The 57,671-nt window shown below is 73.6% G+C and carries 40 protein-coding genes, 1 rRNA gene and 1 riboswitch (2 of these 42 only partly in view); of the genes, 19 read left to right on the forward strand and 22 right to left on the reverse strand.

Going from position 1 to position 57,671, the window contains the following annotated elements; translation table 11 throughout:
• Nucleotides 1-840: ribosomal RNA gene (locus FHR36_RS27185) — 16S ribosomal RNA — on the reverse strand (it extends 677 nt beyond the left edge of the window).
• Between the two features lie 683 nt (nt 841-1,523).
• On the opposite strand from FHR36_RS27185, the gene FHR36_RS27190 reads away from it, so the two are divergent.
• Nucleotides 1,524-2,273 carry a hypothetical protein gene (locus FHR36_RS27190; protein WP_253801247.1) on the forward strand — a complete coding sequence of 250 codons (750 nt, stop codon included), beginning with the start codon at nt 1,524-1,526 and terminating at the stop codon, nt 2,271-2,273.
• Nucleotides 2,274-2,416: 143 nt separating this feature from the next.
• Nucleotides 2,417-3,190 (forward strand): peptidoglycan-binding protein, encoded by a 774-nt coding sequence (locus FHR36_RS27195; RefSeq protein WP_253801248.1) that lies wholly within the window; start codon nt 2,417-2,419, stop codon nt 3,188-3,190.
• Between the two features lie 100 nt (nt 3,191-3,290).
• Here FHR36_RS27195 and FHR36_RS27200 read toward each other — a convergent pair whose 3' ends face one another.
• The 3 genes from FHR36_RS27200 to FHR36_RS27210 are packed head-to-tail and all read right to left on the reverse strand — an operon-like array spanning nt 3,291 to nt 6,507.
• Nucleotides 3,291-4,367: a threonine aldolase family protein gene (locus tag FHR36_RS27200; protein WP_253801936.1), complete on the reverse strand. Its 1,077-nt coding sequence runs from the start codon at nt 4,365-4,367 to the stop codon at nt 3,291-3,293.
• Nucleotides 4,364-5,113, reverse strand: coding sequence for an SDR family NAD(P)-dependent oxidoreductase (locus FHR36_RS27205; protein ID WP_253801249.1), 750 nt, complete (start codon nt 5,111-5,113; stop codon nt 4,364-4,366). Before FHR36_RS27205 ends, FHR36_RS27200 begins: the two co-directional genes overlap by 4 nt.
• The gene (locus FHR36_RS27210) at nt 5,110-6,507 is read right to left on the reverse strand and encodes a DUF6421 family protein (protein ID WP_253801250.1); all 1,398 of its coding nucleotides are present in this window, start codon (nt 6,505-6,507) and stop codon (nt 5,110-5,112) included. The genes FHR36_RS27205 and FHR36_RS27210 overlap by 4 nt, the downstream gene beginning before the upstream one ends.
• 309 nt (nt 6,508-6,816) lie before the next feature.
• On the opposite strand from FHR36_RS27210, the gene FHR36_RS27215 reads away from it, so the two are divergent.
• Nucleotides 6,817-7,398, forward strand: coding sequence for a DUF5134 domain-containing protein (locus FHR36_RS27215; protein ID WP_253801251.1), 582 nt, complete (start codon nt 6,817-6,819; stop codon nt 7,396-7,398).
• A 36-nt stretch (nt 7,399-7,434) separates the two neighbouring features.
• Here the strand turns inward: FHR36_RS27215 and FHR36_RS27220 are convergent, their stop codons facing one another.
• Nucleotides 7,435-7,581 (reverse strand): hypothetical protein, encoded by a 147-nt coding sequence (locus FHR36_RS27220; RefSeq protein ID WP_253801252.1) that lies wholly within the window; start codon nt 7,579-7,581, stop codon nt 7,435-7,437.
• 139 nt (nt 7,582-7,720) lie between these two features.
• Between FHR36_RS27220 and FHR36_RS27225 the strand changes: the two genes are divergently transcribed.
• Nucleotides 7,721-8,668: a M56 family metallopeptidase gene (locus tag FHR36_RS27225; protein ID WP_253801254.1), complete on the forward strand. Its 948-nt coding sequence runs from the start codon at nt 7,721-7,723 to the stop codon at nt 8,666-8,668.
• A 90-nt stretch (nt 8,669-8,758) separates the two neighbouring features.
• Here FHR36_RS27225 and FHR36_RS40060 read toward each other — a convergent pair whose 3' ends face one another.
• Together FHR36_RS40060 and FHR36_RS27235 are read right to left on the reverse strand one after the other, a co-directional pair.
• Nucleotides 8,759-12,994 (reverse strand): ricin-type beta-trefoil lectin domain protein, encoded by a 4,236-nt coding sequence (locus FHR36_RS40060; RefSeq protein ID WP_253801256.1) that lies wholly within the window; start codon nt 12,992-12,994, stop codon nt 8,759-8,761.
• Between the two features lie 180 nt (nt 12,995-13,174).
• Nucleotides 13,175-13,609: a MarR family winged helix-turn-helix transcriptional regulator gene (locus FHR36_RS27235; protein WP_253801258.1), complete on the reverse strand. Its 435-nt coding sequence runs from the start codon at nt 13,607-13,609 to the stop codon at nt 13,175-13,177.
• Nucleotides 13,610-13,697: 88 nt separating this feature from the next.
• Here FHR36_RS27235 and FHR36_RS27240 point away from each other — a divergent pair, with 88 nt between their 5' ends.
• Nucleotides 13,698-15,191 (forward strand): MFS transporter, encoded by a 1,494-nt coding sequence (locus tag FHR36_RS27240; RefSeq protein ID WP_253801260.1) that lies wholly within the window; start codon nt 13,698-13,700, stop codon nt 15,189-15,191.
• A gap of 226 nt (nt 15,192-15,417) precedes the next feature.
• Nucleotides 15,418-16,029, forward strand: coding sequence for a TetR/AcrR family transcriptional regulator (locus FHR36_RS27245; RefSeq protein ID WP_308199647.1), 612 nt, complete (start codon nt 15,418-15,420; stop codon nt 16,027-16,029).
• Between the two features lie 50 nt (nt 16,030-16,079).
• Here FHR36_RS27245 and FHR36_RS27250 read toward each other — a convergent pair whose 3' ends face one another.
• Entirely contained in the window at nt 16,080-16,946 is an 867-nt protein-coding gene (locus FHR36_RS27250) for a Sco1979 family transcriptional regulator (RefSeq protein ID WP_253801264.1), read from the reverse strand.
• A gap of 417 nt (nt 16,947-17,363) precedes the next feature.
• Between FHR36_RS27250 and FHR36_RS27255 the strand changes: the two genes are divergently transcribed.
• The gene (locus tag FHR36_RS27255) at nt 17,364-17,891 is read left to right on the forward strand and encodes an ATP-binding protein (RefSeq protein WP_253801266.1); all 528 of its coding nucleotides are present in this window, start codon (nt 17,364-17,366) and stop codon (nt 17,889-17,891) included.
• Between the two features lie 145 nt (nt 17,892-18,036).
• Here the strand turns inward: FHR36_RS27255 and FHR36_RS27260 are convergent, their stop codons facing one another.
• Entirely contained in the window at nt 18,037-18,282 is a 246-nt protein-coding gene (locus FHR36_RS27260; protein WP_253801268.1) for a DUF397 domain-containing protein, read from the reverse strand.
• 352 nt (nt 18,283-18,634) lie between these two features.
• Between FHR36_RS27260 and FHR36_RS27265 the strand changes: the two genes are divergently transcribed.
• Nucleotides 18,635-19,531, forward strand: coding sequence for a sirohydrochlorin chelatase (locus FHR36_RS27265; protein ID WP_253801270.1), 897 nt, complete (start codon nt 18,635-18,637; stop codon nt 19,529-19,531).
• Nucleotides 19,532-19,676: 145 nt separating this feature from the next.
• Nucleotides 19,677-20,135, forward strand: coding sequence for a protein-tyrosine phosphatase family protein (locus tag FHR36_RS27270; RefSeq protein ID WP_253801272.1), 459 nt, complete (start codon nt 19,677-19,679; stop codon nt 20,133-20,135).
• On the opposite strand, the gene FHR36_RS27275 is transcribed toward FHR36_RS27270, so the two are convergent.
• Nucleotides 20,098-22,233 (reverse strand): G8 domain-containing protein, encoded by a 2,136-nt coding sequence (locus FHR36_RS27275; protein ID WP_253801274.1) that lies wholly within the window; start codon nt 22,231-22,233, stop codon nt 20,098-20,100. The genes FHR36_RS27270 and FHR36_RS27275 overlap by 38 nt on opposite strands.
• A gap of 269 nt (nt 22,234-22,502) precedes the next feature.
• Nucleotides 22,503-22,670, forward strand: a riboswitch (cyclic di-AMP (ydaO/yuaA leader).
• On the opposite strand from FHR36_RS27275, the gene FHR36_RS27280 reads away from it, so the two are divergent.
• Both FHR36_RS27280 and FHR36_RS27285 read left to right on the forward strand, forming a co-directional pair.
• Nucleotides 22,655-23,827, forward strand: coding sequence for a transglycosylase family protein (locus tag FHR36_RS27280; protein ID WP_253801276.1), 1,173 nt, complete (start codon nt 22,655-22,657; stop codon nt 23,825-23,827). (Overlaps the previous riboswitch by 16 nt.)
• Before the next feature lie 93 nt (nt 23,828-23,920).
• Complete coding sequence (locus FHR36_RS27285; protein ID WP_253801278.1) at nt 23,921-24,121, forward strand: hypothetical protein; 201 nt, start codon at nt 23,921-23,923, stop codon at nt 24,119-24,121.
• Nucleotides 24,122-24,182: 61 nt separating this feature from the next.
• Here FHR36_RS27285 and FHR36_RS27290 read toward each other — a convergent pair whose 3' ends face one another.
• From FHR36_RS27290 to FHR36_RS27320, 7 genes are all read right to left on the reverse strand, one after another.
• Nucleotides 24,183-25,226 (reverse strand): LacI family DNA-binding transcriptional regulator, encoded by a 1,044-nt coding sequence (locus tag FHR36_RS27290; protein ID WP_253801280.1) that lies wholly within the window; start codon nt 25,224-25,226, stop codon nt 24,183-24,185.
• A gap of 1 nt (nt 25,227) precedes the next feature.
• Complete coding sequence (locus tag FHR36_RS27295) at nt 25,228-26,919, reverse strand: glycoside hydrolase family 13 protein (RefSeq protein ID WP_253801282.1); 1,692 nt, start codon at nt 26,917-26,919, stop codon at nt 25,228-25,230.
• Nucleotides 26,920-26,983: 64 nt separating this feature from the next.
• Complete coding sequence (locus FHR36_RS27300; protein ID WP_253801284.1) at nt 26,984-27,814, reverse strand: sugar ABC transporter permease; 831 nt, start codon at nt 27,812-27,814, stop codon at nt 26,984-26,986.
• 3 nt (nt 27,815-27,817) lie between these two features.
• Nucleotides 27,818-28,840, reverse strand: coding sequence for a carbohydrate ABC transporter permease (locus tag FHR36_RS27305; protein WP_253801286.1), 1,023 nt, complete (start codon nt 28,838-28,840; stop codon nt 27,818-27,820).
• 14 nt (nt 28,841-28,854) lie between these two features.
• On the reverse strand, nt 28,855-30,153 hold the full coding sequence (locus FHR36_RS27310; RefSeq protein WP_253801288.1) for an extracellular solute-binding protein: 1,299 nt from the start codon (nt 30,151-30,153) through the stop codon (nt 28,855-28,857).
• A gap of 307 nt (nt 30,154-30,460) precedes the next feature.
• The gene (locus FHR36_RS27315) at nt 30,461-33,544 is read right to left on the reverse strand and encodes a non-ribosomal peptide synthetase (protein ID WP_253801290.1); all 3,084 of its coding nucleotides are present in this window, start codon (nt 33,542-33,544) and stop codon (nt 30,461-30,463) included.
• On the reverse strand, nt 33,531-35,165 hold the full coding sequence (locus tag FHR36_RS27320) for a class I adenylate-forming enzyme family protein (protein WP_253801292.1): 1,635 nt from the start codon (nt 35,163-35,165) through the stop codon (nt 33,531-33,533). The genes FHR36_RS27315 and FHR36_RS27320 overlap by 14 nt, the downstream gene beginning before the upstream one ends.
• Before the next feature lie 229 nt (nt 35,166-35,394).
• On the opposite strand from FHR36_RS27320, the gene FHR36_RS27325 reads away from it, so the two are divergent.
• From FHR36_RS27325 to FHR36_RS27345, 5 genes are read left to right on the forward strand one after another with little or no spacing between them, the layout of a single operon-like run.
• Entirely contained in the window at nt 35,395-36,942 is a 1,548-nt protein-coding gene (locus tag FHR36_RS27325) for a condensation domain-containing protein (protein WP_253801294.1), read from the forward strand.
• A 4-nt stretch (nt 36,943-36,946) separates the two neighbouring features.
• Nucleotides 36,947-40,015 carry an amino acid adenylation domain-containing protein gene (locus FHR36_RS27330; protein WP_253801295.1) on the forward strand — a complete coding sequence of 1,023 codons (3,069 nt, stop codon included), beginning with the start codon at nt 36,947-36,949 and terminating at the stop codon, nt 40,013-40,015.
• Nucleotides 40,012-43,197 (forward strand): amino acid adenylation domain-containing protein, encoded by a 3,186-nt coding sequence (locus tag FHR36_RS27335; RefSeq protein ID WP_253801296.1) that lies wholly within the window; start codon nt 40,012-40,014, stop codon nt 43,195-43,197. The genes FHR36_RS27330 and FHR36_RS27335 overlap by 4 nt, the downstream gene beginning before the upstream one ends.
• Entirely contained in the window at nt 43,194-48,716 is a 5,523-nt protein-coding gene (locus tag FHR36_RS27340) for a non-ribosomal peptide synthetase/MFS transporter (RefSeq protein WP_253801297.1), read from the forward strand. Before FHR36_RS27335 ends, FHR36_RS27340 begins: the two co-directional genes overlap by 4 nt.
• Entirely contained in the window at nt 48,713-48,895 is a 183-nt protein-coding gene (locus FHR36_RS27345; protein ID WP_253801299.1) for an MbtH family protein, read from the forward strand. Before FHR36_RS27340 ends, FHR36_RS27345 begins: the two co-directional genes overlap by 4 nt.
• Before the next feature lie 7 nt (nt 48,896-48,902).
• On the opposite strand, the gene FHR36_RS27350 is transcribed toward FHR36_RS27345, so the two are convergent.
• Complete coding sequence (locus tag FHR36_RS27350) at nt 48,903-49,967, reverse strand: aldose epimerase family protein (protein ID WP_253801302.1); 1,065 nt, start codon at nt 49,965-49,967, stop codon at nt 48,903-48,905.
• Nucleotides 49,968-50,133: 166 nt separating this feature from the next.
• Complete coding sequence (locus FHR36_RS27355; protein WP_253801304.1) at nt 50,134-53,109, reverse strand: ATP-binding protein; 2,976 nt, start codon at nt 53,107-53,109, stop codon at nt 50,134-50,136.
• 256 nt (nt 53,110-53,365) lie between these two features.
• On the opposite strand from FHR36_RS27355, the gene FHR36_RS27360 reads away from it, so the two are divergent.
• Together FHR36_RS27360 and exaC are read left to right on the forward strand one after the other, a co-directional pair.
• The gene (locus tag FHR36_RS27360) at nt 53,366-54,340 is read left to right on the forward strand and encodes a terpene synthase family protein (RefSeq protein ID WP_253801307.1); all 975 of its coding nucleotides are present in this window, start codon (nt 53,366-53,368) and stop codon (nt 54,338-54,340) included.
• Between the two features lie 96 nt (nt 54,341-54,436).
• A complete protein-coding gene (gene exaC, locus FHR36_RS27365) occupies nt 54,437-55,960 on the forward strand; it encodes an acetaldehyde dehydrogenase ExaC (protein ID WP_253801309.1) in 1,524 nt (507 codons plus the stop codon).
• On the opposite strand, the gene FHR36_RS27370 is transcribed toward exaC, so the two are convergent.
• Nucleotides 55,957-56,268 carry a hypothetical protein gene (locus tag FHR36_RS27370; protein WP_253801312.1) on the reverse strand — a complete coding sequence of 104 codons (312 nt, stop codon included), beginning with the start codon at nt 56,266-56,268 and terminating at the stop codon, nt 55,957-55,959. The genes exaC and FHR36_RS27370 overlap by 4 nt on opposite strands.
• Before the next feature lie 3 nt (nt 56,269-56,271).
• On the reverse strand, nt 56,272-56,700 hold the full coding sequence (locus FHR36_RS27375) for a DUF6325 family protein (RefSeq protein WP_253801315.1): 429 nt from the start codon (nt 56,698-56,700) through the stop codon (nt 56,272-56,274).
• 212 nt (nt 56,701-56,912) lie between these two features.
• On the opposite strand from FHR36_RS27375, the gene FHR36_RS27380 reads away from it, so the two are divergent.
• Complete coding sequence (locus FHR36_RS27380; RefSeq protein WP_253801318.1) at nt 56,913-57,239, forward strand: nuclear transport factor 2 family protein; 327 nt, start codon at nt 56,913-56,915, stop codon at nt 57,237-57,239.
• Nucleotides 57,240-57,347: 108 nt separating this feature from the next.
• Here FHR36_RS27380 and FHR36_RS27385 read toward each other — a convergent pair whose 3' ends face one another.
• Nucleotides 57,348-57,671, reverse strand: partial view of a serine hydrolase domain-containing protein gene (locus FHR36_RS27385; RefSeq protein WP_253801320.1) — the end only. It continues 900 nt past the right edge of the window; only the last 324 of its 1,224 coding nucleotides appear in the window; its start codon lies beyond the right edge, outside the window; its stop codon occupies nt 57,348-57,350.

Below are 57,671 nucleotides of genomic sequence, written 5' to 3' on the forward strand. Positions count from 1 at the left end.
GTTAGCTGCGGCACCGACGACGTGGAATGTCGCCAACACCTAGTTCCCAACGTTTACGGCGTGGACTACCAGGGTATCTAATCCTGTTCGCTCCCCACGCTTTCGCTCCTCAGCGTCAGTAATGGCCCAGAGATCCGCCTTCGCCACCGGTGTTCCTCCTGATATCTGCGCATTTCACCGCTACACCAGGAATTCCGATCTCCCCTACCACACTCTAGCCTGCCCGTATCGAATGCAGACCCGGGGTTAAGCCCCGGGCTTTCACATCCGACGCGACAGGCCGCCTACGAGCTCTTTACGCCCAATAATTCCGGACAACGCTCGCACCCTACGTATTACCGCGGCTGCTGGCACGTAGTTAGCCGGTGCTTCTTCTGCAGGTACCGTCACTTGCGCTTCTTCCCTGCTGAAAGAGGTTTACAACCCGAAGGCCGTCATCCCTCACGCGGCGTCGCTGCATCAGGCTTTCGCCCATTGTGCAATATTCCCCACTGCTGCCTCCCGTAGGAGTCTGGGCCGTGTCTCAGTCCCAGTGTGGCCGGTCGCCCTCTCAGGCCGGCTACCCGTCGTCGCCTTGGTAGGCCATTACCCCACCAACAAGCTGATAGGCCGCGGGATCATCCTGCACCGCCGGAGCTTTCCACCAACCCCCATGCAGAGGAAGGTCATATCCGGTATTAGACCTCGTTTCCAAGGCTTGTCCCAGAGTGCAGGGCAGATTTCCCACGTGTTACTCACCCGTTCGCCACTGATCCACCCCGAAGGGCTTCACCGTTCGACTTGCATGTGTTAAGCACGCCGCCAGCGTTCGTCCTGAGCCAGGATCAAACTCTCCGTGAATGTTTACCCGTAATCGGGTCCACACCCGCGAAAGAGCGGCACGGCAACCACCGGAATAGGGCGGCCCCGCGCACTGCGTCCTCGCTAGTGTTATTTCAAAAGGAATCTCCAACCCCAGAAAACCTGAGGCCGGGGATGTCAACATATCTGGCGTTGACTTTTGGCACGCTGTTGAGTTCTCAAGGAACGGACACTTCCATCGGACCGCCTTCCAGTGGGCCCTCCGGGCGCTTCGTTCTTTCGTGTTTCCAGCTTATCAGATCCGAGCTGCTGCTCTTTCCCGACTCGCTTTCGTCTTCTTGGCCCTGACGGCCCGTCCGACGTTTCAAACTCTAGCCGATCCCCGCTCCGAAAAGCGAATCCGGCCGCAACCCATATAAACGCGCACACCGAATACGAACGGAGACGCGGAAAGGCGCGACCCGCTACGGATCAGAAGTGGTGGTTCAAGGATTGGCTGCCCCGGGACCGTCCGCACAGACCGCGCGTCCGGTGCTCCCTGACAGGCAACTCGGAGAACTTTACACACCCGACCGGTCCCGTTCAAGTGCCTGCCTCGTGGCCCACGCCACTCCCCGGGCGACTCCCCGCACCGCTCACCCGTTCGGCCCGCGTCCGCTTGACAGGTCAGCCCGCCGACCCCGGCCTAGAGTCGAAGGTGGGGGGACTATCGAGGTGACGACATGACTCAAGTAGTGCTCTCACACGTCATCAGGGCGGCCCAGGTGGATCCGCCCGCACCGCAGGGTGTCGCGGCGTTTCCCGGCGACGTCCGGCCGGTCGAGCAGGCACTGGCCGACCGGGGCTTCCTCGACCCGGCGTTCATCGACGGGGCCTTCGGCACTCTGACCCTCAACGCCTACAGCCGTCTCCAACGCTCGTTCGGTTTCGGCGGGCACGACGCGGACGGCATTCCCGGCAGTTCGTCCCTGAAGCGGCTCGGTGCGGAGAGCGGGCTGTTCGACGTCGTCGACGGGGACATGCAACCGCAGCCCCCGAGCGGGATCGGCATGTCGGTGTCGGACGTGATCTTCGACCAGGTCGTGGACGGCAGTACGACCGCGGCCATCAAACAGGTCTGCTCGATGATGGACCTGCCCGTCGACAACTGGCTTCCGGGGTACATGACGATCGCCGTCCGGGAGTCCAGCTACAACTTCAACGCGGTCAACACCACCGACTCCAACGCGCACGGATCGCGCCAGTCGGACGGTTGCCCGTTCTACTGCTCCCGCGGGGTCGTCCAGTGCATTCCGCCGACCTTCGCGACGTACCACCAGCCCGGTACCGACACGCACATCTACGACGGCGTCGCGAACATCGCCGCGTCGATCAACTACGTCATGGACACGTACCACGTCTCCCGTGACGGCCACGACCTCACCGCCCGGGTGCAGCAGGCCGACGAGAACCGGCCTCCGCACGGCTACTGAACCGACCGGCGTCGGCGCTCGACCCGACCTGACCCGACACAACCCGACGCAACCGGACGACCGGACCCGACCCGGCACCCGACACCCGCGTCAGCGCCACCCGACCCGACACTCCGTCCCGGCACGATCTGTCGGAGGACCCCATGAAACTCATCGAACGCTCGGCCTTCGGCTGGCCCGAGTCCGCCGCTCCCCTGCAGGCGACCACTCTGGGCGTGAAGGTCCATTACGAGGGCACCAAGGTGTCACCCGCCCTGCTCGACGACCACGACGCCTGCATCACCGAATGGCAGGACATCAGGATCGCCCACCTCGCCAACCCCAAGGAGAACTGGTCCGACATCGCCTACAACTACGCCGCCTGCCCGCACGGCTTCCTGCTGGAGGGCCGCGGGATCGGCCACCGGAGCGGGGCCAACGGCAACCAGCAGCTCAACAAGGACCACTACGCGATCGTGGGCCTGGTCGGCGACAGCGGACTGACCCAGCCCACCGACGCCATGCTGGACGCGCTCCGCGACGGGATCGACCTGCTGCAGAGCAACGGGGCCGGGGCCGACATCAAGGGCCACCAGGACGGCTTCGCCACCGCCTGCCCGGGCGAGCCGCTGGAGACCTGGGTGCGGTCCGGCGCGCCGCGGGCCGGCGCGACGCCGCTGCCGCTCGCCGAGTTCGAGCCGTTCCCGGGCCCGGACTTCTTCCGGCCCGGCCGGCATTCGGCCGTGATCACCCGGATGGGCGTGCGGCTGGTCCAGGAGGGCTGTTCGCGGTACAAGGTCGGTCCGGGACCGGACTGGGGACCGGCGGACCAGGCCTCGTACTCGGTGTACCAGCAGAAGCTGGGCTTCAGCGGAGCCGACGCGGACGGCATCCCGGGCCGGCGGAGCTGGGACGAGCTGCGCGTCCCCACCGCGTGACCCCACCCGGCAGAAGCAACGCGCCGCAACGCACGCGACCCCGACCCGGAGTGCTCCGGGCCGGGGTCGGGGTCGTGCGTGCCGAAAGGGGCTCCGCCGGTCAGGCGGTGCGGCCCATCTCCTCCGCGATCGCGGCGGCGAAGGCGTCGATGTCGGCCTCGCTGGTGTCGAAGGACGCCATCCAGCGGACCTCGCCGGTGTGCTCGTCCCAGAAGTAGAAGCGGTAGCGCTTCTGCAGTCGCTCGCTGACCTCGCGCGGGAGGATCGCGAAGACCGCGTTGGCCTGCACGGGGCGGACCAGGGTGACGCCGTCGATGTCGCGGACGGCGGCCTCCAGGCGCTGGGCCATGGCGTTGGCGTGGCCGGCGTTGCGCAGCCACAGGTCGCCGGTGAGCAGCGCCTCGAACTGCACGGAGACGAAGCGCATCTTCGACGCGAGCTGCATCGACATCTTGCGCAGGTACTTGATGTTCCGGACCTTCTCCGGGTTGAGCACCACCACGACCTCGCCGAACAGGAGGCCGTTCTTGGTGCCGCCGAAGGAGAGGACGTCCACGCCCGCGTCGGTGGTGAACTCGCGGAACGGGCGGCCGAGCGAGGCAGCCGCGTTGGCGAGCCGGGAGCCGTCCATGTGGACGAGCATGCCGTGCTCGTGGGCGTGGTCGCAGATCGCCTTGACCTCGTCCACCGTGTAGAGGGTGCCGAGCTCGGTGGACTGGGTGATGGAGACGGCGAGCGGCTGCGCGCGGTGCTCGTCGCCCCAGCCCCAGGCCTGCTGGTCGATCAGGGCCGGGGTGAGCTTGCCGTCCGGGGTGGGGACGGTGTGGATCTTGATGCCGGCGATCTTCTCGGGGGCACCGCACTCGTCCACGTTGATGTGGGCGCTCTCGGCGGCGACCACCGCGCCCCAGCGCGGCAGCAACGACTGCAGGGCGACCACGTTCGCACCGGTGCCGTTGAACACCGGGTACGCCTCGGCCCGCTCGCCGAAGTGGCGCTTGAAGACGGTCTGCAGGTGCTCGGTGTACTGGTCCTCGCCGTAGGCGACCTGGTGGCCGCCGTTGGCGAGGGCGATCGCGGCGAGGATCTCGGGGTGCACGCCGGCGTAGTTGTCGCTGGCGAAGCCGCGCACCGTCGGGTCGTGGTGGACGACCGCGTCGGTGGCGGTGGTGCTCATCGGGCTGTCAGCCACAGGTGCTGTCCGTTCAGTTCTGCTGCGGGGCGGTCCCACAGGCCCGCCAGGGTGTCGGCCAGGTCGGCGGTGTCGGTGAAGCCGGCGAACTTGGCGTCGGGCTTCTCGGCGCGCATCTCCGGGGAGACCAGGGCCTTGATCACCAGGATGGCAGCCGCAGCGGTGGGGACGCCGTCGCCGGTGGTGGTCTCCTTGACGAAGGAGTCGGCCATGGCGAGGGTCCAGGCCTCGGTGGCGGCCTTGGCGGCGGCGTACGCGGCACCGCCGGCGGTCGGCTTGTGGGCGGCGGCGGCGGAGACCATCGCGTACCGGCCGGCCCCGCTGCGGACCAGCGCGGGCTGGAAGGCGAGCGAGGTGTGCTGGAGGGTGCGGACGACGGTGTCGTGCAGGAAGTCCCAGTCGTCGATGCGGCTGTCGAAGAAGGTCTTGCTGCCGCGCCAGCCGCCGACCAGGTGGAGCAGGCCGTCGACGTGGCCGTGCTCGGCCTCCAGGTGGTCGGCCCAGTCGTGGACCTCCTGCGGGTCGAGCAGGTCGATGATCTGACCGGTGACCTTGGCGTCGCGGACGTGGGTGCGCACGTTGTCCAGCGCGGCGTCGAGGCGGCGCTGGTCGATGTCGGCGCCGATCACGGTGGCGCCGTCGGCGGCCAGGCGGCGCATGGTCGCCTGGCCGGCCGGGCCGCTGGCTCCGGCGACGGCGATGACCTTGCCCTCGAGACGGGGGGTGTTCACGCGGCGACTCCCTGCGGGCTGGTGCCGGTGATGCCCTTGGTCTCGGCGATGACGCCGCTGAGCTTCTTGGACAGGGCCTCGAAGAACATCGACAGCGGGAACTCGTCCGGCAGGACGGCGTCGCACAGCGCCTTCTTCAGCGCCTTCTCCTCGGTGATCTCCAGCGGGAGCGCCTCGGGACCCTTGGCCCAGGTGGAGGCCGGGTGCGGGGTGAGGTACTTGGACACCAGCTGGTAGGCGGCGATCCAGTGGGCGGTCTTCGGCCGGTCGATGCCCTCGCGGTAGAGGGTCTCGATCTCGCCGCAGAGCTGGTTGGTGACCTCGGCGACGCGGGCCCAGTCGATCGACAGGCGGTTGTCGCGCCAGCGCAGCGCGTCGTTCTTGTGCAGGTAGGCGAAGAGCAGCTGGCCGCCCATGCCGTCGTAGTTGCGGACGCGGTCGCCGCTGACCGGGAAGCGGAACATCCGGTCGAAGAGGACCGCGTACTGGACGTCGCGGCCCTGGGCGTAGCCCTCGGCCTCCAGCTTCACGGCCTCCTTGAAGGTGTTCAGGTCGCAGCGGAGCTCCTCGAGCCCGTACATCCAGAACGGGCTGCGCTGCTTGATCATGAACGGGTCGAACGGGAGGTCGCCGTGGCTGTGAGTGCGGTCGTGGACCAGGTCCCACAGGACGAAGGTCTCCTGCGCGCGCTCCTGGTCCTTGAGCAGGCCCTCGGCGTCGGCCGGGATCTCCAGGCCGAGCTGGCGGACGGTGCTGGTGGTGACGGCGCGGAAGCGGGCCGCCTCGCGGTCGCAGAAGATGCCGCCCCAGGTGAAACGTTCCGGCGCCTTGCGGACGGCGACGGTCTCCGGGAAGAGCACCGCGGAGTTGGTGTCGTAGCCGGCGGTGAAGTCTTCGAAGGCGATGCCGAGGTAGCCGGGGTTGTCGAAGCGGGTGCGCTCCAGCTCGGCGATCCACTCGGGCCAGACGACCTTCAGCAGGACGGCTTCCAGGTTGCGGTCCGGGTTGCCGTTCTGGGTGTACATCGGGAAGACCACGAGGTGCTCGAGGCCGTCCTCGCGCTGCGCGTTCGGCTCGAAGGCGAGCAGCGAGTCCAGGAAGTCGGGCTCGCGGTAGCCGGTGTCGGCCCACTTGCGCAGGTCGGCCTGGACGGCCTCCAGGTACGCGGCGTCCTGCGGGAACAGCGGGGCCAGCTCGGCGACCGAGCCGAGCACGGTCTCGACCAGCGGGTCGACGCTGTGGCGCTGCACGGCGGCCAGGTCGATGGAGCCGTCCTTGGACTGCAGCGGCCGCAGGGCCTCGACGGCGTCCTTCAGGCGCAGCCAGGCCGGGTGACCGGCGACGGACTCGGGAGCGTCACCCGCTACCGAGAGCTTCGGCGAAAGATTCTGCATCTCAGACTCACTTCGACAGGACTTATTTCGACACGACCACCATAGAGACGAAAGGTTCTCCTGTTCAAGGGCGGTTTGGCGGTAAACAGGGCTCGTCCACTCCACTTCGGCAGAATGTCCGGCTCCCGGACACCTGTCTGGCATGACCATCCCCCGCGGACCGTGGTGCTGCCACCGGACGGCGGCCCCGCACGCCGCGACCGGACGCAACGCCTCCGTGCGCCCCCGCACGCGCCCTGCTGCCCGGGAGCCGCATCGGTGACCGTGGAACGACAGGTCCGCGCGCGCACCGGTCGGGAGGGGGCACCGATGCACGGTCCGACCGTGGTCAGCTGGCTACTGGCGGCGCTCACCGCGGCGACCGGCGGCTACTGCCTCCGCCGCGCCCACGCCTGCTCCCCCGCCCATCGGCACCGGCGCTGGCTGGACGCCGTCGAGGCGGCCATGGGGCTCGGCATGGCGGGGATGGCGCTGCTGCCCGGCGTGGTCTGGGGCTGGCTGGCCGCACCCCTGGCCGGCGCGCTGCTGCTCGGCGCGCTCGGACCGGACACCGCCGGGCTACGCACCCACCGGCTGCACCACGGGATCGGCGCCCTGGCCATGGCGTACATGGCACTGGCGATGGCCGGACCGGCCGGTCCCGAGGGGCACCACCACCACGCCTCGGCCGCCGGCCTGCCGCTGCTGACCGGGGCGCTGCTCCTCTACTTCGGCGCGTACGTGGTGTGGGAGGGCAGCCGGCTGCTCACCGTCGCAGGCGCAGTGGGTGCGGCAGCTGGGGCGGCCGGGGCCGTCGGCGTCGCCGGGCCGGATCTTCCGGTACTACGGCTGACCGGCGCCTGCCGGGCGGCGATGGGGATCGGGATGTTCGCGATGCTGCTCACCATGTGAGCCCGGCGCGCCGGAGGCGGAGCCGCCGCAGCGGGATCAGCGGGGCGGCCGCGGGCGCCGGTCGCGCGGGCCGACCGTGATCGGCTCCGCCACGGCGCCGGGCAGCCGTCCGGCGGGGCTCGCACCGTCCCGTTCGGTGGTCGGCAGCAGCCGCAGCGCGGTGTCCTCGGTCAGGGCCGACATGCCGTCAGGCGGGTCCGGCGGCGCGTGGGCGTGTCCTTGGTCACTGGCGTGCGGAAGCCGTTCCACGGGGGGCCGCGGCGGCATAGGTTGGGGTCGGCGCACGCCGCGCCTCCGTCCTCCTCCGGGGGAGCCCTTTGCCATGACGGCCCTGCTGAGCCTGCTGCTGCTCGGACTTCTTCTCGCCACCGTGGTGCCCGCCCGGCTGGCCCGGGCCACCTGGGTCGAGCGAGAACCCGTGCTGGCCCTGTGCGCCTGGCAGTGCCTGGTGGTGGCGGTGCTGCTGTGCTGCGGGTTGAGCCTGCTGCTGGCGAGCGCGGCCGCGCTGCCCGGACTCCGTTCCCTGGTCTTCGCGGGCGCCCCGGCCGGGGTCGAGGCGGCGTACGGGCTGACCGGCGCGGAGGGTTGGGGGCGGCTGTCGGCCGCCGTCCTGGCGGCGGGCGGCGTGTGGACCGCGGTGTCGCTCGCCCGCGAGGTCCGGGCCGCGCGGGCGCTGCGGGAGCGCAGGCACGCACAGCTGACCCTGCGGGCGCCGGAGCTGCCGGCCGGGCTGAGCGCCGCGTCGCCGGCCCGCGAGCGGCTGGTGGTGCTGGAGAACGTCCGCCCGCAGGCCTGGTCGCTGCCGGGCCCGGACGCCCGGCTGGTGGTGACCACCGGCGCCCTGCAGCAGCTGAGCGACCGCGAGTTGGCGGCCGTGCTCAGCCACGAGCGGGGGCATGTGCGGGCCCGTCACCACTGGCTGGCCCAGTGGGCGCAGGCGCTGGCGGCCGGCTTCCCCGGGGTCGGGGTGTTCAGCGCGTTCCGGGACCAGGTCGGCGAGTTGGTGGAGCTGGCGGCGGACGACCGGGCGGCCCGCCGGCACGGGCGGGTGACCACCGCGCTGGCGCTGGCGGAGCTCAACAGCGGGGTCTTCTTCGGCTCCTGCCCGCCGGGGCAGCTCGCGCAGTCGCCGCGCCGGGTGGACCGGTTGCTGGCCGACCGGCCGCGGCTGCCGGTGGGTCACCGGCTGTGGTTCACCCTCGCCGCGCTCGCGGCGCCGGTGGCCGCGCTGGCGCTGGCTGTGGCACCGGGTCTGGGCATCCTCCTCTGACGCCTCTGACTCCTCTGATTTTCCGATCCATGACGCGGGTGGGCCCCGGCGCCGAGGGACGGCGCCGGGGCCCACTGCTCACCTGTCGGGTCAGGTCGTCGGCTGGGCCGCGACCGGGACCGGGGTGAAGGAGGCGAACCTCCAGTGCTGGGCGGGGATGTCGTAGCAGCTCCACACCTGCAGTCGGGCGCCGTTGGTGGTGCTGGCGTCCGGGTCGTCCAGGCAGCGGCCGGAGGCCGGGTTGTAGAGCCCGCCGGTGGCGGTCGGCAGCCACTGCTGGTTGCCGTTGCCGGCGCAGTCCCAGAGCTGGACCGGGGTGCCGTTGACCTGGGCGCCGTTGTTGGCGTCCAGGCACTTGCCCTGGTTGGTGACGGTGCCGTCGGCGTTGAGGCTCCAGGTCTGGGCCGCGATGCCGGGGTAGCAGTCCCAGACCTGCACCGGGTTGCCGTTGGCCGTCCCCGCGTTGTTGTCGTCCAGGCACTTGACCGGGTTGGTGCCGCTCTGGATCACGGTGGGGCTCACCGTGGTCGGGCTGGTCGCGTACGGGAGGACCGAGACCTCGGCCACGCTGCCGTTGAAGAACGCGGCCGGGGCGCCGTTCTGCTTGAACCGGCCGAGCACGGTCGGTCCGGTGGCGTTGAAGGTGCCCTTGTGCAGGCCGGTCGAGGCCAGCGCGCCGTTCACGTAGAGCAGCAGCTCACCGGTGGTGGCGTTGTAGCTCGCCGTCAGCTGGGTCCAGGCACCGATGGTGACCCGGGCGTTCGCGTTGGGCGTGTCGGTCTGGTCGACAGTGGCGCCGGCGGTGTCGCTCGCGGCCATGCCGAAGCGCCACTCGATGACGTCCGCGCTGCGGGCGGAGGGCCAGAGCTGGAAGCCGCTGGCGTTGGTGCCGTCCTGGGAGATCACCACGCCGCCGGAGGCGTTGGCCTTGGCCCACAGCGAGACGGTGAACGACTTGGTGGTGTCGGCGACGACCGGGCCGCCGGCGGCCAGCGCCGAGGTGGAGCCGTTGAAGGCAGCGACGGTCGCGGCCTTGCCGTTGACGGTGTCGGCGCCGAAGGCGGCGCCGCCCTGGGCGGTCAGCGGGTGCAGGCCGGTGGTGTCCGCCGCCGTGGTGCTCGCGGCGGCCTCGTTGAGCCGCCAGTGGGCGAGCGGTGCGCGGAAGTCCGCCAGCGTCGTGCGGTAGTTGAACCCGTTGACCGGGGTGGTGGCGTTGCCGCTGGAGGTCGTCCCCGACCAGACCACGAGCTTGCCGTCCGAGCCGACGGCCCACAGGTCGGCGATGCCGTCACCGGTGAGGTCGCCGTTGGAGCCGACCGTCGGGAAGGCGGCCGGGGTGACCCCGCCGGTGCCCGGGACGGTGCCGGCGTTCGGGTCGGCCAGCGCCCTGTAGTCGACGCTGCCGTCGGCGTTCTTGCGCAGCGGGTAGGCGTGGATGACGCCGCTGGTGCGGTCGCGGGTCCACAGCGTCGGCTGGTTGTCCCCGTTGGCCGGGCCGGGACCGATCAGGTCGACGTTGTCCCAGTTGGCGCCGGAGACCTCGGTGCCGGTCCGGCGGAGCAGCCGGACGTTGTTGGTGCCGGGCAGGAAGAGCCACAGCTTGCCGTTGATCACGGCGAGCAGCGAGGTCTTGCCGGGCGTGGCGGTGTTCTCGCCCTCGACCGTACCGATCGCCAGGATCTGCGAGGTGTGCGACCAGTCGGTGCCGAGGTCGGTCGGGCAGCCGCCCGGCTGCGCCGCGTCGACGGGGGCGCCGTCGGCGTCGGTGCAGGTGATCGGGCCGGGTGTGGTGCTGCCGTTCAGGTAGAACGAGGTGCGGACGTTGAAGTTGCCGTGCCCGTCGTTCTGGTAGAGGTACATCAGCTTGTCGGTGGCCGGGTGGACCAGCAGGTCGTCGACCGCGACGCCGCCGCGCAGCGAGGCGCGGTGGGTGACCTGGACGTTCTTCCAGGAGCCGGTCGGCGAGACGGCGGCGGAGCCGCTGATGTTCGGCGCGGTGGTCGGGTCCTGGGTGGGCTGGACCAGGCGCAGGTTGCCGTTGTCGTCGGTCAGCATCAGGTCGGGCTTGCCGTCACCCGTGAGGTCGCCGAAGACCGGGTTGGAGCCCGGCTTCCACGGGGCGTAGAAGCTGTAGGCGCTGGGCTGGCTGTAGTTGCCGGCGTTGTCCTGGGCCTGCACGTAGAGGGTGTTGGTGCCCCAGGTGCCGGGGGTGTAGTTGAAGGTGGCCTTGCCGGAGGCGTCCGGCGCGAGCACGCCGGCGTCGGAGCAGCGCCAGTTGGTGACCGGGGTCGGGTTGGTGCTCCAGCGGAAGCAGGCCACGCCGGAGGCGCGGGTGCCGCCGACCGGCAGGACGTCGGTGCCGGAGACGGTGAAGGTGCCGGCGTCGGTGTTGAACTTGGTCGGCGTCGCGGTGGTGCCGGACGGCGGGAAGTCGGCGGAGGCGACGCTCACGGTCGGCGCGGTCCGGTCGATCCGGAAGTGGCAGCCGGAGGTGTACGGGGAGGACAGGCCCCACTGGCTGCCGTCGGTGTCGGAGGCCTTGGCGTTCCAGCCGTACTGGTGGCCGTCGCTGAGCGAGCCGACGTTGACGCTGACGCCGTTCGGGTTGTTGCCGCCCGCCCAGCCGCTGGTGCCGTTCCAGGCGAAGGTGCTGTCGTCGTTGTCCCAGAGGTTGAACGAGGTGAGCAGCGGCAGGCCGACCGGGGAGCGGTTGTTGGCGGTGAGGGTGACGCTCTGGCCGGCGCCGATCCAGGCCGGCGGGTCGTTCTCGCACGGGGCGGTGAAGCCGGTGCTCGCGACCGACGGGGTCGGGCTGGTCCGCGGGGTGTCGATCACCGGGGCGATGTCGTAGTTGGTGGTGATCGTCGGGTTGGTGGAGAAGTGGTGGCGCATCCGGTCGTCGTTCTCGTTGCTCGCGGCGAGCAGCAGAGTCCAGTTGCTCCAGCCGTGCGAGACGGCGGTGTTGATGATGCCGGTGACATCCAGGTTGATCGGGCCGGTGCCGGTGAAGGACTGCGAGCTCGCGACCAGTGAGCAGTGCGAGCCCGGCGAGCTGTCGGTGCCGCACGGCTGGTTGTTCCAGGTGGTGCCGGAGCCGATGGAGCCGCTGTCGTAGACGTTGACCACGGTCGGGCCCGAGGGGGCCGAGGCGCTGGTGGCCTGGAGCAGCAGGGTCGAGTCGTGGATCACCGCGCCGGTGCCGAGCAGCTGGCTCGGGGTGCCGATCTGGTAGTAGATCCGCTCGCGGCCGACGCCGGTGCAGTCCGAGTAGTCGCAGTAGCCGAGGCCGAGGTTGCTCATGCCCGACGTGTAGGTGTAGGTCGGGTGGTAGGCCTGCACCTGGGCGTACGCCTGGGTGGATCCGGTGGCGCTGACGTACGGGTCGAGGTACCAGGGGCCGGTCCCCTGGCCGAAGGTGGCCGGGTCGGGCGTGAGGTCGAGGGCCGTGTCGCCGGCGCTGACCGCGATCCTGGCGACGTTGGCGCCGCGGCCGGGGCGCTCGGTGGTGGAGGTCTCCTCGGACGGCGCGTCGGCCGCGCCGGGGGCGGCGAAGGCCGAGAGCGCGCGCGGGGCCTTGCCGCCGGCCGCCGCGGGGGCGGGCCGGGTGGAATCCCACTGGTACGGGGTGGCGGCGGTGAAGCGCACCTTGCCGTCGCCGTCCTTGAGGGTGACATTGCCCTCGGTGTCGGCCTTGACGGACAGGCCGTCCGCCTTGATCGGGAAATGCAGCCGCTTCAGCTGGGGGTTGGCGGCGGCGGCCGCGGTGTGCACCACGATGACGTCGCGCCAGGCGCCGCCGGGGGTGGCCGTGACCTGGAGGTCGACGTCCGGGAGGACACCGGTGTAGGTGGCGGTGGCGCCGCTCAGGGTCGGCGCGGGCAGCGCGAACGGGGCACTCACCGCGAGGCGCTTGCCGTCGGCGGTGGTGATGGTGGCGAGCGGGCCGGAGCCGCCGCCGGAGAGGGTCAGCCCGTTGGAGCTGACGGCCGGGCTGAGCGAGCCGTCGGCGTTGCGGTGCAGCGTGGCGTCCAGCTGCGTCCAGGCCTTGCCGCGCTTGGTGCGGACCGGCTCGGAGTTGGTGGTGGTGGTCAGTGAGCCGTCGGGCTTGACCGTGGTGATCGAGGTCTCGGTGGTGAGGGCGTCGATCACCACCGGCTGCCCGGTGGCCTTCGCCCTGGCCCGGGCGTCGACCAGCGCCTGCTGCTCGGCCGTGCGGGCGGCGGTCTTGGCCGGCGGGGTGCCCGCCGGGTTGCCCGGCGTCCCGGCGTGCGCAGCGGGTGCGCCGAGGAGTCCCAGGCCGATCGCACCGGTGGCGGCTATTGCCACCGCACGGGCGATCCCTCTCCGGCCTGGACGGAATGACCCGGCTGCACCGGGTATGTGACGCGGATTCGACATGACGCGGATGACTGCCCCTCCCTGGCCCACCGGATCGGCGGGCATACGGAGGAGAACGATGATGGCTCTGTTGATCCGCAGTCAAACAACCGGCGAATTCGGCGTGAATCAGGCAGGGTCGGCCGAATTCTCCGCAGATGCGTCGCCCAGGGTGCCCGCGAGGACGTCGCGATGGGTGGGCCGGGCCTCGCGGTAGCGGGTGCGGCCGGCGTCGGTGAGGGCGACGAAGATGCCCCGGCGGTCGGCCTCGCACAGGGTGCGCTCGACCAGGCCGGCCTTCTCCAGGCGGCCGATCAGCCGGGACAGGGCGCTCTGGCTGAGGTGGACGGTGAGCGCGAGGTCCTGGGCGCGCAGGCCCTGGCCCGCGGGCAGTCCGGCCTCCGAGAGCCGCTCGAGTACTTCGAACTCGCTCATGCCGAGGTGGTGCCGCTCGCCGAGTTCGCGGTCGAGGGCGCACGAGGTGGCCGCGTGGCGGGCCAGCAGGCTGCGCCACTCGGCGACGAGGTCCGCGTCGGCGGGCGCGGCGGGGTCGAGTCCGGTCACACCGCCACGCTAGCACATGCAGACGGAATTTTTGCAGGCGCATTAAATCCGCTTGCATTGGTTGCACGTGCATGTAGTGTACCGATCCATGACCACAGACGCCTCCTCCCACGACACGCACTGGAGTCCACGCCTCTGGGGCACCCTGGTGGTGCTCTGCGCCGCGATGTTCCTCGACGCCCTCGACGTCTCGATGGTGGGCGTGGCGCTCCCCTCCATCGGCACCGACCTGCACCTGTCCACCTCGACGCTGCAGTGGGTGGTCAGCGGCTACGTGCTCGGCTACGGCGGCCTGCTGCTGCTCGGCGGACGCGCCGCCGACCTGCTCGGCCGCCGGCAGGTCTTCCTGATCGCCCTCGGCGTCTTCGCCGCCGCCTCCCTGCTCGGCGGCCTGGTCGACGACGGCGCCCTGCTGATCGGCGCCCGCTTCATCAAGGGCGTCTCCGCCGCCTTCACCGCCCCGGCCGGCCTGTCCATCATCACCACCACCTTCGCCGAGGGGCCGGCCCGCAACCGGGCGCTGTCCATCTACACCACCTGCGGCGCCAGCGGCTTCTCGCTCGGCCTGGTGCTCAGCGGACTGCTCACCTCGGCCGGCTGGCGCTGGACCTTCCTGATGCCCGTTCCGGTCGCCCTGCTCGCCCTCGCCCTCGCCGTCCGGCTGCTCCCCCGCCAGGCCCGGCCCGAGCGCGGCTCCGCCGGGTACGACGTGGCCGGCGCCGTCACCGGCACCGGCGCGCTGCTCCTGCTGGTCTTCACCGTCACCGAGGCCCAGGGCGCCGGCTGGACGAGCCTGCGCACCCTCGGCTCGCTGGCCGTGGTGGCCGTGCTGGCCGCCGCCTTCCTGGTGATCGAGTCGCGCACCGCCCACCCGCTGGTGCGGCTCGGCATCTTCCGCAACGGCGGGGTCAGCCGGGCCAACCTCACCGCGATGACCATCTTCGGCTCGTACGCCGGCTTCCAGTTCGTGGTCACCCTCTACCTGCAGCGGCTGCTGGGCTGGTCGGCGCTGGAGATGGCGTTCGCCCTGCTGCCGGCCGGCGCGCTGGTCGCCCTGTCGGCGACCAGGATGGGCGCGATCATCGACCGCTTCGGCACCACCCGGCTGCTGCCGATCGGGGTGCTCGCCCTGGCCGCCGGGTACGCGCTGTTCCTGCGGCTGGACGAGCACAGCGGCTACCTCGGCCTGGTGCTGCCCAGCATGGTGCTGCTCGGCGTGGGCTTCGCGCTGGCCTTCCCGTCGGTCAACATCGCCGCCACCAACGGCGTCGCGGACGAGGAGCAGGGCCTGGCCTCCGGCCTGGTGAACACCGCGTTCCAGGTGGGCAGTGCGATCGTGCTGGCCGTCACCACCGCGGTGATCACCGGCGGCAGCGGCGGCGGGCAGAGCCCGCAGGCCCAACTGGACGGCTACCGCCCGGCCCTGCTGCTGGTCACCGGGGTGGCGCTGGTCGGCCTGGTGGTCACCCTGGTCGGCGCCGCGCTCTCGCGCCGCCGCCCGGCCGAGCCGGTCGCGGTGCCGGACTACCGCTATCCGTCGGCGCCGGCCGACACCGCGGTCGAGGTGCTCTCCGAGCGCTGACCCGCCGGGCGGTCGACCCCTCGCCGCCCGGCCGAAGCCGCAGAAGCGCCGGCTCCACCAAACCCCCGTGTTGGTGGAGCCGGTGCCGTCCGTACGCGCCGTCCGCGGCCGAGCCGGATCCGGGTACGGCGGTACCACCGGCGGCCCGGCCAGTATATTGGCCAGGAGCCAACGAACGTACGGAGCAGACACGATGACACCTCGCGGGGAATCGGTCAATGAGGAGATGCGCCGACGTTCCCGCCGCCGACTGATGCGCGCCACCGTGGAGTTGGTCGACCAGCACGGATACGGCGGCACCACGCTCGGGGACATAGCCGAGCGGGCCGGACTGGCCCGCGGACTGGTCTCCTACTACTTCGACGGCAAACGGCTGCTGATGCAGTCGGCCACCCACCGACTGATGCACCTGGAACTCTCCGCGGCCCTGGAATCCCTGCCGCCGGACGCCTCGCCCCAGGCCCGGCTGGCCCGCGCCATCGACGCGGTGCTGCACCTCGCGCTGGACCACCCGCGGGTGATGCGCTCACACCTGGCGCTGATCCTCGACCCGGACGCCGGGGCCTTCGTCCAGGACCCGGAACAGCAGCAACTGGGCGCGATCCTGCGGGAGTTGCTGCGCGACTGGGGCGCGGTCGACCCGGTCGCCGAGCACGCGGTGCTGCGCAGTGCGCTGATGGGCGGCTGCATCGGGGTCCTGCTGCCGGGCGCGGCCACCCCGCTGGCGCCGATCCGCGCCGACCTCTTCGCCCGCTACGGGCTGGCCTGGGAGCTGGGCGTGCCACCGCAGCCGCAGCCGCCCGAGGCGCCGCACCGCCGGCGCCGGAGCGTCCACTGACCGGCGGCCACTGACCGACGGCCGCGACAACCGTCCGGCCGGCGAAGGGCTCAGCGCTCCTTGAGGATCGCGGCCAGCAGGTCGGTGGTCTGCTGCGGGGTGAGGCTGTCCACGCACAGCCGCTCCATCACCTGCACGTACTCGTCGACGTCGTCGCGCTTGTCCAGGTAGAGCGCGCTGGTGAGCTGCTCCAGGTAGACGACGTCGGCCAGGTCCTGCTCGGGGAAGCGCAGGATGGAGAAGGCACCGCTCTCACCGGCGTGCGCGCCGAACCGGAACGGCATCACCTGGATCACCACGTTGGGCTGCTCGGCCAGGTCGAGCAGGTGCTGCACCTGGGCCCGCATCACCTCCGGGCCGCCGACCGGCCGGCGCAGCGCCGCCTCGTCGATGACCGCCCACAGTCGCGGGCCCTGACCACCGGTCAGCATGCTCTGCCGGCGCATCCGCAGGCTGACCCGGCGGTCCAGCTCCTCCTCGGCGAGCACCGGCCGGCTCTGTCCGAAGATCGCCCGCGCGTACGCCTCGCACTGGAGCAGGCCCGGCACGAACTGCACCTCGTAGGTGCGGATCAGGGCGGCCGCCTCCTCCAGTCCTATGTAGGTCTGGAACCAGCCCGGCAGCACGTCGTTGAAACTGTGCCACCAGCCGGACTTGTTGGCCTCCCGCACCAGGCCGAGCAGCGCCTCGCGCTCCCCGCCGTCGTGCACGCCGTACAGGCTGAGCAGATCGGCGACGTCCCGCTCCTTGAAGGAGACCCGACCGAGTTCCATCCGGCTGATCTTGGACTCGGAGGCGCGGATCGCGTACCCGGCGTCCTCACGGGTGATCCCGCAGCCCTCGCGCAGGCGGCGGAGCTGGGAGCCGAGGAGGATCCGCCGCACCATCGAGCCGCTGCCGGGCTGAACTGTGGTCATGCCGCCGGAACCTCCACCTAGGACAACAGCTGCACAGTCTGCCATCAGTTGAGCGCGCTCGGTGCCGGTAGTGGCGCAACGATCTACCGCTTCTGCATCAGATCCCCCCTGATGCACGTGCATCCGGTGCATGCATATGCCAATTGTGCGACTGCACGTGAATCGACTCTTGCATCTGCAGTGAGCGCAGAGGACCATGGTGCACGTGCACCTGCACGCCCCAGGCAATCCCGCGGACTCCGCGTCGACCCCACGCGCGACACCGCACACCGCCCCGGCGACGCCTCCGCGTCGCTGGGTTGTTGTGTGCACGCACGAGGCGTCGAACGGGCGGTCGCGCGGCCGAGCGAGTCGGAGGTGACCGGCATGACCCCGGTGGGTCCCGCCGTGTCCGCCCCCTTATGGGAGGAGCTCTTCATGAGCACCGGTACGGCCCTGGCGACCGACCCCCATGTGGTCAGCTGCACCCTCGCTCCCCGCTTCGAAGCCGTGAGAACCGCGCGCGAGTTCGCCCGTGAGACCCTCCAGGGCTGGGGCCTCGGCGACCTCTTCGACGACATATCGCTGGTCGCCTCCGAACTCGTCACCAATGCGCTCCGACACGCGATCGGCGCCGCCGAGCCGGCCCGCCTGCCCGTCCAGCCCGGCCCGCGACAGGCGTCCGACACCGTGCTGCCGATCCGGATCAGCCTGGTGCACCGCTCCCCCCAGGTGGTCTGCGCGGTCAGCGACCCCAGCAGCAGCGGACCCGTCGCCCGCGAGGCCGACTTCGTCGCCGAGTCCGGCCGCGGCCTGCACCTGGTGGACTCCTTCAGCCGCTCCTGGGGCTGGCATCCGCTGGCCGGCGCGGGCAAGGTCGTCTGGGCCCTGTTCGAAGCCGCACCCGAGACCGTCCACCACGCCGCTCTCGCCCAGGCCGCCGGCCGCCACCGCCGGATCGCCTGACCCCTCGACGGATCGGACGGCCGGACGCAGCCACCGCAACCGGCCGGACCCGCACCGCGTCCGCTCAGGATGACGGGAAAGACGAACGGCCGCCGCGGGACGACCTCCCACGACGGCCGGGCAAGCGACGGATCGTCACCACGATTCACCCCGAGGCCACTCCCAGGTGGTCGAACTCCCCGTCCTTCACCCCGAGCAGCATCGCCGCTACCTCCTCGCGGGTGTAGACCAGGGCGGGCCCGTCCGGGAAGCGCGAGTTGCGCACCGCGACCGCACCCCCGGGCAGCGCCGCGAACTCCACGCAGTTGCCCTTCGAGTTGCTGTGCCGGCTCTTCTGCCAGACCACACCGTCGAGGTCCGCAGCCGCCATGCCGTTGTACGCCTCACGCATCGTTCTCTCCCCAGGAGCCGGGCGCATGTCCTTACTTGACGTGATGATAACTCGGCTGCACGTGCATCAGCATGGGAAATCGCCCGTGCATCGGTACGTGCGGACACCCTCACCAGGCTTTCACCGCCCGAAAGTTGACGCCACGTAAGCGGACAAAATCGGACGAAATGCCTGCATGGCCATGACCGTGCGTACCCGACCGCCCGCACGTTGTCGATCTTCCATGACCCTCCGCAGCTTCACAGCCAGTCACCCCCGGACAGTGTGAGCCGCATCACTCCCGGGGCGCCGAATTGTCCAGTCCTGGCATCCGGCTGCAGCTACGGCGCCCGGATGTCCTACGATCTCCGCCATGAGCACCGCAGCCATCCCGGGCGCGCCACTGCCCGTCCGTACGCCAGGCTCCCGTGCGCGGGGGCGCCACCGCCGTCCCGAGCGCCCCGAGATCCCGGCCGGCTCGCCCGCCCTCGTGCTGGCCGTCCCGGCCACCGCCGGGCCCGAGTCCCGCCCGGTCGTGGACGAACTGCTCTCCATCGTCCGCGGCGAGCAGCCGGGCATCGAGATGGCGGCCGGCTACCTCGACGGCGAGGACGCCCTCACCGTCCCCGGCCTGCTCGCGCAGGCCGCCGAGCTCGGCATGCCGGCCCCGGTCGTCGTCCCGCTGCTGACCGGCCCGCACGGCTACCTGGACGACCTCCACCGGATCGCCGGCGAGGCCGGCGCCTCCGTCACCGACCCGCTCGGCCCGCACCCGCTGCTGGCCGAGGCCGTGCACGTGCGGCTCTCCGAGGCCGGCCTGGCCCGCGCCGACCGCGCCCGGCTCTTCGCCATCACCACCGCCGCCGACGGCGTGGTGCTGACAACCGTGGGCGGCGAGGACGCCGCCGCGGCCGCCGGCATCACCGGTGTGCTGCTCGCCGCACGGCTCGCCGTGCCAGTCGTCGCCGCCGCCCTGGACGTCCCCGGCTCCGTCGCCGCGGCCGTCGACCACCTCAAGGCCACCGGCTCCGAGCGCCCCGCGCTCGCGCCGCTCGTCGTCGGCCCCGAGGCCGACTCCGAGCTGCTCGCCACCGCCGCCGAGGAGACCGGCTGCCCCAGCGCCGCCCCGCTCGGCGCCTACCCGACCATCGGCCAGCTGATCGCCTCCACCTACCTCGCCGCGCTGCCGGCCCACGTCTTCCAGGCCGAGGCCGAGGCGGAGGCGGCCGCCGCCGAGCAGGCGGAGGAGCAGGCACCCGCGGCGGAGTGACACCACCCGCACCGACACGGCGACGGGCCGCTCCCACCGAGCGGCCCGTCGCCGTGTCGCGTCCCGCCGCCCGCGTACGGCAGTCGGTGGCTCGACCATCCGTCACCACCGCGCACAGCGCCTCCCAGCGCCCCGGGAGCCGCCGATGAACGCCGCCTGGGACCTCGCCGCCGAGGGCGTGCTGCGGCTGCCGTCCGGGCGGCTGGTACGGGGGCGCGGGCTCGGTCGGCCGCTGCCGCCGGGGCCGGTGCCGGAGTTCGGGCTGTACCTCTTGGGTCGCCGGCCGCCGGCGGCGCCGTGGGACGCCCGGTGGCTGCGCTGGCCGGACTTCCGGCTGCCCGCCGAGCCGGCCGAGGCCGCCGAGGCGCTGGCCGAGCTGTGGCGGCGGGCCGCGTCGCAGCGGGTCGAGGTGGCCTGCGCGGGCGGCCGCGGCCGCACCGGCACGGCGCTCGCCTGCCTGGCCGTGCTGGACGGCGTACCGGGGCACGAGGCGGTCGCGTACGTCCGCCGGCACTACCACCCGCGCGCCGTCGAGACCCCGTGGCAGCGCCGGTACGCCGCCCGGTTCAGCCCACCCGGGTCGTCCGGGTCGCCGCGTCGTTGAACGCGAGCCGGGGCAGGGCGAGCGGCCGCGGGGCCGTCGCGACGTTCGCCGGGGCGGTGCTCGCGTTCCACTGCGGGGCCGGTGCGGCGCCGTTGCCCGGCTTGGTCAGCTGGACGGCGGGCCGGCCCTGCGGGCGGACCACGATGCGGGCGGGCGGCGGCGACTCGGGGTCGAGCCAGACCTCGTTCCCGCTGAACTCGCAGTCCAGGACGGCGATGTCGTCCGGCTTCCCGTCGGTGGTGGCACGGAACGCCACCCCGGCCTTGCGGTAGCCGGTCAGCCGGCTGCGGCTGACCGTCACGGTCTCCCCGGCGAGCTGGTGCTTGAGGGTGACGACGGCGTAGTCGGACTGTCCGGCCGCGTCGATCAGCAGGCCGTCGAAGACGGTGCCCCGGTCCCGGCCGAGGGCGTGCACCGCCACTCCCCCGGCGGCGTTGCCGTGCAGCACGCTCGCGGTGTAGTCGAAGTCGTTCAGGTAGGCGCCGTGCTCGATGCCCCAGCCGCCGTTGTGGTAGGCGGCGAACTGGGTGACGGTGTGGTGGTGTTGGGCGTTGAGCCAGACGAAGATGCCGTCCTGGAGGTTGTTGTGGGCCAGGCAGCGTTCGAAGGTCCAGACACCCTCGCTGGCCTCCGGCCACTCGTAGCCGGAGGCGCCGGTCGCGCCCTGGACGCCGACGGCGACGCAGTCCCGGGCGATCGATCCGGTGCCCGCCCCGAGGCTGAAGCCCGTCAGGCGGTAGGCGCGCGGGTTGGGTTCGAAGACGGTGCGGGAGGCGACGCAGGAGTCGTAGACGATGTCGTCGGAGGGTACCTGCGGGGTACGGGTGTCCACCGGCCCGTCCCACCAGTAGGCGTCCTCCCAGGTCTCGTGGCTGATGCAGGAGCGGAAGGTGATGCCGTGACTGGCGTGCGGGACGAAGGCGTGGTTGCCGGCGTCGCGGACCACCACCCCCTCCACCACGGTGGAGCGCGAGGCGTCCGCCAGCATGTGGAAGTGCAGACCGTACCGGCCGAGCACGGGCTGGGTGACGGGCTGTCCGTTCCACGTCTCGCTGCCGGCCGAGCGCGGTCCGAGCCAGCGCAGCGCGGCGTGCCGCAGGTCCGGCGGCCGGGTGCTGGTGATGTGCACGTGGGCGCGGCCCCGGTCGGTGCCCTCGACCCGCACGGTGCGGCTCAGGTTGAGCACCTCGGCGCCGAGGGTCGGCCCGGCGCCGAGGGCGACCCGGGGGTGGGCGTGCTGCAGCGCGGCGTCCAGGGTGACGGTGGCTCCGTCGATCGCCCGGACGGTGGCGAGGTCGTACGCGGCGGAGAAGCCGTCGGTGTCGGGGGTGCCGGTCGGGGTGACCGCCAGCTCGTCGCCGATCTGCCATCCTTCGGGGGCAGATGTCAGCTTGATGGTGGTTTCGCCCGGTTCGAGGTCGGCGGCGGCGCGGACCCAGGCGGTCTTGGCGGCGCCGTCCAGTCGGAGGTACCCGGTGCCGGTCACCCACAGGCCGGTGTCGGAGTCGACGACGGACATGCCGCCACCCCGGAAGCGCCGCTCGTCCACCGCCGGGAACCGCAGGGTGTGCACGGCGGCGCCGTCGGCGGGGGCGAGCGCGAGGACCCCTCGGACCTCCACGTTGCCGGCGGCGGCCAGGGTGAGGGTGCGGTCGCGGGCGAAGACCAGCGAGCCGGTCGGCTCGATCAGCAGCGAGCCGACCGCGGCGTCGGTGTCGAGCAGGACCCGGTCGGTGATCCGGACCGCGCTCGCCGGACCGGGCACCGCGCCGCCCCAGCCGGCCGAGTCGGACCAGTGCCGGCCGCTCTCGTCGACCACCGGCCGCTGCGACGGAGCAGGCGGGGGCGGCGCGGTGCGGCCGGGGGCGGCTTCCGTCGCGGGGGCGGCCGGGGCGGGTGCGCCGGCCCCGGCCAGGGCGCGGCGGAGCCCCTCCTCGCCGACCACGGCCACCACCGCGCCGGCGGCGAGCCAGCCGAGCAGCCGACGGCGGCCGACGGCCGGACGGCGGCGCCCCGACGGCTCGGGGGGTGAGGGGTCGTTTCGCGACGAACCGGACAGTTCGGGCGAGTTGGGCGATTCAAATGGTTCGTGCACCATGAATGGCTTCTCGTCAGGCTCCATGATCGGCAGCCCCTCCCCCGGCCTCCGCAATCGGCGCCGATTCCTGAAGCATAGGCAGGCCCCTTTCGGCTCAAGGGCTTTGTCCGAAAGCCATCACTTTCGATCATCCGAGCCCGATCACATCATCACGTGACCCGCATCACACGTATTTGCAGTTTGAACTTCAACCTGCTTAACCTCCTGCCCACGTTCGTGGTCACACGGACCCAGCCCACCCGGAACGCCGAGTCCTGCCGCCGGGTGCGCAGGCACACGCACCAGCACCACGGCAGGGGCGGGGGACCCAGGTAAGTCGCCCGGGAGAATGGCCGATCGGCCTTTCCCGGGCTAGGGGTGAAGCCGTGCACGCGCACGGCCGGGCAACTCCAGCCCGAATCCGACAGCTCACCTCGCAGGCGTGGGAGAGGAACGCATCTTCATGCTGCCCATCAACGCCAAGCGCGCCCGTCGCGTCGTCGCCGCCACCGGTGTGGTCGGCCTCGGCCTCTCGATCCCCTGCCTGCTCTCGGGCACCGCCAACGCCGCCCCCGTCTCCACCTGGGACAAGGTCGCCCAGTGCGAGTCCAGCGGCGACTGGAGCATCAACACCGGCAACGGCTTCTACGGTGGCCTCCAGTTCACCTCCAGCACCTGGGCCGCCTACGGCGGTCACTCCTACGCCCCGCAGGCCAACCAGGCCACCAAGGCGCAGCAGATCTCGGTCGCCGAGAAGGTGCTCGCCGACCAGGGCCCCGGCGCCTGGCCGGTCTGCTCGGTCAAGGCCGGCCTGACCAAGGGCGGCGCCCCCGCCCAGGTCGACACCGGTGCCGCCGCGGCGAAGCCGGCCGCCGCCGCCCCCCAGCAGAGCGCCCCCCGTCACGCCGCCCCGCAGCAGGCCGCTCCCCAGCAGAGCGCCCCGCAGCAGGCCGCCCCGGCCGCCGCCGAGACCTACACGGTCCAGGCCGGCGACTGGCTGTCCACCATCGCCCAGAGCCACCACGTGGACGGCGGCTGGCAGAAGCTGTACGAGCTGAACAAGTCCGTCCTCACCGAGGGCCCGGACATGATCTACCCGGGCCAGAAGCTGGCCCTGGGCAACGTGGCCACCGCGGCGCCGCAGAGCGCCCCGGCGACCACCCCGTCGTCCTGGAACACCGGGCGCCGCTCCGCCCCGGCCGCGCCGAAGCCCGCCGCCGCCAAGGCCTCCACCACGGCCGCCAAGGCGGTCACCGGGTCCAAGGCCGCCGCGGTCAACTTCGCGCTGTCCAAGGTGGGTCAGGCCTACATCTACGGCGGCACCGGCAACGGCGGCTGGGACTGCTCCGGCCTCACCCAGGCCGCGTTCCGCCAGGTCGGCATCTCCCTGCCGCGGGTCGCCGCGGACCAGGCCGACTACTCCACCCGCGTCTCGCTCGACAACCTGCAGCCGGGCGACCTGCTGTTCTGGTCGAGCAACGGCGCCAACTCCGGCGTGCACCACGTCGCCATGTACATCGGTGACGGCAAGTACGTCGAGGCCGCCAACCCGCGCGCCGGTGTGCGGGTCATGGCCGTCGCGGACTGGGCCCCGGACTTCGCCGGTCGCGTCTGACCGCCCCGAGCGCACGCCGCCCCCGGAGAGCCTGGTCGGCTCCGGGGGCGGCGTCGTATTCTGCGGGCATCCGAGCCGTCCGGAGGAGCCCGCATGAGCAAGGTGACCATCAGCCTCGACGCCGACCTCGCCATCGAGACGATGCTGCTGTCGGGCACGAAGAGCCCGCAGGAGGCGGTCGAACTCCTGGTCCACGACTACCTGGCCACCCGCCGCCGCACCGAGGCCCGCACCGGGGACGCGAGCGACGCCGAGCGCCTGCGCCGCCCCGACGCCATCGCCGAGGAGGGCTGACCCCGGACGCACCGAAGGCCCCCGGGGAGCAGATCCCCGGGGGCCTTCGGTGTGCGTGCGGTCAGCGCGGGTTTGCGCCGGTGGAGCCGCGCATGACGAGCTCCGGCTGGAACATGAACTCGGAGCGCTGGCCCGCGTTGCCGCCGACCTCCTCCAGGAGGGCGTCGACCGCCGCGGTGGCCATCGCCTCGACCGGCTGGCGGATGGTGGTCAGCGGCGGCTCGGTGAACGCTATCAGCGGCGAGTCGTCGAACCCGACCACCGAGACGTCCTGCGGGACGGACAGGCCGCGCTGGCGCACCGCCCGGATCGCGCCGAGCGCCATCATGTCGCTGCCGCAGACGATCGCGGTGCAGCCCTTGTCGAGCAGGGCGCCCGCCGCCGCGTGCCCGCCCTCCACGCTGAACAGCGTGTGGTGGACCAGGTCGGCGGCCTCCTCCGGGGTACGGCCGAGGAGTTGCTGGACGGCCGCGGTGAAGCCCTCGATCTTGCGCAGCACCGGGACGTAGCGCTTCTGGCCGACCGCGAGACCGATCCGCTCGTGGCCGAGCTCGGTGAGGTGCTGGACCGCCATCCACATCGCGGCCCGGTCGTCGGGCGAGATGAAGGGGGCGGCGATCCGCTCGCTGAAGCCGTTGATCAGGACGAACGGCACCTGCCGGCCGGTGAGTTTGGCGTACCGGTCGTGGTCGGCGGTGGTGTCCGCGTGCAGGCCGGAGACGAACACGATGCCGGCGACACCGCGTTCGACCAGCATCTCGACCAGTTCGTCCTCGGTGGACCCGCCGGGCGTCTGGGTGCACAGCACGGGCGTGAAGCCGTGCCGGCTGAGCACCTGCTCGATCACCTGGGCGAGCGCCGGGAAGATGGGGTTGCTCAGCTCCGGGGTGATCAGACCGATCAGGCCGGCGCTGCGCTGGCGCAGCCTGGTCGGCCGCTCGTAGCCGAGCACGTCGAGGGCGGCGAGGACGGTCTGCCGCGTGGTCGCGGAGACGCCTGCCTTGCCGTTGAGCACGCGGCTGACGGTGGCTTCACTGACCCCCGCCTGCGCCGCGATGTCGGAGAGTCGCGCCGTAGTCACGATCCCAGAGCCTATTGCAACCATGTCAGACCGCCCACCAGATGGTGCTGTCCGCCGGAATCACGGTCTCCCCCTCCACCGCGACAGCCTCGGTGGAGGACAGCAGGATACGGCCGGGGGCCGGTATCCGGACAGGCTCCCCCGTGGTGTTCACGGTGCAGACGAACGATCCGGCCGCGCTCTCCCGGCGGAAAGCCAGCACGCCCTCGGGCGCCTCCAGCCAGGCCACCGCCTCGCCCGCGCCCAGCGCGGGGTGCTCGCGGCGGACCGCGAGGGCCGAGCGGTAGAGCTCCAGCGTGGAGGTCGGGTCGCCGGTCTGGACCTCGACGCTCAGCTGCGCCCACTCCGCGGGCTGCGGCAGCCAGCTCGGGCCGCCGGGGTTCGGGCCGAAGCCGTACGGGGCCTCGGTGCCGGACCACGGGATCGGGACCCGGCAGCCGTCGCGGTAGCCGTCCTGGCCGGCCTGGCGGAAGAAGGACGGGTCCTGGCGGACCTCGTCGGGCAGGTCGGTGACGTCGGGCAGGCCGAGCTCCTCGCCCTGGTAGACGTAGGCCGAGCCGGGCAGGGCGAGCATCAGCAGGGTGGCGGCGCGGGCGCGGCGCAGGCCGAGCTCGCGGTCGCCGGGGGTGCGCAGCTGGGTGCCGAGGCCCGGCGGGTTGGCGAAGCGGGTGGCGTGCCGGGTGACGTCGTGGTTGGAGAGCACCCAGGTGGTGGGGGCCTCGACCGGGCGCATCGAGTCGAGCGACAGGTCGATCACCTCGCGCAGCTCGGCGGCGTCCCAGGAGGTGCCGAGGTACTGGAAGTTGAAGGCCTGGTGCAGCTCGTCGGGGCGGACGTAGTTGGCGGTCCGCTGGACGGTCGGGGTCCAGGCCTCGGCGACGCCGATCCGCTCGCCGGGGTACTCGTCGAGGATCTTGCGCCAGCTGCGGTAGATGGCGTGCACGCCGTCCTGGTCGAAGAACGGCATGACGTCGTTGCCGAGCAGCTTGAGCTGGTCGTGGCCGCCGATGTCGGGCAGGCCGGGGGCCTTGACCATGCCGTGGGCGACGTCGATGCGGAAGCCGTCCACGCCCATGTCGAGCCAGAACCGCAGGATCGAGCGGAACTCGTCGGCGACGGCCTGGTTCTCCCAGTTGAAGTCGGGCTGCTCGGGGGCGAAGAGGTGGAGGTACCAGTCGCCCGGGGTGCCGTCGGGGTTCTCGGTCCGGGTCCAGGCCGGGCCGCCGAAGATGGACTCCCAGTCGTTGGGCGGCAGTTCGCCGCTCTCGCCCTTGCCGGCGCGGAAGTGGTAGCGGTCGCGCAGCGGAGAGCCGGGGCCCTCGCGCAGCGCGCGCTGGAACCACTCGTGCTGGTCGGAGGAGTGGTTGGGGACCAGGTCGACGATGATCCGCAGGCCCAGGTCGTGGGCGTCGCGGATCAGGCCGTCGGCGTCCAGCAGGGTGCCGAACATCGGGTCGACGGCGCGGTAGTCGGCGACGTCGTAGCCGGCGTCGGCCTGCGGGGAGGCGTAGAAGGGGGAGAGCCAGACGGCGTCCACGCCCAGGTCGCGCAGGTACGGCAGGCGGCTGCGGATGCCCGGCAGGTCGCCCATGCCGTCGCCGTTGCCGTCCGCGAAGCTGCGCGGGTACACCTGGTAGATGACCGCGTCCCGCCACCAGTCTCTGGACGCAGCGGGGGTCGCGGCGGGCCGGCTGGTCTCGGTCAGGTTCTGGGTCATGGGCGGTATCCCTCGGGGACGTAGGAAGCGGTGGCGCGAGGCAGTGGCGCGAGGTCGGGCGGGGCTACTTGATGGAGCCGGCGGTCTGGCCGGCCACCAGGTGGCGCTGCACCAGGACGAAGACGACGGCCGCGGGGATGGCGATCAGCACGGAGGCGGTCGACATCATCGACCAGTTCTGGGTGTACTGGTTGACGAAGGTCTGCAGGCCTCCGGCGAGCGTCATCTTGTCCAGGCCGGTCATGAACTGGGAGGCGTAGGCGACCTCGCCCCAGGCCGTGATGAAGGAGTAGAAGGCGGTCACCGCCAGGCCCGGCCGGGCCAGCGGGAGGATCAGGCGCCAGAAGGTGCCGAAGGGGTTGAGCCCGTCGATCCGGCCCGCCTCGTCGATCTCGCTGGAGATCGTGTCGAAGTAGCCCTTCATGGTCCAGGCGCAGAACGGCACCGAGATCGTCATGTAGGTGAGGATCAGGCCGAGCGGCTGGTTGAGCAGGTGGAACTTGCCGAGCAGCTGGTAGATCGGGACGATCAGGATCGCCACCGGGAACATCTGGGTGACCAGCAGGGTCCACATCAGCGGGCGCATGCCGGGGAAGCGGAAGCGGCTGACCGCGTACCCGGTGGTGGCGGCCAGGAAGACGCCGAGCACGGTGGTGAACCCGGCGATCAGCACGGTGTTGCCGAACCAGGTGAGGAACTTGGTCTTCGACAGCAGTTCGCCGTAGGCGGCGAACGACGGGTGGTCGAAGAACGCGGAGCTGGTCTCGCGGCCGGCCGGCTTGAGCGAGGTCAGGAAGACCCACAGGACCGGGAAGACCGCGATCAGGGCCGCGCCGCCGAGGCCCGCGTGCAGGGCGAGGGAGGCGCCGAGCGAGCGCTTCTCAGATCGTGCCACGGGTCACCACACCTCGCCTTGCTTGCGCAGCGAGCGCCGGTAGACCACGGCGAACACCACGAGGATCAACAGGATGAGCACGCCCCAGGCGGAGGACTCGCCGAACTGGCGCAGGCCGGTGAAGGCCTTCTGGTAGGCGGCGGTGACGAGCAGCTGGGTCTCGTCGCCGGGTCCGCCGTTGGTCAGCAGGAAGATGACCGGGAACATGTTGAAGGTCCAGATCGTGCTGAGCAGGATCACGGTGGAGCTGATCGGGCGCAGTGCGGGCAGGGTGATGTTCCAGAACTGCTGCCAGGCGTTGGCGCCGTCCATCTCGGCGGCCTCGTAGAGCTCGCCGGGGATGGACTGCAGGCCGCCGAGGACGGCGACCATGACGAACGGGAAGGCGAGCCACACGTTCACCATGACGACCGAGATCTGGGCCATGGTGGGGTCGTTGAGCCAGTCGAAGGTCGGCAGGCCCAGCGCCTGGAGCGCGTGGTTCAGGAAGCCCCGGTCGTTGTTCATGATGAAGCGCCAGCTGAACGTGGAGACGAAGGCCGGTACGGCCCACGGCAGGATCAGCAGGGTGCGGTAGACCGAGCGGCCGCGGACCTTGCGGTTCAGCATGATGGCCAGGGTCAGGCCGATCACGAACGAGACGGCGACGCAGGAGACCGTCCAGGTGACCGTCCAGCCCAGCCGGGCCCAGAAGTTGGTGTGGGCGCCGAACAGGATGTCGGTGTAGTTGCTCAGCCCGACGTTCTTGTAGCTGGCCGGGATGTGCAGAAAGTCGCCGATCTGCTTCTCGGAGTTCTTGTCGTTGGCGTCCGTGGTGGAGAGGTAGAGACCCTGCACCAAGGGGTAGCCGACGAGAACCGCGATGACGATGACGACCGGCGCCACCAGGGTCCAGGCGTACCAGTGCTTGCCGAGTGCCAGGCGCAGTCGCCCGGGGGTGCCGGCCGTGCGGCGGGGACCGCGGGCGGGGGTGTCCCCGCCCGCGGCCGTTGCCGTCGGCTGGCTGGTGGTGGTGTCCACAGCCATGCCCGACTACTTCCTTACTTCCAGCCCAGGTTCTTGCGGTAGGCGTCGCCGGTGTTCTTGGCGGCCTGCTCCGGGGTCTCCTTGCCGGAGAGCATCGCGGTGTACTCGGTCACCAGCGGGGCGAACAGGGTGCCGCCCTCCGGGATCCACGGGCGCTGGTGGGCCTTGTCGACGGCGTCCTTGAAGAACTTGACGCTGTCGATGGAGGCGACGTCCGGCTGGGCGTAGACCGACTTGCGGGTCGGCAGGACGCCGAGCTCCTTGGTCAGCGTGGCCTGGACCTCGGCGGAGGCCATGTACTGGACGAACAGCTCCGAGGCGGGGACGTTCTTGCTGCCCGCGTACACCGCGTAGGAGTGGCCGCCCTGCGGGGCGCCCTGGCCGCCGCTGCCGGCCGGGACCACGGCGATGCCGAGGTTGGCCTTGTCGGCGAAGGCGTCGCCGCCCTTGTTGACGGTCGCCAGCGCCCACGGGCCGTTGATCATCATGGCGGTGTCGCCGGACTGGAAGGACGACATCATGTTCGCCCAGCCGTCGGTGACGGAGGTCTTGGCGGCGCCCGAGTCGACCAGGTCCTTCATGGTCTTGAAGGCCTTGACGCCGGCCGGGTTGTCGACGGTGACGGTCTTGGAGCCCGCGTCCACCAGGTCGCCGCCCTCGCCGTACAGGAAGGAGAGGGTCCAGTAGGCGTCGTCGCCGCGCAGGTACATGCCGGTCTTGCCGGTCTTCGCCTTGATCTGGGCCGCGTCGGCCTTCAGCTCGTCGATGGTGGCCGGCGCCTTGGCGATGCCGGCGTCGGCGAACATCTTCTTGTTGTAGAAGAGCGCCATGGTGTCGGTGACCTGCGGCACGGCGTAGGTCTTGCCCTCGTACTTGGTCGCGGCGACCGGGTTGGGCAGGAAGTCGTCCGCCTTGTCCAGCGCCAGGGTGCCGTCGAGCGGGGCGAGGTAGTGCAGCGAGGCCAGCTCGGGGGTCCAGGCGACCTCGGAGCGGATGACGTCGGGGGCGTCGGTGCCGGTCGAGAAGGCGTTCTTGATCTTGTTCTGGGCGCCGTCGAAGGGAACGTTGACGTAGTTCACCTTGACGTTCGGGTACTTCGCCTGGAAGTCCGCGATCACCTTCTGGTACGTCGGCGCCTCGGCCTTCGCGTCCGAGGTGTCCCACCAGGTCACGGTGCCGGAGACCTTGGCCGGGTCGACCGATGCGCCGGCCGCCGGGGCGCCGTTGTTGCTGGTGCTGCCGCTGCTGCCACAGGCCGCCATGGAGACGGCAAGGGCCGCAACGAGAGCGGAGGCCGCGATGCCACGCCGCATGTGAACTCCTAGGGAAAGGTGGGGGTGGGTGCCCAGGAAGGGGAGGGGTGGCGCATACTTGGCCACTCGGCCCGGCTGCGGTGCTCCCGCCTCCGGGTTCGGGAGGAACGTAACAGCGATGGAACCACCCGTGAAAGAGCTTGCAGCAAGTTTCTGCAAGAACCATGGGGATCGTTACGTCCACGTGTCCTGAGGGTTGCCGCAGCGCATCCTCCCGGCGCGCCGCTGCCCCACAGGAACGGCCCGCCGCACCCGCTCCCACCAGCGGGAACAGGGTACGACGGGCCGCATCGCGAGGGCCGGGTGATCAGCGCCCCCAGGTGACCACCGCCTCGGCCGTCAGGGCCACCGTGGAGGCGTCGTACAGCACGTGCAGGGGCAGGTCCACGCCCAGCCGGGCGCTGATCCGGGCCGCGATCTGCGCCACGGTGAGCGAATGTCCGCCCAGGTCGAACAGGTCGGCGTCCGGCTCCACCGTGTCCAGGCCCAGCACCTCGCACCAGATCGCCGCCACCTCGGCCAGCGGCCCGGACGCGACCGGCCCCGCCGGAGCGGCCGTGGGCGCGGCGGCGGGCACGTCAGCGGGCGTTGCGGGGCTTTCCGCACGGGCTTGCAGCGCCAGGCGGTCGACCTTGCCGTTCGGGGTCAGCGGCAGCTCGGTGAGGTGGACGAACACCGCCGGCACCATCACCTCCGGCAGCGTCCGGGCCAGGTGCTCCCGCAGCGCCTCGGGCAGCGGCGCCTCGGCGCCCGCCGGCACCAGGTGGGCGACCAGCCGCCGCAGCGGGCCCTCACCCGCCGCGGTGACCGCCGCCCGGGCCACCTGCGGATGCTCCAGCAGCCGGGCCTCGATCTCGCCGAGCTCGATCCGGTGCCCGCGCAGCTTGACCTGCCCGTCGAGGCGGCCGAGGAAGTCCAGGCCGCCGTCCGGGCGGCGGCGGACCAGGTCGCCGGTGCGGTAGCGGCGCGCCCCGGGCGGGCCGGCCGGGTCCGGGCGGAAGCGGTCCGCGGTCGGGCCCGGACGGTGCAGGTAGCCGCGGGCCACCCCGGCGCCGCCGATCCACAGCTCCCCCGGCAGGCCGTCCGGCAGCGGCAGGCCGTCCTCGTCCAGGACCCGGACGGTGGTGCCGGCGATCGGCCGGCCGATGCCCTGCTCTCCCGCGCCCAGGTCGGCGGCGGTCGACCAGACGGTGGTCTCGGTCGGCCCGTACACGTTCAGCAGCCGTCCGGTCCGGGCCGTGATCGCGGCGGCCAGTGCGGGCGGCAGGGCCTCGCCGCCGGCCAGCGCGGTCAGCCCCGGCTCGTCCAGGCCGCCCTCCAGCAGCAGCTGCCAGCCGGACGGCGTCGCCTGGACGTGCGTGACGGCGTGCTCCCGCACCAGCCGAACGGCGTCCCGGCCGTCCTTCACCGCGGCGGGCGGCGCGATCACCACCCGGCCGCCGCTCACCAGCGGCAGGAACAGCTCCAGCGCGGCGATGTCGAAGGTCAGTGCGGTCAGGGCCAGCCAGCGGTGGTGCGCTCCCGCGCCCAGCCGCTCGCGGAAGGCCAGCAGCAGCGCCGCCAGCGCCCGGTGCTCCACCTCCACGCCCTTGGGCCGGCCGGTCGAGCCGGAGGTGTAGAGGACGTACGCCCGGTCACCGGGGGCGGGCGCTGCAGGCTCCGCTCCGTCCCGGGCCCGCTCGGGCCGGTCGCCGTCCGGCTCGCCGTCCAGCTCCAGGACGGGCGGACCGCCGGCCGGGACGCGGGCGCGCAGCTCGCGGCGGGTGACCACCAGCGCCGGACGGGCGTCGGCCAGCAGCCCGGCCAGCCGCTCGGCCGGCTGGTGCGGGTCGATCGGCAGGTACGCCGCGCCCCGGTGCAGGATCGCCAGCTGGGCGGTCAGGGTGGCGGCGGAGCGCTCGGTGAGCAGCGCCACCAGGTCGCCGGGGCCGACCGGCAGCCGGGCGGCCAGCTCCCGGACGCCGGCCAGCAGCGCGCGGTAGCTCAGCTCGTGCCCGCCCTCCACCACCGCCACCGCGTCGGGGGTGCGGGCGGCCTGCTCCTCGACCAGCGCGGTGAGCGTGGTGGGCGCCGCACCGGCGGGACCGGCGTCCGCGTCCGCGGCGGTGTCCGCGGGGTCGAGCGGGTGGGCGGCGAGCGGGGTGTCGGGGTGCTCGGCGAGAGCGCGGGCGAGGGTCCGCCAGTGGGCGGCGATCCGCTCGGCGCCGGCCGGGTCGAGCACCTCGGGGTCGTACTGCAGCATCACCCGCCACGCCTCGGGCCCGTCCACCAGGTGGATCCGCAGCGCGCCGCGCGCGGTCAGGTTGGGCAGCGCCCAGTCGATCTCGGCGGTGACGCCGGGGAAGACCGGCGCGGCGCCGCGGCGGCGGTAGCCGAGGGTGACCGGCGCCAGCGCGGCGCCGGGCCGCACCCCGGCCGCGGCCCGGGCCAGCGGCACCTCGCGATGGCGGTAGAGGCCCGGCAGGTCGGAGCGCAGCCCGTGGGTGTCGACCAGCGCGCGGGCGTACGTGCGGAAGCTCGCGGCGAGGTCCGGGGCGGAGGCCACCGGCAGCTCGTTGACGTGGACGCCGATCCGCTCCCGGTCGCCGCGGCCGCGGGTGCCGAGGTCGACGCCGACCACCGGGGCCCGGTTGCCGTACCGGCGCAGCAGGACGAGCCAGCCGGCCAGGGTGAAGTGGAACGCGGTCAGGCCGAGCTCGGCGCAGGCGCGGTCGATCGCGTCGCGCAGCCCGGGGTCCAGGGTGAAGGCGACCGCGGCGCCGGCAGCGGCCGGTCTCGGGGTGCCGTGCAGACCCGGCAGCCGGACCTCCGCCGGCCCGGTGTCGAGGCCCTGCCAGTACGCGCGGGCGGCGGGCAGGGCGGCGGCGATCCGCTCCTCCGGGCCGGGGCCGGGGGCGGCGGGGAGCGGTGGCAACGTCTGCCCGGCGTAGGCGGCGGCCAGGTCGGCGAGGAAGACCGAGGTGGAGTGGCCGTCGAAGACCAGGTGGTGGGCGACCACCAGCAGCCGGGCGGTGTCGGGGGCGGTGCGCAGCAGGGTGCAGCGGATCAGCGGACCGCGCTCGAGGTCGAACGGCCGGCGGATCTCGGCCTCCTCCCACGCGGCGGTGTCCGCGGGGTCGCCGACGAGGTCGACCACGGCCGGGACGGGCGGCACGGCGGAGCGGACCGGGACGGGCAGGCCGTCGCGCTCGGGCAGGGCGGTGCCCAGCACCGGGTGCCGGGCGAGCACGGCCCGGCAGGCGGCCAGCAGGGCGGCCTCGTCCAGCGGGCCGCGGAAGGTGACCGCGAACGGCATGGAGTAGACGGTGCCGAGGCCGCCGAGGCGCTCGGTGAACCAGATGCCGCTCTGCGCGGGGGTGGCGCGCTCGGCGGCGGGGTCACTGCCGTACATCGGGTCTCGCTTCCGTGCGGGGGTGGGAGGGGTCGGGCTCGGGGGCGGAGGCGTCCGTCGGGCCGAGCGCGCCCAGGAACGGCCGGGCGAACGGGTCGTCGATCGGCGCGGGCTCCGGGGTGGGCTCCGGGGTAGGACGGGCATCGGCCGGCGCCTGGAGCAGGCGACGGATCTCCGGCTTGACGGGCTTTCCGGTCTCGGTGCGCGGCAGGCGGTCGACCGGGAGGATCCGGACCGGGAGTTCGGGGCGGGCCAGGCGTTCGGCGAGGAAGTCGCGCAGCTCGTCCAGGTCGAGCGGCCGGTCGGCGCGGATCACGGCGGCGGGGACGGCGCCCATCACGGCGTGCGGCAGGCCGACGGCGGCGGCCTCGGCGACGGCCGGGTGTTCCAGCAGCGCGGCCTCGATCCGCAGCGTGGAGACCTTCAGCGCACCGGACTTGATGACGTCGCTCTCCCGGTCCACCAGGCACAGGTGGCCGCTCGCGTCGATCCGGCCGAGGTCTCCCATCCGCACCCAGCCGTCGCGGAAGACGGCGGCGCTGGCGTCCGGGTCGCCGGCGTAGCGGCGGGGCGGGGCGTCGGAGCGCAACCAGACCTCGCCGGTCTCGCCGGGGGGCAGCGGGCGGCCGTCGGGGTCGGCGATCCGCAGGTCGCGCGGGTCGGCGGGGCGGCCGAGCGAGTCGGGGCGGGCCGGGTCGACGATCATGCTGACCTGGGCCGGCACGGCCTCGGTGGAGGTGTAGTAGTTGACCAGCACCGCCCGGGGGAAGGCGCCTGCGAGGCCGCGGGCGACGGCCGGGGGCAGCGCGGCGGCCGAGGAGCTGACCAGGTGGACGCCGCCCAGGTCGTACCGGTCGGCGGCGCCGGAGCGCAGCAGTTCGGCGGCGGTCGCGGGCACCAGGAAGACGGTGCCGACCCGGTGGCGCTCGATCAGGGCGCAGAACCCGTCGGCGTCGAAGCGGCCGGCGCAGAGCAGCGCCGGGTGCGCGGTGAGCGCCTCGATCAGCATCATCTGGGCGGCGTTGGTGCCGATCGGGAAGGCGTGCAGCATCGCCTCGGAGTGGGCGTAGCGGCGCGGCCGGGGGTCGGTGCGGTGGCCGTGGCAGAGGTTGCCGTGGGTGGCGGCGACCTCCTTGGGCGTGCCGGTGGAGCCGGAGGTGCAGACGATCTGGGCGAGGTCGCCGGCCCGGACGGGCGGGAGTTCGGCCGTGTCGTCGACGGCGGCGAGGGTGTCGGGATCGGCGGTCCACCAGGGACCGGCGGGCGGGACGTGGCCGGCCGGGTGGAGCACGGCGGCGGCGCCGATCCGGTGCAGGGTGGCGGCGGCCTGACGGTCCGGCAGGGCGGCGGAGAGCGGGACGGCGACGCCGCCGGCCGCGAGGACCGCGCAGAAGGCGACCGCGTAGCCGGTCCAGTCCTCGCCCCAGGGCAGGGCGACCCGGCCGCCGGGCGGGAGGCCGCGGGCGCGCAGGGCGCGCGCGAGGCGGAGCGAACGGGCGTGCCAGGCACCGAAGGTGAGGGTCGTTCCGGCCGCGTCGAGGACGGCCGGGCGCTCGGGTTCGCGGGCCGCCCTCGCCGCCAGGAGTTCGGGCACGGTCAGTGGCGGATCGGATCGCGGCATGGGGTCCTCCGTGCGCGGTGAGCTGGGGGCTCCCGGGAAGGTAACAGCGCCTCAACTGGAAACGGAAGGCGTTTCAGAAACTTTCGGCAAGCTCTTGCGGGGCTGGAACGTTTGCGTAACAGTTCACTGGCATGCGCCGGAACCCGCCGGCCGCCCACCCACCCCGGACTGCCCGATGACACTGTCAACGCCCCAGGGCCCCACGGAAGTCGGCCCGGAATCCGCGGACTTGTCCCCCACCGAACTGGCTCTCGCCGCCCTCTGGCGGCGCCTGCTCGGCGTACCGCGCATCGCCCCCGGCGACGACTTCTTCGCCCTCGGCGGCGACTCCTTCCGCGCCACCCGGCTGGCCGCCCAGGTCGAGCGGACCTTCGGCGTCGAGGCCGGCGCCACCCTCGCCTTCGACCGCCCGGTCCTGCGCGGCCAGGCCGCCTGGATCGAGGCCCGTACCGCCGCTCCGGCGGACATGGACCGGCCGGCCGCCGCCACCGCGCCGGCCGGCGTTCCCCTGACCACCCAGCAGATCGAGTTCCTGGACTGGATGGCGGCCACCACGCCGCCGCGCGACCCGGGCGCCATCTGCACCGCGATCCGCATCCGCGAGCCCTTCGACCCCGAGGTGCTGCGCCGCGCCCTGGACGCGCTCACCGACCGCCACGCCCCGCTGCGGACCGTCCCCACCCGCGACGCGGACGGCCGGCTCACCGTCGCGACCGCCGACCGCCTGCCCGCCGACCTCGCCGTGGTCGACGCCCCGGGCGCCACCGCCGAGGAGCGCGAGCTCGCCGCCGTCGAGGCTGCCCGGGCCGAGCGCGGCCGGGTCGGCGACCTGGTCCGCGACCCGCTGGTCCGGGCGCTGGTGATCCGCCTCGCCGCGGACGACGCCGTATTGGTGCTCAGCGTCCACCATTTCGTCTTCGACGGCTGGTCGCTCGGTGTCCTGCTGCGCGAACTGGGCCTGCTGTACTCGGCGTTCCGTACCGGCGCCGGCTCGCCGCTGCGCCCGCTGCCGCTGGACCACGACGGCTACTGCGCCTGGACGGCCGAGCGGTGGCGGCGCAACCGGCCGTTCTGGACCGCCGAACTCGCCGGTGCGCCGCGCGCCCTGGAGCCCTTCCCCGGCCGCCGCCGCACCGACCGCTTCTCCCGCCGCCGCCACCCCTTCACGGTGGACGCCGCCCTGGCCGACCGGCTGCGCCTGCGGGCCCGGGCGCTCGGCGGTACCGGCTTCATGGCCGCGGCCGCCTGCTGGATCGGCGTGCTCGCCGACTGGAGCGGCCGCACCGACCTGGTGCTGATGTCCCCGGTGCCCGGGCGGACGGCCGCCGAGCACGACGCGCTGATCGGCTGCCTGGTGCAGTCGCTGCTGCTGCGGGTCGACGTCTCGGGCGAGCCGGGCTTCGCCGAGGTGCTGAAACGTTTCCGCACCACCGCGCTGGCCGCCGCCGACCACCAGTTCCACGCCTACCACGAGACCGCCCGGCAGGTGCCCCACCCGGCCCGCATCCACTACGAGGCCTGGGGCACCGGACCGTTCCTCCCGGGGCTGCGCTCCGAGCCGTTCCCGCTGCCCCGCGAGCAGGAGACGCTCGACTGGCCCACCCCCGGCGGCGAGGACGACCTCAGCACCCCCGAACTGATCGTCGAGGAGCAGCCGGACGGCTCGCTCGCCGCCGCCGTCGTCTACAACCACCACGCCTTCGACCCGCAGACCGCCGCCCGGCTGGCGGACGCGTTCCTGGCCCGGGTCGAGGCCGCCGCCACCGCGCAGGAGTAAGGCCGTGTCTGACCTCCCGTCCCCCCTCTCGCCCCACCAGGAACGCTTCTGGTTCCTGCAGCGCCTCGACCCCGCCGACGCCTCGTACAACATCTACTGGGTGCACCGCCTGCACGGCCCGCTCGACCCGGACGCGCTCGGCCGCGCCCTGGACGCCCTGGTCGCCCGGCACGAGGTGCTGCGCACCCGCTACCCCGAGCGGGACGGCGTCCCGGCCGCCGAGACCGCCCCGCCGGCGCCCGTCCCGGTGGAGCGCCTGGACGTCACCGCCGGCGGGATCGAGGCCGCCCACGCGCTGGTCCGCGCCCGGGTCGCCACCCCGTTCGACCTGGCCGCCGGCGCGCCGCTGCGGCTCTCCCTGCTGCGCCTGGGCGAGCGCGAGCACGTGCTCTGCCTGGTCCTGCACCACATCGCCGGCGACGGCTGGTCGATGCGGGTCCTCGGCGGCGAACTCAGCGCCCTCTACCAGGCGTTCGCCGAGGACAAGCCGTCCCCGCTGCCGCCGCTCGCGCTCACCCACGGCCAGTACGCCGCCGAGCTGGCGGCCGCGGCCGACGACGGCCGGGCCCTGGCGTACTGGACCGGGCACCTCGCCGGGGTGCCCGACCTGGAGCTGCCCACCGACCTGCCGCGCGCCGCCGTCCGGGCCACCACCGGCGGGATCCACCGCGCCGACGTCCCGGCCGAGCTGATGGCCGCCGCCGACCGGCTCGCCCGCGAACACCGCTCCACCGCCTTCATGGTGCTGCTCGCCGCCTACCAGGTGCTGCTGGCCCGGCACAGCGGCCAGCGCGACTTCTGCGTCGGCACCCCGGTGGCCGGCCGCACCAGGCTGGAGCACGAGGGGCTGGTCGGCTGCCTGGCCGGCACCGTCGCCCTGCGCGCCGACCTGTCCGGCGAGCCGACCTTCCACCAGCTCGTCGACCGGGTCAGGGCCGCCTCGCTCGGCGCGTTCGGCCACCAGCAGGTGCCGTTCGCCGAGCTGATGCGCGCCCTGGACGTGGCCCGCGACCGCTCGCGCACCCCGCTGTTCCAGACCATGTTCGCGCTCCAGCACGCCGAACCGGGCGGACTCGCCCTCGGCGGGGCCACCGGTGCCTTCCTCGACCTCGACCACGGCCAGGCCAAGTGCGACCTGGCCCTGGAGATCTGGCGCTCCGCGACCGGCACCGAGTGCCATCTCACCTACTCCGACGGCCTGTTCACCGCCGCCACCGCCGGACGGCTGACCGCCCGCTACCTCACCCTGCTGCGCTCCCTGCTCGACGCGCCCGACCGCCCGGTGCACACCGCCGAGCTGCTGCCCGAGGCCGAACGCGCCGAACTCGCCGCCCGGACCGCCGGCGGACCGCTGCCCGCCGCCGAACTGCCCACCGCCCTGGCCCGGTTCCTCGACCGGGCCCGCCGCACCCCCGACGCGACCGCCCTGCACGGGCCGGCCGGCGACCTGAGCTACACCGAACTCGCCGCGCAGAGCGCCCGGGTGGCCGACCGGCTGCGCGCCCGCGGCGTCGGCCCCGGCTCGGTGGTCGGCGTCTTCGTGGAGCGCTCCGCGGCCCTGCCCGCCGCGCTGCTCGGCGTCTGGCGCACCGGCGCCGCCTACCTGCCGCTCGACCCGCAGCACGCCGCCGCCCGCGGCTCGCTCGCCCTCGCCGACGCCGACGCCGCCTGCGTCCTGGTCACCGCCCGGACCGCCGACCGGCTGCCCGCCGACACCCCGGTCCCCGTGGTGCACCTGCCCGAGCCCGACGAGAGCGTGCCCGCCCCCGGCCGACCGGACCACCTGCCGGGGCCCGAGGACCCCGCCTACGTGATCTACACCTCCGGCTCCACCGGCCGGCCCAAGGGTGTCGCGGTCGGCCACGGCGCGCTCGCCGCCTTCCTGGACGCCACCGCCGCCCGGGTCGGCGGCGCCGGACCGGACGCCTGCTGGCTCCAGCTCACCTCGATCTCCTTCGACATCTCCGGCCTGGAGATCCACCTGCCGCTCAGCACCGGCGGCCGCCTGGTCGTGCCCACCGAGGAGGACGTCACCGGCGACGGCCGCGCCGTGGTGCACCTCGCCGCCGACCGGCGCGTCACCCACCTCCAGGCCACCCCGTCCGGCTGGCAACTGCTGCTCGCCGCCGGCTTCACCGGCCCGCAGGTCACCGCGCTGGCCGGCGGCGAGGCGCTGCCCCTGCCGCTCGCCGCGGAGCTGCGCCGGCGCAGCGGCCGCCTGTTCAACATGTACGGCCCGACCGAGACCACCATCTGGTCCGCCTGCTGGGAGGTGCCCGAGGAGCCGGCCGCCGTGTCGCTCGGCGCCCCGATCCCCGGCACCGACCTGCGGGTGCTGGACGCCGACGGCGGGCTCTGCCCGGTCGGCGTGCCCGGCGAACTGCACATCGGCGGCGCCGGCCTCGCCCTCGGCTACCTCGGCCGCCCCGACCTGACCGCCGAACGCTTCACCACCGGCGCCGACGGCGTCCGCCGCTACCGCACCGGCGACCTGGTCCGCCACCGCGAGGACGGCGGCCTGGAGTTCCTCGGCCGCCTCGACCACCAGGTCAAGGTCCGCGGCCACCGGGTCGAACTCGGCGAACTGGAGGCCCTGCTGCTCGCCGCCCCCGGCGTGCGCCAGTCCGCCGCCGCCCTGCACGGCGACACCCTGGTCGGCTACGTCACCGGCACCGCCGACCCGGCCGAGCTGCGGGCCCGCCTGGCTGCCGCCCTGCCCGGCTACGCGGTGCCCGCCGCGGTCCTGGTCCTGGACGCGCTGCCCACCACCCCCAACGGCAAGCTCGACCGCAGGGCCCTGCCCGCGCCGCCGCGCCGCGGCGACGCCCCCGCCGCCGAGGGACACGCCTATACCGGCCGCTCCGCCGAACTCCACCGGATCTGGTGCGAGGTGCTCGGCGTGGACGCCGTCGGCCCCGACGAGGACCTGTTCGACCTCGGCGGCCACTCCCTGGTCATCGCCCGGATCGCCGCCCGCGTCCGCGACCGCCTCGGCACCGACCTGCCGCTGGACGCCTTCTTCGACACCCCGACCATCCGCGGCCTCGGCGCCCTGCTGGAGGTGGCGCCGTGAGACCCGCCGACCACTCCCCCGACGGACCCGCCGAGCCGCTCGTCTTCGAACTCACCCCCGCCCAGCAGCGCCTGTGGTTCCTGCACCGGCTCGACCCGGCCGACGTCTCGTACCACATGTTCTTCACCGTACGGCTGCGCGGCCCGCTCGACACCGCCGCCCTGCGGGCCGCCCTCGACCGGCTGACCGAGCGCCACCAGCCGCTGCGCACCCGCTACACCGAGCGCCGGGGCGTCCCGGTCGGTGTCGTCGGTTTGGCCGGTCTCCCGCTCGACGTACGCGAGTTGAGCGGCGAGGACGATCCGGAGGAGGCCGCCCGTGCGGCGGTCCGCGACCTGCTGGAGCGACCCTTCGACCTCGGCGCGGGCGTACCGCTGCGGGCCGCGCTGCTGCGGCTCGGCCCCGAGGAGCACGTGCTCGCCCTGGTGCTGCACCACCTGGGCGGCGACGGCTGGTCCTGGGACCTGTTCTCCGCCGAACTCCCCGCCCTCTACTCCGCGTTCCGGGCCGGCAGGCCCGACCCGCTGGCGCCGCTGCCGCTGGAGTTCTCCGCGTACGCGGACCGGGCCCGGGAGCGCGCCGGGGCCGACCGCGCGTACTGGACCGAGCGGCTGGCGGGCGCGCGGGCACTGGACCTCGGGCCCGCCGTGCGGACCGCGGACCGGATGGCCTCGGCGGGCGCGTTCCACCCGGTGCCGCTGGAGCCCGGGCTCGCCGAGCGGCTGCGCCGCCTGGCCAGGGCCGAGCGGTCCACCGTCTTCCTGGTCCTGCTGACCGCCTTCCAGACCCTGCTGGCCCGCCACTGCGGCCACCCGGACGTGTGCGTCGGCACACCGGTGGCCGGCCGGGACCAGGTCGACCTGGAGCCGCTGTTCGGCTACCTCAGCAGCACCGTGGTGCTGCGGGCCGACCTGGCCGGCGGCCCGAGCTTCCGGGACGCGCTCCGCAGCTCCCGGCGGACCTTCTTCGAGGCGTACGCCCACCCCGAGGTCCCGTTCGAGGAGCTCTCCACCGGTCCGGGCGGGCCGTTCCAGGCCCTCTTCGTGCTCAACGCGGTGGGCGGCCCGAGCGGCAGCGGCTTCGACGGGCTGGGCTGCGAGCTGTTCCCGTCCGGCCTGAGCACCGTCAAGGCGCCCGTCACGCTGGACGCCTGGGACGACCCGAACGCACCCGACGGCGGCCTGCGCCTGCTGCTGGGCCACCGGCTGGACACCCTCGACGAGGCCGCCGGCGCCGCGCTGGCCGACCGCTTCGGCGTGCTGCTCGCGGCCGCCGTCGCCGAACCGCACCTGCCGGTCGACCGCCTTCCGCTGGTCGGCGCCGCCGAGCGGGAGCGGCTGATCGCCGCCGGGCGCGGCCCGCGCCCCGCCGGGCCCGCGCGCGACGTGCTCGCGCTGATCGGCGAGCAGGCCGCCCGGACGCCCGATGCCCCCGCCCTCGTCGACCGCGGGCGCACCGTGTCGTACCGCGACCTGGTCGAGCGGGTCTCGGCGGCGGCCGACCGGCTGCGGGCGCACGGCGTCGGCCCGGACACCGTGGTCGCGGTCCGCCGGGAACGCTCCGCCGACCTGGTCACCGACCTGCTGGCGGTCCTCACCGCGGGCGGCGCCTACACCCACCTCGACCCCGCCGACCCGCCCGAGCGCCACCACCGCCTCCTCGCCACGTCCGGCGCCGCCCTCGTCCTCGCCGACGGCACCCCCGAGCCCGTGCCCGTCCCGGGCCGCGTACACCACACCGGCAACCCGGGCCCGGACCCCGCCGATCTCGCCTACGTCTGCCACACCTCCGGCTCCACCGGCGAGCCCAAGGCCGTGATGGTGACCCGGGGCGGCCTGGCCGCGCGGGTGCGGTGGATGGCCGACCGGTACGGCCTCGGCCCCGGCGACCGGGTGCTGCAGTTCGCGTCGGCGTCGTTCGACACCCACGCCGAGGAGATCTTCCCGACCCTGGCCGCCGGCGCCGCGCTGGTGCTGCTGCCCGGCGGCGGCGAGCTGCTGCCGGACTTCCTCCGCACCCCGGAGGGCGCCGCGCTGACCGTCCTCGACCTGCCCACCGGCTACTGGCACGCGCTCGTGGCCGAGCCCGGCACCGCCTGGCCGCCCGCCCTGCGGCTGCTGATCCTCGGCGGCGAGCAGGCCCGCGGCCCGGCGGTCGCCGCCTGGCTGCGCGCGGTCGGACCGCGGGTGCGGCTGGTCAACACGTACGGGCCGACCGAGGCGACCGTGATCGCCACCGCCACCGCTGCCGAGCCGGATCCCGGCGCAGACGACGGCGCAAACGACGGCGCGGACGACGGCGCGGACGACCCGCCGATCGGGCGCCCGCTCCCGGACACCGACGCCCATGTGCTCGATCCGCACCTGGCGCCGGTGCCCAGCGGCGTCCCCGGCGAGCTGTACCTCGGCGGCGCGGGCCTGGCCCGCGGTTACCGGGGTGCGCCGGGACGCACCGCCGAACGCTTCGTCCCGGACCCGTTCGGCCCGCCAGGCGCCCGGCTGTACGCCACCGGCGACCGGGTCCGCCGGGACGCCGAGGGGCAGCTGCACTTCCTCGGCCGGGTCGACGGCCAGCTGAAGCTGCGCGGCTACCGGATCGAACCGGCCGAGGTGGAACGCGAGTTGCTCCGCGAACCGGAGGTCGCCGCGGCGGCCGTCGCCGCCCACGACCAGGCCCTGGTCGGCTACCTGGTGCCCGCCGCCGACGCCCCGCCGCCGGACCCGGCCGCGCTGCGCTCCCGGCTGCTGGCCCGGCTGCCCGAACGCCTGGTGCCGAGCCGCTTCGTCCTGCTCGACCGGCTGCCGCTGACCACCGGCGGCAAGGTCGACCGCGCCGCCCTGCCGCCGCCCCCGCCCGCCGAGGACACCGCCGGCGCCGCCGGCCCGGAGCCCCGGGACGACGCCGAGTGGCTGGTCGCCGACGTCTGGTCCGAGGTCCTCGGCCGGACGGCGATCGGCGCCCTGGACGACTTCTTCGCCCTCGGCGGCCACTCCCTGCACGCCCTGCGGGTCGCCGCCCTGCTCGGCGAGGCGGTCGGCCTCCAGGTGCCGGTACGCCTGCTGTTCGAGCACCCGGTGCTGGCCCGGCTCGCCGCCGAGGTGCGCGCACTGGTGCTCGCCGACATCGAGCAGCTGACCGATCGTGAGGCCGCCGCGGCGGTCGAAAGGACCACGCCCCGATGACTGACCAGCTCTCGCCCGACCGGCAGGCGCTGCTCGCCCAGCGGCTGCGGCGCCCCGGCGCCGCCGACCGCCCGGGCGCCGCCCCGGCCCGCCCGCCGATCCCCCACCGCACCGAGACCGACCCGCCGCTCTCCTACCCGCAGGAGCGGCTGTGGTTCATGGAGCAGTACGCGCCGGGCACCGCCGCGTACACCATTCCGCTGGTCCGCCGGCTGCGCGGCCCGCTGGACCCGGAGGCGGTGCGCGGCGCGCTCCGCGTCCTGACCGACCGCCACGAGGCGCTGCGCACCTCCTTCCCCGCCACCGCGGACGGCCGCCCGGTGGCCGTGGTCGCCGCCTCCGTAGAGCCGGTGCTGCGCGTCGCCGAGGCCGCCGACGAGCCGGCCGCCCGCGCGCTGGTCGAGGCCGAGCTGGCGGCGCCGGTGGACCCGGCCGTCCCCCCGCTGCTGCGCGCCCTGCTGGTGCGGCTGTCGGCCGAGGAGCACGTACTGGTGCTGGCGGTGCACCACCTGGCGTGCGACGGCTGGTCGGCCGAGCTGCTGCTCGGCGAGCTGGTCGAGCTGGCCGGCGGCGGCGCCGCGCGGCCCGAACCGGCGGTCCGCTACGGCGACTTCGCGGCCTGGCAGCGCTCCGGCCGGGACGCGGCCGCGGACCAGCGGGACCTCGGGTACTGGCTGCCCCGGCTCGCCGGGGTGCCCGCGCTGGAGCTGCCGCCGGACCGGCCCCGGCCGGCCCGGCAGACGTTCGCCGGGGCCGCCCACGCCTTCCCGCTCGGCGCGTCGAGCAGCGCCCGGGTGTCGGCCTTCGCCCGCGAGCACGCGGCGACCCCGTACATGGTGCTGCTGGCCGCCTTCCAGCTGCTGCTGGCCCGGGTGTCCGGGCAGCGCGACTTCGCCGTGGGCACCCCGGTCGCGGGTCGTTCGCGCCCGGAACTCGACGACGTGGTCGGCGTGTTCGTCAACACGCTGGCGATGCGCGCCGACCTGGCGGGCGAGCCGGGGTTCGCGGAGCTGCTGGCGGCCGTCCGCGGCCACGCGCTGGACGCGTTCGGCCACCAGGAGCTGCCGTTCGAGCAGGTGGTGACCGCGCTCGACCCGGTGCGCGATGTGAGCCGGCCGGCGGTGTTCCAGGTCCTGTTCGCGCTGCAGAACTACGCCCCGGCCCGGACGGCCGCCGACGCCGACGGCAGCCCCGGCCCGGACGCGGTCGCGGTCGCGGTCGAGCCGTTCCCGGTGGAGACCTGGGCGACCCGCTTCGACCTGGAGCTGTACGTGGTCGAGGGCGCGGACGGCTTCCAGGCCCAGTTCGTCTACAACCCCGACCTGTTCCTGCCCGCCACCGTCGAACGGCTGGGGAGGCTGTTCACCCGCCTGCTGGACGCCGCGCTGGCCGACCCGGCCACCCCGGTGTTCCGGCTGCCGCTCCTGGACGCCGACGGGGAGCGCGCCGCCCTGGCCGCGAGCCGCGGCGAGGTGCGCGAGCTGCCGGCCGGGCAGACCCTGCACGGCCTGGTCGCGGCCGCTCTCGCCGAGCTGCCGGACCGGATCGCCGTCACCGCCGAGGAGGGCACCCTCACCCGGGCTGCCCTGAACGCCCGGGCCAACCGGATCGCCCACACCCTGCGCGCCCGCGGCGTCGGCCCCGGGCAGCTGGTGGCGGTGTGCGCCGAACGTTCGCTCGACCTGGTGGCGGCGCTGCTGGGCGTGCTCAAGTCCGGCGCCGCCTACCTGCCGCTCGACCCCGAGTACCCGCGCGAGCGGCTGGAGTTCATGCTCGCCGACGCGCAGGCCCCGGTCCTGCTGACGCAGCGCCGCCTCGCCGGGCAGGTGCCGCCGGCCGCCACCGTCCTGCACCTCGACGACCCGGCCGTCTGGGCCGGGGCGCCCGACCACGACCCGGCCCCGTCGGCGGGCCCGCCGGACCCGGCGTACGCCATCTACACCTCCGGCTCCACCGGCCGCCCCAAGGGGGTGCTGGTCCCGCACCGGGCGATCGTCAACCGGCTCGACTGGATGCAGCGCGCGTACGGGCTCGGCCCCGAGGACGCGGTGCTGCAGAAGACCCCGGCCTCCTTCGACGTCTCGGTGTGGGAGTTCTTCTGGCCGCTGCTGGCCGGTGCCCGGCTGGTGCTGGCCCGCCCGGGCGGCCACAAGGACGCCGGGTACCTGCGCGAGGTGATCGCCGCCGAGTCGGTCACCACCGCCCACTTCGTGCCCGCCATGCTGGGCGCGTTCCTGGCCGAACCCGACCTGGAGGCCTGCCGCTCGCTGCGCCGGGTGATCTGCAGCGGCGAGGAGCTGCCACCGGGCCTTGCCGCCCGGTTGCACGAGCGGCTGGCGGTCGAGGTGCACAACCTGTACGGCCCGACCGAGGCCGCCGTGGACGTCACCGCCTGGCCCTGCCCCCCCGAGGAGTGCGACGGCGCCCGGCTGCCGATCGGCCGCCCGATCCAGGGCCTGGCCCTGTACGTCCTGGACGCGCACGACCGGCTCCAACCCGACGGTGTCGCCGGCCAGTTGTTCATCGCCGGGGTGGGACTGGCGGACGGCTACCTGAACCGGCCCGGTCTGACCGCCGAGCGCTTTTGCCCCGACCCGTACGGCCCGCCCGGCTCCCGGATGTACGCCACCGGCGACCTGGCGCTGCGCCGCCCCGACGGCGCGCTGGACTTCCTCGGCCGGATCGACCGCCAGGTCAAGCTGCGCGGACTGCGGATCGAACCCGGCGAGATCGAGGCGGCGCTCACCGCCCTGCCCGGCGTCCGGGAGGCCGTGGTGGTGGTCCGCGAGGACCGCCCCGGCGACCACCGGCTGGTCGGCTACCTCACCGGCGAGCCGCCCGAGCCCGCCGAGCTGCGCACCGCCCTCAAGCGGACCCTGCCCGACCTCCTGGTCCCGGCCGCCTATGTGACCCTGGACGCGCTGCCGCTCACCCCCAGCGGCAAGCTCGACCGGGCCGCACTGCCCGCCCCGGTGCGCGCCGCGGCCTCCACCGAGGCGCCCACCACCGCGGCCCAGTGCGCGGTCGCCGAGGTCTGGCGCGAGGTCCTCGACCTGGACGGCCCGATCGGCCTGGACGACGACTTCTTCGACCTCGGCGGCCACTCGCTGCTCGCCACCCAGGTGGTCGCCCGGCTGCGCACCGCCCTGGATGCGGGCGTCAGCGTGATGGACCTGTTCAAGCACCCGACCGTCCGCGAACTCGCCGCGCTGGCCGAGACCCCCGAGGACGAGCGCGGCCCGCGCGAACTCCTCCACGAGCTCACCCGCGGCCGCACCGGCCCCCCGGACCTCACCCTGGTCTGCGTCCCGTACGGCGGCGGCAGCGCGGTGGTCTACCAGCCGCTGGCCGACGCCCTGCCCGCCGGGCACCGGCTGCTGTCGGTCTCCATCCCCGGCCACGACCTGGGCCTGGACGAGGACCGCATCCCGTTCGAGGAGCTGATCGAGCGCTGCGCCGAGGAGATCCTGGAGCGCACCGAGGGCCCGCTGGCCCTGTACGGCCACTGCGGCGTCGGCAGCGCCCTCACCGTCGAGCTGGCCCGACGGCTGGAGGCGGCCGGACGCCCGCTGGAGGCCGTCTACATCGGCGCCATCTTCCCCTTCGCCCGCCCGCGCGGCCGCGCCCTGAACCTGCTCTCCCGGCTCGCCCGGCGCGAGGCGCTCACCGGCGACCGGGTGTACGAGAACTGGCTGCGCGGCCTGGGCCTGGAGATGGCCGAGCTGGACCAGGAGCAGGCGTACCGGATCATCCGCAACATGCGCCAGGACAGCGAGGCCGCCGAGCAGCGCTTCACCGCGATGCTGGAGCAGGGCGTGGCCCCGATCTCCGCGCCGGTGATCGCCGTGGTCGGCGACCGCGACCCGGCCACCGAGTTCGCCCGGGAGCGGTTCCGCGAGTGGCACTTCCTCAGCCCGCACGCCGCCCTGGTGGTGCTGGACGAGGCCGGGCACTTCTTCCTCAAGTACCGGGCCGAGGAGTTGGCGCAGATCGTCACCGGCGTCCACCCGGCGCTGGCCGACGACAGCGCGGACACGCTGCCCGCCCCGCGCTCCGGCCACCCCTGGTGGCTCGGCGGCCGCTCCCGCGGCGACGGCGGCGACCCCGAGGTGCAGCCCAGCATGCGCCGCTTCCTCGCGGTCGCCTCCGGACAGCTGCTGTCCATCACCGGGTCGGCGCTGACCGAGTTCGCCGTCCCGATCTGGATCTACCTGCAGACCGGTTCGCTCGCCCGCTTCGCACTGTTCACCGTCCTCGGCCTGGTCCCCGGCCTGCTGATCGCCCCGCTGGCCGGCGCGATCGTCGACCGGACCGACCGCCGGAAGGTGATGCTGGCCGCCGACGCCGCCGCCGGCGGGGTGCAGCTGGCCTTCGCCCTGCTGCTGTGGAGCGGCGGACTGAGCGTCCCGTACATCTACGCCTTCGTCATGGTGCTCTCGGTGGCGCTCACCTTCCAACGGCTGGCGTACGGCTCGGCCGTGCCGCAGCTGGTGCCCAAGCACTACCTCGGGCACGCCAACGGCGTGCTGCAGATGATCGGCGGCGGCGCGCAGGTGCTGGCCCCGCTGCTGGCCACCGCGCTGCTGGCCGCCGTCGGCCTCGGCGGCATCCTCGCCCTGGACGTGGCGAGCTACGTGCTGGCCGTCGCGGTGACCGCGGCGGTGCGCTTCCCGGGCACCCTGGCCTGGCGGCGCCGGGAGTCGCTCGGGGCCGAGATCCGCGCCGGACTGGCCCACTCCTGGGGCAGCCGGGGCCTGCGCGCGATGCTGCTGTACTTCGCGGTGCTCAACGTCTTCCTCGCCCCGCTGTTCATCCTGCTCACCCCGCTGACGCTGTCCTTCGGGCGACTGGCCGACGCCGGGAAGGTCTCCTTCTGCGCCGGGCTCGGCGCGGTCGCGGGCGGCCTCGTGATGGGCCTGTGGGGCGGCCCGCGGCAGCGCCGGATGCGCGGGATGCTGCTCGCCACGCTCGCGCTGGCCGGCTGCTGCGTGCTGCCCGGACTGAGCCCGCAGCTGTGGGTGGTCGGCGCCGGGGCGTTCGCGATGAGCCTGGCGCTGAACGTGCTGAACGGGATCTACTTCACCACCGTCCAGGTCAAGGTCGCCCAGCGCTTCCACGGCCGGGTGTTCGCCCTGAACACGGTGATCTCCTGGTCCACCCTGCCGCTCGGCTTCGGCCTGGTCGCCCCGCTCGGCAGCCGGCTGTTCGAGCCGCTGCTGGCCGCGCACGGCCCGCTCGCCTCCACCGTCGGCCGGGTCCTGGGCACCGGCCCGGGCCGCGGCACCGCCCTGCTCTACCTGGTGTTCGCCGCGGCGATGGCGGTGATCGTACTGGTCGCCCGGCGGATCCCCACCCTGCGCGACTTCGACACCGCCGTCCCGGACGCGCCGCCGGACGACCTGCTCGGCCTGGAGATCCTCCAGGCCCGCCGAGCCGCCGCGCAGTCCACCACCGTCACCGCGCCCACCATCACCGCGCCCACCACCATCGCCACCGAGAAGGAGCTGCAGCACCGATGAGCACCGACACCCGCTACCTGGTCGTGGTCAACGACGAGGGCCAGTACTCGATCTGGGCCGAGGGCGGCGAGCCGCCCGCCGGCTGGGCCCCGGACGGCTTCACCGGCCCGCGGGACGCCTGCCTCGCCCACATCGACGAGGTGTGGACCGACATGCGCCCCCGCAGCGCCCGGGGCTGACCCCGGTTCAGGCCACGCCGAGCCGCAGCACCGTGGTCGAGCGGAACTCCTCCCCCGGCCGCAGCACGGTCGAGGGGTAGGCCGGCCGGTGCGGCGAGTCGGGGTGGTGCTGGGTCTCCAGCGCCACCCCGGCGTACGGCCCGTACGGCACCCCGGCCGCGCCGGTCACCGTGCCGGTGAAGCCGTTGGCCGTGTACACCTGGATGCCCGGCTGGGTGGTCAGCACCTCCAGCGTCCGGCCGCTCACCGGGTCCTCCAGCAGCGCCGCCCGGGCCGGGCTGCCGTCGGCCGGGCGCTCGCGCAGCACCCAGTTGTGGTCGAAGCCGTTGGCCAGGCGCAGCTGCGGGTGGTCCTCGTGGATCGTCTTGCCGATCGGGCGGGCCGTCGTGAAGTCGAACGGCGTGCCGGCCACCGGCTCGATCGGCCCGAGCGGGATCTGCCGCTCGTCCACCGGGGTGTAGGCGTCGGCGTCCAGGGTCAGCAGGTGGCCGAGGACGTCGCCGCTGCCCTCGCCGGACAGGTGGAAGTAGGCGTGGTTGGTCAGGTTGACCACGGTCGGCCTGGTGGTGACCGCCCGGTAGTCGATGGTCAGCCCGTCCGGGGCGAGGGTGTAGGTGACGTCGACGTCCATGGCGCCGGGGAAGCCCTGGTCGCCGTCCGGGCTGTGCAGCGTCATCCGGACGCCGCCGGGCACCTGCTCGGCCGCCCAGAGGCGGTCGGCGAAGCCGTCGGGGCCGCCGTGCAGGGTGACGCCGTTGCCGGTCGGCGCCAGGTCGTGGTCCTCGCCGTCCAGGGTGATCCGGCTGTCGGCGATCCGGTTGGCGTAGCGGCCCGCGATGATGCCGTAGTGCCTGGCCGGGCCGCGCAGCGTGTCGATGTCCTCGGTGGAGAGCAGGATCTGCGCCGGGCGGCCGTCCCGGTCCGGTGCGGTGAGGGTGTGCAGCGCCGCGCCGAGCGTGATCACGGTCGCGGTCAGCGGGCCGCTGCGCAGCGTCCACCGTTCGATCTCCGCGCCCGCGCCGCTCGGGTCGAAGGGTGCCCGCTGAACCTCGGTGGGCTCTGCCGACGTCATGGCTCCTCCTGGACACCTGTGCGGATCTGGTCGATCTTGTCGCATCGTGGGGTCAGCGTAGCCCGTCCGGGCGGCCCTGCGGTGGCGCTGTGCCCCCGCGTGCCCCGGTCGCTCCCGCCGGCGCCGTCACCCGCGCCGGGCGCGCCGCGACGCGCCCGGCGGTCCGTCAGTTCTCGGGCTCGGCCCCGGGCTCGGCCTTGGGCTCCGGCAGCCCGAGCGCGGCGGCCAGGCCCTCCGGCCCGGTGCCGGCCTTGCGGTGGACGGCGGCCAGCCGGCGGTGGACCATGCTCAGCGGCAGGTCGAGGTGGTCGGCGATCCGCTGCGGCGGTACGCCCTGGACGGCCAGCTCGGCCACCGCCCACTCGGGCTGGCTGAGCGCGTCCTTGGAGACCGTCCGCAGCCGGTTGGGCCGCAGGCCGGAGACGGCCAGCTCGGTGCGGGCCCGGGCGACCAGGCCGTCGGCGCCGCAGTGCTGGGCCAGCTCCATGCCCTGGTAGAGGTACTCGGCCGCGTCCGCCAGCCGGCCGCCGCGGCGCAGGGCGGCGCCCAGGTCGACCAGCGCGTGGGCGTGCTCGTACCCGGCCGGGGACTGGCCGAGGTGGTTGACCGCGTCCAGCAGCAGCTCGACGGCGCGCGGCCCGTCGCTGACCGTGGCCTCCATCCGCAGCGCGGTGCCGACGGCGGACGGGGAGCCGAACATCCGGGCGCGGTCGACCGCCTCCTTGGCGAGCCGGCGGGCCCGCGCCGGGTCGTCCGGCGCGAGCGCCTCGGCGAGGTGGCCGGCCCACGGCGCCCACACGGTGTTGTGCCAGCCGCGCGCGTTCAGCGCCGCGCCGACCTCGCTGAAGACGGCGACGGCACCGGCCCGGTCGCCGCGGGCGAGCAGCAGCTTGCCGTAGAGCGTGGGCGCGTCGGGCAGCACCATGACGGTGGGGTGGTACGGCGGCGCGAAGCCGTACTTCTGGGCCAGCTCCCAGGCGTCGTCGACCCGGCCGCGGGCCAGCAGGGTGTCGCAGAGGACGCCGACGATGTCCCACTCCAGCGTGATGCCACGGCCGATCCGCTCGGAGAGCCGCAGGCCCCGCCGGAGGAAGTCCTCGGCCTCCAGCAGGAAGCCGCGGCGGAACCGCACCAGGCCCATCAGGAAGTACGCGAAGCCGCGGTGCGCGCCGGACCAGCCGGCCTTCTCGAACTCGACGATGGCGTCGGAGAACAGCCGCTCGGCGCGGGCCAGTTCGTCGGTGTACGCGAAGGTCAGGCCGATCAGCGCGGGCAGCTCGAAGCCCCAGGTGAGGCCGGTCCAGCCGAGTCCGGCGGGCAGCCTGCCGCGGTCGAGGGCGGCGTCGGCCTCCTCGATCGCCTCGGCGGCGGACACGCCGCGCAGCGTCAGGTCCCAGGCCCGCAGGGCGTGGACCGCGTGCGCCGCGTCCTTGGTCGCCCCGGAGGTCGGCAGGTGCTCGGCGAGGCTGCGCAGCCGGCGGGAGCGGCCCGGACCGTCCGCCTCGTCGCGGGCCAGGGTCTGGTACATGAAGGTGGCGATCTGCAGGCGGATCCGGTCGGGACCCGGCTCGGTCCGCTCGGCCTCCTCGGCGCACAGTTCGGCGGCGGCCGCCAGGTCGCTGCTGTGGGCGAGCACCTCGGCGAGCCGGAAGACGGCGTCCACCCGCAGGTCGGGGCTGAGGCCGTACTCGTCGTCCAGCGCGAGGCGCAGCTGGTTGATGGTGGCCATCGGGTCGGTGAGCAGCGCCGAGCAGCCCAGTTCGTACAGCACCTCCGCGCGCATCTCCTCGCTCGGCGGCTCGGACAGGGCGCGCTTGAGGCAGCGCTGGGCGGCCTCCGGGGCGCCGATCCGCAGGTGCTGGTCGGCGGCCCGGCGCAGCTTGCGGACCAGCAGGTCGTCGCCCTCGGGGATGGTCTCCAGCAGGTGCCGGGAGGAGGCGATCAGGCCGCCGCCGGAGTCCTCGATGGCGCTGGCGGCGATGCCGTGCATGGCGGTCTTGGTGGCGGCCGGGATGCTCTGGTAGATCGAGGTGCCGATCAGCGGGTGGACGAACTCCAGCCGCCCGTTGGGCAGGGTGGTGAGCACCCGGTGCTTGACCAGCGCCCGGATCGACTCGGCGGACTGCTTCGGGCCCTGGGTGGAGATGGTGGCGGCCAGCTCCTCCTTGATGTCGGTGCCCAGCAGCGCGGCCGCCCAGGCGTACTGGAGGGTGACCCGGCCGAGCTTCTCCAGCCAGTACTGCAGGGTCTGCCCCTTGGCCGCCGCCGCCAGGTCGCGCAGGCGCGGGGTGGACTCCTCCACCGGATCGATGCCCTGGTCGCGCACCTCGCGCAGCAGCGCGACGGTGTCATACGGGGTGCCCGCGGTGACCGCCCAGACCTGGCGGCAGAACGCGTCGTCCGCGTCGTCGCCGAACTGGTGGCGGACCAGCTCGGCCACCGAGTCCGGGCTGAGGGTGTGCAGCTCGTGGTGGCGCGAGGCCATCTGCTCGATCTGCCGCACCAGCCCGTCGGCCTCCTCGGCGAACTCGTTCCGGTACGCCAGCACCACCAGGACCGGCAGCTCGCGGGAGCGCACGGCGAAGGAGGCGAGCCAGGTCAGTGACTCCCAGTCGGCCCAGTGCAGGTCGTCGATGACGATGACCAGCGGCGCACGCCGGGGTGCGAGTTGGGTGAGCACGTAGTCCAGGCCGTCGCGCACGCCCTGCGGGTCGATCCGCTCCACCTCGCCGGACGGCGGGGTCAGCCCGACGGCCGGGCCGACGATGCCGTACCAGTTGCCGAAGACCTCGTCGCGCTCGGTCTCGGAGAGCTTGCTCAGCACCGGCATCAGCAGTTGGCGCAGCACGCGGAACGGCTCGGCGCGCTGGCGCTCGCCGCCGCGGGCGAAGAGCACCGTGCAGGACTCCTGCTGGTCGGCCAGGTCGCGGACCTGGTCCAGCACCGAGGTCTTGCCCATGCCGGCCGAGCCCGAGTAGAGCAGCAGCTCGCCGGTGGCCACGGTGCCCAGCGACCGGGCGCGGGCCAGCCGGGAGAGCGCCGTCCGCGCGGACTGGATCTCCGACTCGCGTTCGTGGAGCCGTCCGGTCACCCCCGGGCCGCCCGTCCACCCGCCGCCCTGTCCGTGCTCTTCTGCGGCCACCACTGCGCCCTCCACCTCGCCGTTCGTGCTCCCGGGACCGACCTTAGCGCCGTGTGCGTCCCGATGAGGGAGGTTCTCGCAGGCCGCGACGGGGAGGAGGGTTGAGGGCGGACGGCTCGGGCAAATGCCCTGGTACCACTGCCACCTGATGGGGTGATCGGATAATCTGCGGTCGATATCGCAGAGTTGATCTTTGGTCGGTGGTCAGACGCCACACGCCGGCCGAGCCGCACACACAGCACGTCTCGGGAGTCCGATGTCCGACCTCACCTCGCTCGAGGTTCCGTTCCCGCTCCACCGCAACCCGCACTACGAACAGGCCGACGAGCAGCACCGACGATGGCTCGAGCGCTTCCCCGAACTCGCCGCGGTAGCCGCCGAGTCGATCTACACCCGCTGGGACGTGGCCGACCTCGCAGCAGTTGCCTACCCGTTCTGCTCGGCCGCAAGCCTCACGCTCGCCACCGACATGCTCGGCTTCTACCTGCTGTTCGACGACACCTTCGACGGCGAACTGGGCCGCCGCCCCGCCGAGGTGGCCCGGATCTGCGACCGGCTCACCTCGCTGGTGTACGACCCCGACCCCAACCGCGCCCGGACCGAGGTCGAGCACGCCTTCCTCGACCTCTGGGCCCGCTCCACCGAGAACATGCCCCGCCGCTGGCTCGCCCGCGCCGCCTACAACTGGGAGCGGTACTACGCCAGCCACCCCGCCGAGGCCGCCGGCCGCATCGCGCGGCGGCTCCCCGACCGGGAGAGCTACTTCGTGGTGCGCCGCGGGACCGCGGCCATGGAGACCGTGTTCGACATGATCGAGCGCCTCGACCACATCGAGGTACCGCAGGCCGCACTGCACCACCCCGTGCTCCGCCGGCTCCGGCAGATCGGCGCGGACGTGCCCTCCCTCAGCAACGACGTCTACTCGTACCCGCTGGAGGCCCCGCGCGGCGACGTGTACAACCTCGTCATGATCGCCCAGCGCGAGCAGGGCTGCTCCACCGACGAAGCCTTCGAGTTCGTCCTCGCCGAGGCCCAGCGGATGATCGACCAGTTCGCCGAACTGACCGAGCAACTGCCCGACGCCTATGAGCAGTTGGGTCTCAGTCAGGCCGAACTCGAGCCGACCAGGCGCTACGTCGACGGTCTCACCGCCTGGCTGGTCGGCTACCTCGACTGGGAGGAGCGTACGGGGCGATACGCCGCACCGCAACCGACCCCGCACGCACCGTAGCGATCGCCCCGCGGCCGGGCTAGGGTCGGCGGCGGGGGCGGCAGCGCCCCCGCCGAGCACCTGTCCCAGCCCTGCCCGCGCCGCGAGGAGACAGTCGTGACGGTCTATCAACCCCCAGGACGGCCCGGTTCGGTCGTCGAGTACCGCTCCCGCTACGAGCACTGGATCGGCGGTGCCTGGACACCGCCGGTCCGGGGCCGCTACTTCGAGAACCCGACCCCGGTCACCGGCGAGGTCTTCTGCGAGATCGCCCGCGGCACCGCCGAGGACATCGAGGCCGCGCTGGACGCCGCCGAGGCCGCCGCCCCCGCCTGGGGCCGCACCTCCCCCGCCGAGCGGGCGCAGACCCTGCTGCGGATCGCCGACCGGATCGAAAGCCACCTGGAGGCCCTCGCGGTCGCCGAGAGCTGGGACAACGGCAAACCGGTCCGCGAGGCGCTGGTCGCCGACCTGCCGCTCGCCGTGGACCACCTGCGCTACTTCGCCGGCGCCCTGCGCGCCCAGGAGGGCGGCCTCTCCCAGCTCGACGAGGACACCGTCGCCTACCACTTCCACGAGCCGCTCGGCGTGGTCGGCCAGATCATCCCGTGGAACTTCCCGCTGCTGATGGCGGTGTGGAAGCTCGCCCCGGCCCTGGCCGCCGGCAACGCGGTGGTGCTCAAGCCCGCCGAGCAGACCCCCGCCTCGATCATGCTGCTGATGGAGCTGATCGCCGACCTGCTGCCGCCCGGCGTGGTCAACGTGGTCAACGGCTACGGCCTGGAGGCCGGCCGGCCGCTCGCCTCCAGCCCCCGGATCCGCAAGATCGCCTTCACCGGCGAGACCACCACCGGCCGGCTGATCATGCAGTACGCCGGCGCCAACCTCATCCCGGTCTCACTGGAACTCGGCGGCAAGAGCCCGAACCTGTTCTTCGCCGACGTCGCCGCCGAACGGGACGCCTTCTACGACAAGGCGCTCGAGGGCTTCACCATGTTCGCCCTCAACCAGGGCGAGGTGTGCACCTGCCCCAGCCGGGCACTGATCGACACCGCCATCTACGACACCTTCCTCGCCGACGGCCTGGACCGGGTCCGCGCGATCCGTCAGGGCAACCCGCTGGACACTGACACCATGGTCGGCGCCCAGGCCTCCCGCGAGCAGCTGGAGAAGATCCTCTCCTACCTGGAGATCGGCCAGGCGGAGGGCGCCAAGGTCCTGGTCGGCGGCGAACGCCTCGACCTCGGCGGCGAGTTGAGCGGCGGCTACTACGTCGCCCCGACCGTCTTCGAGGGCGACAACCGGATGCGGATCTTCCAGGAGGAGATCTTCGGCCCGGTGGTCGCGGTCACCCGCTTCGACGGCTTCGACGACGCGGTGGACATCGCCAACGACACCGCGTACGGCCTCGGCGCGGGCGTGTGGACCCGCGACGGCGCCACCGCCTACCGGGCCGGTCGCGCCATCCAGGCCGGCCGGGTCTGGACCAACGCCTACCACCTCTACCCCGCCCACGCGGCCTTCGGCGGCTACAAGAACTCCGGCATCGGCCGGGAGAACCACAAGGCCCTGCTGGAGCACTACCAGCAGACCAAGAACCTGCTGGTCAGCTACTCGCCGCAGGCGCTCGGGCTGTTCTAGTCGACCCGCGGGGCGCCGGCCGTCACGGTCGGCGCCCCGCCGTCCGCGAGCCCGCCCGGCCCGAGCCGGTCCGGCGACGCCGCCGCGCCCAGCGGGGCGAGCCGCACCTCGACGTCCTCGCGGCCGCACCCGGCGCCGCCGACCAGCAGGCCGCGGACCAGCGGAGCGCCCGACGGGCGCACCACCCGGACCGGCCGGATCCGCGTGCCCGCCGGCAGCGGCGTCCGCGCCGGCCCGGCCGGCCCGGCCGTCCCGGCGGACAGCCTCGGCCCGGCCGCTCCCGTCGCCCGCAGTGGTCGGTACGCCATGGCTCACCTTCCCGCCGCGACCCGCGCCTCGGCGGCGCGCACGGCCTCCTCGATGTTCTCCGGCGGGATCCGGACGCCCGAGGCGATCCGTCCGCCCACCGCGCGCAGCGCCTGCGCCGCCTCCTCGGCCCAGACGTGCTCGATCAGCACGATCACCGCCACCGTGCCCGGCTGCAGCAGCTCGGCGGCCTCCTGGGCGTCCTCCGGGCCGATCAGCGGCAGGGCCTGCCCGCCGCTGCCGGCCAGCCCCTGGAGGTGCTCGAAGTCGGCCAGCTCCCCGTACGTCGCCTCGCCGTCGCCGTGCCGGGTGACGACGAGCGAGTCGATCACCCGGATGTCGCCGGCCGTACGCAGCTTGGCCAGTGCGGCGGCGGCCTCGGCGGTGACGGTCTCCTGCGGGAACGCCAGGACGAGCAGTTCGGCCGGCCCCATCCGGGACTCCCTTCCGTTGGCGGGCACCCCGACGGGCGGGCTCCCCGACAGCCGGGCCTTCGTTCGGATCCAAACACACGCCCCGCCGCGACGGCGGGCAACGCGCCGGGCCCGCCGAACGGGCGGCGGACCGCTGGCGGGGCCGGGCCGGGCGTGGTCTCTGGGAAGCACGGCCGTCCGAGGCCGTGGACGAGTGGACAAGGAGTACCGCCATGACGATCGCCGTGGACAAGCTGTCCGATCCCGCCGTGCGCCGACTGCTGAGCGCGGTCAACGCGGGCGACCGGAACGCCTTCTTCGCGTCGCTGACCGACGACGCGACGATGTCCGACGACGGGTCGGACCGCGATCTGGCCCAGTGGGTGGACCGGGAGATCTTCTCCTCGCACGGGCACATCGACGTCCAGACCGAGAAGAGCGGCGGACGTGCGCTGGTCGCCAACTACCGCAACGACGCCTGGGGCGAGATGCGCACCGCCTGGCGGTTCACGGTGGCTCCGGACGGCCGGGTCAGCCGCTTCGAGACCGGCCAGGCCTGACCCGCCGCGCGCGGCCGGTGGGCGCCTGATCGCCCCACCGGCCGTGTGTCGCCCCACCGGCCGTTTGTCTCGCCACCGGCCGTCCGTCGGCGCCCGGCGGGAACGCCGTCAGCGGTCCAGGCAGGCCTTGACGGCGGCGATCAGGCCGCGGGAGCGGATGTCGCCGGTGACGCCGGGCTGCATGCCGTTGGTGACGTAGCCGAACCCGATGCCCAGCTCCGGGTCGGCGAAGCCGAGCGAGCCGCCGCGGCCGGGGTGGCCGAAGCTCGCCGGCGAGGCCATCGGCGAGGTGGGGCCGTGCCGGAAGAACCCGTGGCCGAAGGTGGTGTTGACGATCAGGATCCGGTCCGGGCCCTGCACCGCCGGCCCCATCGCCTCGGCGAGGGTCCGGGCCTCGAAGAGGGCGGGCAGCCGCTCGCCCGGGGCGCCGCC

The sequence above is a fragment of the Kitasatospora cinereorecta genome, assembly GCF_024172095.1.
Lineage (GTDB): Bacteria > Actinomycetota > Actinomycetes > Streptomycetales > Streptomycetaceae > Kitasatospora > Kitasatospora cinereorecta.

Bases quoted from the DNA above. Each gene is read 5' to 3' on its own strand.
- FHR36_RS27190 (WP_253801247.1), top strand. From the start codon at position 1,524: ATGACTCAAGTAGTGCTCTCACACGTCATCAGGGCGGCCCAGGTGGAT.
- FHR36_RS27195 (WP_253801248.1), top strand. From the start codon at position 2,417: ATGAAACTCATCGAACGCTCGGCCTTCGGCTGGCCCGAGTCCGCCGCT.
- FHR36_RS27200 (WP_253801936.1), bottom strand. From the start codon at position 4,367: ATGAGCACCACCGCCACCGACGCGGTCGTCCACCACGACCCGACGGTG.
- FHR36_RS27210 (WP_253801250.1), bottom strand. From the start codon at position 6,507: ATGCAGAATCTTTCGCCGAAGCTCTCGGTAGCGGGTGACGCTCCCGAG.
- FHR36_RS27215 (WP_253801251.1), top strand. From the start codon at position 6,817: ATGCACGGTCCGACCGTGGTCAGCTGGCTACTGGCGGCGCTCACCGCG.
- FHR36_RS27220 (WP_253801252.1), bottom strand. From the start codon at position 7,581: ATGTCGGCCCTGACCGAGGACACCGCGCTGCGGCTGCTGCCGACCACC.
- FHR36_RS27225 (WP_253801254.1), top strand. From the start codon at position 7,721: ATGACGGCCCTGCTGAGCCTGCTGCTGCTCGGACTTCTTCTCGCCACC.
- FHR36_RS27240 (WP_253801260.1), top strand. From the start codon at position 13,698: ATGACCACAGACGCCTCCTCCCACGACACGCACTGGAGTCCACGCCTC.
- FHR36_RS27245 (WP_308199647.1), top strand. From the start codon at position 15,418: ATGCGCCGACGTTCCCGCCGCCGACTGATGCGCGCCACCGTGGAGTTG.
- FHR36_RS27250 (WP_253801264.1), bottom strand. From the start codon at position 16,946: ATGACCACAGTTCAGCCCGGCAGCGGCTCGATGGTGCGGCGGATCCTC.
- FHR36_RS27255 (WP_253801266.1), top strand. From the start codon at position 17,364: ATGAGCACCGGTACGGCCCTGGCGACCGACCCCCATGTGGTCAGCTGC.
- FHR36_RS27260 (WP_253801268.1), bottom strand. From the start codon at position 18,282: ATGCGTGAGGCGTACAACGGCATGGCGGCTGCGGACCTCGACGGTGTG.
- FHR36_RS27265 (WP_253801270.1), top strand. From the start codon at position 18,635: ATGAGCACCGCAGCCATCCCGGGCGCGCCACTGCCCGTCCGTACGCCA.
- FHR36_RS27270 (WP_253801272.1), top strand. From the start codon at position 19,677: ATGAACGCCGCCTGGGACCTCGCCGCCGAGGGCGTGCTGCGGCTGCCG.
- FHR36_RS27275 (WP_253801274.1), bottom strand. From the start codon at position 22,233: ATGGTGCACGAACCATTTGAATCGCCCAACTCGCCCGAACTGTCCGGT.
- FHR36_RS27285 (WP_253801278.1), top strand. From the start codon at position 23,921: ATGAGCAAGGTGACCATCAGCCTCGACGCCGACCTCGCCATCGAGACG.
- FHR36_RS27290 (WP_253801280.1), bottom strand. From the start codon at position 25,226: ATGGTTGCAATAGGCTCTGGGATCGTGACTACGGCGCGACTCTCCGAC.
- FHR36_RS27295 (WP_253801282.1), bottom strand. From the start codon at position 26,919: ATGACCCAGAACCTGACCGAGACCAGCCGGCCCGCCGCGACCCCCGCT.
- FHR36_RS27305 (WP_253801286.1), bottom strand. From the start codon at position 28,840: ATGGCTGTGGACACCACCACCAGCCAGCCGACGGCAACGGCCGCGGGC.
- FHR36_RS27310 (WP_253801288.1), bottom strand. From the start codon at position 30,153: ATGCGGCGTGGCATCGCGGCCTCCGCTCTCGTTGCGGCCCTTGCCGTC.
- FHR36_RS27315 (WP_253801290.1), bottom strand. From the start codon at position 33,544: ATGTACGGCAGTGACCCCGCCGCCGAGCGCGCCACCCCCGCGCAGAGC.
- FHR36_RS27320 (WP_253801292.1), bottom strand. From the start codon at position 35,165: ATGCCGCGATCCGATCCGCCACTGACCGTGCCCGAACTCCTGGCGGCG.
- FHR36_RS27340 (WP_253801297.1), top strand. From the start codon at position 43,194: ATGACTGACCAGCTCTCGCCCGACCGGCAGGCGCTGCTCGCCCAGCGG.
- FHR36_RS27345 (WP_253801299.1), top strand. From the start codon at position 48,713: ATGAGCACCGACACCCGCTACCTGGTCGTGGTCAACGACGAGGGCCAG.
- FHR36_RS27350 (WP_253801302.1), bottom strand. From the start codon at position 49,967: ATGACGTCGGCAGAGCCCACCGAGGTTCAGCGGGCACCCTTCGACCCG.
- FHR36_RS27360 (WP_253801307.1), top strand. From the start codon at position 53,366: ATGTCCGACCTCACCTCGCTCGAGGTTCCGTTCCCGCTCCACCGCAAC.
- FHR36_RS27370 (WP_253801312.1), bottom strand. From the start codon at position 56,268: ATGGCGTACCGACCACTGCGGGCGACGGGAGCGGCCGGGCCGAGGCTG.
- FHR36_RS27375 (WP_253801315.1), bottom strand. From the start codon at position 56,700: ATGGGGCCGGCCGAACTGCTCGTCCTGGCGTTCCCGCAGGAGACCGTC.
- FHR36_RS27380 (WP_253801318.1), top strand. From the start codon at position 56,913: ATGACGATCGCCGTGGACAAGCTGTCCGATCCCGCCGTGCGCCGACTG.